Origin of the sequence: Nonomuraea typhae, from assembly GCF_009760925.1 — a bacterium.
Classification (GTDB): Bacteria; Actinomycetota; Actinomycetes; order Streptosporangiales; family Streptosporangiaceae; genus Nonomuraea; species Nonomuraea typhae.
In genome coordinates, this window is record NZ_VRLV01000008.1 from 338113 (window position 1) to 395171 (window position 57059).

The 57059-nt window shown below is 70.4% G+C and carries 53 protein-coding genes (2 of these 53 only partly in view); 25 read left to right on the forward strand and 28 right to left on the reverse strand.

Annotated elements, in window-relative coordinates:
• Positions 1 to 90: the 3' end of a DoxX family protein gene (locus FVE25_RS30295; protein WP_157250496.1), read on the forward strand. Its footprint begins 333 nt before the window's first position; 90 of the gene's 423 nt are visible here — the last part of the coding sequence; its start codon lies beyond the left edge, outside the window; it ends in the stop codon at positions 88 to 90.
• A gap of 78 nt (positions 91 to 168) precedes the next feature.
• On the opposite strand, the gene FVE25_RS30300 is transcribed toward FVE25_RS30295, so the two are convergent.
• Positions 169 to 1899: a substrate-binding and VWA domain-containing protein gene (locus FVE25_RS30300; protein ID WP_246267649.1), complete on the reverse strand. Its 1731-nt coding sequence runs from the start codon at positions 1897 to 1899 to the stop codon at positions 169 to 171.
• 81 nt (positions 1900 to 1980) lie between these two features.
• Positions 1981 to 4524 (reverse strand): bifunctional FO biosynthesis protein CofGH, encoded by a 2544-nt coding sequence (locus tag FVE25_RS30305; RefSeq protein ID WP_157250497.1) that lies wholly within the window; start codon positions 4522 to 4524, stop codon positions 1981 to 1983.
• A gap of 198 nt (positions 4525 to 4722) precedes the next feature.
• On the opposite strand from FVE25_RS30305, the gene FVE25_RS30310 reads away from it, so the two are divergent.
• Both FVE25_RS30310 and FVE25_RS30315 read left to right on the forward strand, forming a co-directional pair.
• Positions 4723 to 6285: an alpha/beta hydrolase gene (locus FVE25_RS30310; RefSeq protein ID WP_157250498.1), complete on the forward strand. Its 1563-nt coding sequence runs from the start codon at positions 4723 to 4725 to the stop codon at positions 6283 to 6285.
• A 62-nt stretch (positions 6286 to 6347) separates the two neighbouring features.
• On the forward strand, positions 6348 to 7244 hold the full coding sequence (locus FVE25_RS30315) for a DNA-3-methyladenine glycosylase family protein (RefSeq protein WP_157250499.1): 897 nt from the start codon (positions 6348 to 6350) through the stop codon (positions 7242 to 7244).
• 22 nt (positions 7245 to 7266) lie between these two features.
• On the opposite strand, the gene FVE25_RS30320 is transcribed toward FVE25_RS30315, so the two are convergent.
• The 6 genes from FVE25_RS30320 to FVE25_RS30345 all read right to left on the reverse strand — a co-directional run bounded on the left by FVE25_RS30320 (position 7267) and on the right by FVE25_RS30345 (position 13448).
• On the reverse strand, positions 7267 to 7905 hold the full coding sequence (locus FVE25_RS30320) for a GOLPH3/VPS74 family protein (RefSeq protein ID WP_157250500.1): 639 nt from the start codon (positions 7903 to 7905) through the stop codon (positions 7267 to 7269).
• Positions 7906 to 7913: 8 nt separating this feature from the next.
• Positions 7914 to 9287, reverse strand: a complete 1374-nt coding sequence (locus FVE25_RS30325; RefSeq protein ID WP_246267651.1) for an APC family permease — start codon at positions 9285 to 9287, stop codon at positions 7914 to 7916.
• A gap of 127 nt (positions 9288 to 9414) precedes the next feature.
• On the reverse strand, positions 9415 to 10506 hold the full coding sequence (gene manB, locus FVE25_RS30330) for a mannose-1-phosphate guanylyltransferase (protein ID WP_181019758.1): 1092 nt from the start codon (positions 10504 to 10506) through the stop codon (positions 9415 to 9417).
• A 20-nt stretch (positions 10507 to 10526) separates the two neighbouring features.
• Positions 10527 to 11645 (reverse strand): glycosyltransferase family 4 protein, encoded by a 1119-nt coding sequence (locus FVE25_RS30335; RefSeq protein WP_157250502.1) that lies wholly within the window; start codon positions 11643 to 11645, stop codon positions 10527 to 10529.
• Between the two features lie 94 nt (positions 11646 to 11739).
• Positions 11740 to 12636, reverse strand: coding sequence for a lysylphosphatidylglycerol synthase domain-containing protein (locus FVE25_RS30340; protein ID WP_246267653.1), 897 nt, complete (start codon positions 12634 to 12636; stop codon positions 11740 to 11742).
• Positions 12633 to 13448, reverse strand: coding sequence for a class I SAM-dependent methyltransferase (locus FVE25_RS30345; RefSeq protein ID WP_246267655.1), 816 nt, complete (start codon positions 13446 to 13448; stop codon positions 12633 to 12635). Before FVE25_RS30345 ends, FVE25_RS30340 begins: the two co-directional genes overlap by 4 nt.
• Positions 13449 to 13555: 107 nt before the next feature.
• Between FVE25_RS30345 and FVE25_RS30350 the strand changes: the two genes are divergently transcribed.
• The 3 genes from FVE25_RS30350 to FVE25_RS30360 are packed head-to-tail and all read left to right on the forward strand — an operon-like array spanning position 13556 to position 16713.
• Positions 13556 to 14629, forward strand: coding sequence for an SPFH domain-containing protein (locus tag FVE25_RS30350; RefSeq protein ID WP_157250503.1), 1074 nt, complete (start codon positions 13556 to 13558; stop codon positions 14627 to 14629).
• 50 nt (positions 14630 to 14679) lie between these two features.
• Positions 14680 to 15750 carry a TFIIB-type zinc ribbon-containing protein gene (locus FVE25_RS30355; RefSeq protein WP_157250504.1) on the forward strand — a complete coding sequence of 357 codons (1071 nt, stop codon included), beginning with the start codon at positions 14680 to 14682 and terminating at the stop codon, positions 15748 to 15750.
• Positions 15751 to 15759: 9 nt separating this feature from the next.
• Entirely contained in the window at positions 15760 to 16713 is a 954-nt protein-coding gene (locus FVE25_RS30360) for a lysylphosphatidylglycerol synthase domain-containing protein (protein ID WP_157250505.1), read from the forward strand.
• On the opposite strand, the gene FVE25_RS30365 is transcribed toward FVE25_RS30360, so the two are convergent.
• From FVE25_RS30365 to FVE25_RS30385, 5 genes are all read right to left on the reverse strand, one after another.
• Positions 16620 to 17675, reverse strand: coding sequence for a glycosyltransferase family 4 protein (locus FVE25_RS30365; protein WP_157250506.1), 1056 nt, complete (start codon positions 17673 to 17675; stop codon positions 16620 to 16622). The genes FVE25_RS30360 and FVE25_RS30365 overlap by 94 nt on opposite strands.
• A gap of 10 nt (positions 17676 to 17685) precedes the next feature.
• Positions 17686 to 18621: a glycosyltransferase family 2 protein gene (locus tag FVE25_RS30370; RefSeq protein WP_246267663.1), complete on the reverse strand. Its 936-nt coding sequence runs from the start codon at positions 18619 to 18621 to the stop codon at positions 17686 to 17688.
• Positions 18622 to 18684: 63 nt separating this feature from the next.
• Complete coding sequence (locus tag FVE25_RS30375) at positions 18685 to 19518, reverse strand: permease-like cell division protein FtsX (RefSeq protein WP_157250507.1); 834 nt, start codon at positions 19516 to 19518, stop codon at positions 18685 to 18687.
• Between the two features lie 46 nt (positions 19519 to 19564).
• On the reverse strand, positions 19565 to 20416 hold the full coding sequence (locus FVE25_RS30380) for a permease-like cell division protein FtsX (protein ID WP_157250508.1): 852 nt from the start codon (positions 20414 to 20416) through the stop codon (positions 19565 to 19567).
• Between the two features lie 112 nt (positions 20417 to 20528).
• Positions 20529 to 22676, reverse strand: coding sequence for a hypothetical protein (locus FVE25_RS30385; protein WP_157250509.1), 2148 nt, complete (start codon positions 22674 to 22676; stop codon positions 20529 to 20531).
• Positions 22677 to 22779: 103 nt separating this feature from the next.
• On the opposite strand from FVE25_RS30385, the gene FVE25_RS30390 reads away from it, so the two are divergent.
• From FVE25_RS30390 to FVE25_RS30405, 4 genes are all read left to right on the forward strand, one after another.
• Positions 22780 to 24399: a hypothetical protein gene (locus FVE25_RS30390; protein ID WP_246267665.1), complete on the forward strand. Its 1620-nt coding sequence runs from the start codon at positions 22780 to 22782 to the stop codon at positions 24397 to 24399.
• A gap of 203 nt (positions 24400 to 24602) precedes the next feature.
• The gene (locus FVE25_RS30395; RefSeq protein WP_157250510.1) at positions 24603 to 26219 is read left to right on the forward strand and encodes an LCP family protein; all 1617 of its coding nucleotides are present in this window, start codon (positions 24603 to 24605) and stop codon (positions 26217 to 26219) included.
• 173 nt (positions 26220 to 26392) lie between these two features.
• Positions 26393 to 27538, forward strand: coding sequence for an acyltransferase family protein (locus tag FVE25_RS30400; RefSeq protein ID WP_157250511.1), 1146 nt, complete (start codon positions 26393 to 26395; stop codon positions 27536 to 27538).
• Between the two features lie 108 nt (positions 27539 to 27646).
• A complete protein-coding gene (locus FVE25_RS30405; protein WP_246267673.1) occupies positions 27647 to 28555 on the forward strand; it encodes a glycosyltransferase in 909 nt (302 codons plus the stop codon).
• On the opposite strand, the gene FVE25_RS30410 is transcribed toward FVE25_RS30405, so the two are convergent.
• Both FVE25_RS30410 and FVE25_RS30415 read right to left on the reverse strand, forming a co-directional pair.
• Positions 28552 to 29463 carry a hypothetical protein gene (locus tag FVE25_RS30410; RefSeq protein WP_157250513.1) on the reverse strand — a complete coding sequence of 304 codons (912 nt, stop codon included), beginning with the start codon at positions 29461 to 29463 and terminating at the stop codon, positions 28552 to 28554. The genes FVE25_RS30405 and FVE25_RS30410 overlap by 4 nt on opposite strands.
• Entirely contained in the window at positions 29460 to 29918 is a 459-nt protein-coding gene (locus FVE25_RS30415; RefSeq protein WP_343046169.1) for an RNA polymerase sigma factor, read from the reverse strand. The genes FVE25_RS30410 and FVE25_RS30415 overlap by 4 nt, the downstream gene beginning before the upstream one ends.
• 89 nt (positions 29919 to 30007) lie before the next feature.
• Here FVE25_RS30415 and FVE25_RS30420 point away from each other — a divergent pair, with 89 nt between their 5' ends.
• Complete coding sequence (locus tag FVE25_RS30420; RefSeq protein WP_157250515.1) at positions 30008 to 30721, forward strand: acetoacetate decarboxylase family protein; 714 nt, start codon at positions 30008 to 30010, stop codon at positions 30719 to 30721.
• A 128-nt stretch (positions 30722 to 30849) separates the two neighbouring features.
• On the opposite strand, the gene FVE25_RS30425 is transcribed toward FVE25_RS30420, so the two are convergent.
• The 6 genes from FVE25_RS30425 to FVE25_RS56880 form a co-directional block, all read right to left on the reverse strand.
• Positions 30850 to 31734: a glycosyltransferase family 2 protein gene (locus tag FVE25_RS30425; protein WP_157250516.1), complete on the reverse strand. Its 885-nt coding sequence runs from the start codon at positions 31732 to 31734 to the stop codon at positions 30850 to 30852.
• Between the two features lie 187 nt (positions 31735 to 31921).
• Positions 31922 to 32689 carry a CDP-alcohol phosphatidyltransferase family protein gene (locus FVE25_RS30430; RefSeq protein WP_157250517.1) on the reverse strand — a complete coding sequence of 256 codons (768 nt, stop codon included), beginning with the start codon at positions 32687 to 32689 and terminating at the stop codon, positions 31922 to 31924.
• Positions 32667 to 33725 (reverse strand): iron-containing alcohol dehydrogenase family protein, encoded by a 1059-nt coding sequence (locus FVE25_RS30435; RefSeq protein WP_157250518.1) that lies wholly within the window; start codon positions 33723 to 33725, stop codon positions 32667 to 32669. The genes FVE25_RS30430 and FVE25_RS30435 overlap by 23 nt, the downstream gene beginning before the upstream one ends.
• Positions 33726 to 33736: 11 nt before the next feature.
• Positions 33737 to 34468 carry a phosphocholine cytidylyltransferase family protein gene (locus FVE25_RS30440; protein WP_157250519.1) on the reverse strand — a complete coding sequence of 244 codons (732 nt, stop codon included), beginning with the start codon at positions 34466 to 34468 and terminating at the stop codon, positions 33737 to 33739.
• 78 nt (positions 34469 to 34546) lie between these two features.
• Positions 34547 to 35170, reverse strand: a complete 624-nt coding sequence (locus FVE25_RS56875; RefSeq protein WP_157250520.1) for a DUF5941 domain-containing protein — start codon at positions 35168 to 35170, stop codon at positions 34547 to 34549.
• Positions 35171 to 35239: 69 nt separating this feature from the next.
• On the reverse strand, positions 35240 to 36697 hold the full coding sequence (locus FVE25_RS56880) for a CDP-alcohol phosphatidyltransferase family protein (protein ID WP_343046168.1): 1458 nt from the start codon (positions 36695 to 36697) through the stop codon (positions 35240 to 35242).
• Between the two features lie 95 nt (positions 36698 to 36792).
• Here FVE25_RS56880 and FVE25_RS30455 point away from each other — a divergent pair, with 95 nt between their 5' ends.
• On the forward strand, positions 36793 to 38184 hold the full coding sequence (locus tag FVE25_RS30455) for a bifunctional cytidylyltransferase/SDR family oxidoreductase (RefSeq protein WP_157250521.1): 1392 nt from the start codon (positions 36793 to 36795) through the stop codon (positions 38182 to 38184).
• A 20-nt stretch (positions 38185 to 38204) separates the two neighbouring features.
• Positions 38205 to 39932, forward strand: coding sequence for a CDP-glycerol glycerophosphotransferase family protein (locus FVE25_RS30460; RefSeq protein ID WP_157250522.1), 1728 nt, complete (start codon positions 38205 to 38207; stop codon positions 39930 to 39932).
• Here the strand turns inward: FVE25_RS30460 and FVE25_RS30465 are convergent.
• Positions 39895 to 40911, reverse strand: coding sequence for a glycosyltransferase family 2 protein (locus FVE25_RS30465; protein ID WP_157250523.1), 1017 nt, complete (start codon positions 40909 to 40911; stop codon positions 39895 to 39897). The genes FVE25_RS30460 and FVE25_RS30465 overlap by 38 nt on opposite strands.
• An 82-nt stretch (positions 40912 to 40993) precedes the next feature.
• Here FVE25_RS30465 and FVE25_RS30470 point away from each other — a divergent pair, with 82 nt between their 5' ends.
• The 5 genes from FVE25_RS30470 to FVE25_RS30490 all read left to right on the forward strand — a co-directional run bounded on the left by FVE25_RS30470 (position 40994) and on the right by FVE25_RS30490 (position 45318).
• The gene (locus FVE25_RS30470; RefSeq protein WP_157250524.1) at positions 40994 to 42451 is read left to right on the forward strand and encodes an LCP family protein; all 1458 of its coding nucleotides are present in this window, start codon (positions 40994 to 40996) and stop codon (positions 42449 to 42451) included.
• 28 nt (positions 42452 to 42479) lie between these two features.
• Positions 42480 to 42827 (forward strand): STAS domain-containing protein, encoded by a 348-nt coding sequence (locus FVE25_RS30475; protein ID WP_157250525.1) that lies wholly within the window; start codon positions 42480 to 42482, stop codon positions 42825 to 42827.
• 23 nt (positions 42828 to 42850) lie between these two features.
• Entirely contained in the window at positions 42851 to 43696 is an 846-nt protein-coding gene (locus tag FVE25_RS30480; protein ID WP_157250526.1) for a GNAT family N-acetyltransferase, read from the forward strand.
• Positions 43693 to 44532, forward strand: a complete 840-nt coding sequence (locus tag FVE25_RS30485) for an LLM class flavin-dependent oxidoreductase (RefSeq protein WP_246267675.1) — start codon at positions 43693 to 43695, stop codon at positions 44530 to 44532. Before FVE25_RS30480 ends, FVE25_RS30485 begins: the two co-directional genes overlap by 4 nt.
• Positions 44533 to 44601: 69 nt before the next feature.
• Entirely contained in the window at positions 44602 to 45318 is a 717-nt protein-coding gene (locus FVE25_RS30490; RefSeq protein WP_157250527.1) for a DUF4097 family beta strand repeat-containing protein, read from the forward strand.
• Positions 45319 to 45321: 3 nt separating this feature from the next.
• On the opposite strand, the gene FVE25_RS30495 is transcribed toward FVE25_RS30490, so the two are convergent.
• Genes FVE25_RS30495 through FVE25_RS30505 form a run of 3 tightly spaced genes read right to left on the reverse strand, consistent with a single transcriptional unit; the run spans position 45322 to position 47823 of the window.
• Complete coding sequence (locus FVE25_RS30495; RefSeq protein ID WP_157250528.1) at positions 45322 to 46662, reverse strand: hypothetical protein; 1341 nt, start codon at positions 46660 to 46662, stop codon at positions 45322 to 45324.
• Positions 46659 to 47324, reverse strand: coding sequence for an ABC transporter ATP-binding protein (locus FVE25_RS30500; protein WP_157250529.1), 666 nt, complete (start codon positions 47322 to 47324; stop codon positions 46659 to 46661). Before FVE25_RS30500 ends, FVE25_RS30495 begins: the two co-directional genes overlap by 4 nt.
• Complete coding sequence (locus FVE25_RS30505) at positions 47317 to 47823, reverse strand: PadR family transcriptional regulator (protein WP_157250530.1); 507 nt, start codon at positions 47821 to 47823, stop codon at positions 47317 to 47319. The genes FVE25_RS30500 and FVE25_RS30505 overlap by 8 nt, the downstream gene beginning before the upstream one ends.
• A gap of 91 nt (positions 47824 to 47914) precedes the next feature.
• Here FVE25_RS30505 and FVE25_RS30510 point away from each other — a divergent pair, with 91 nt between their 5' ends.
• Positions 47915 to 48472, forward strand: coding sequence for a TetR/AcrR family transcriptional regulator (locus FVE25_RS30510; RefSeq protein ID WP_157250531.1), 558 nt, complete (start codon positions 47915 to 47917; stop codon positions 48470 to 48472).
• A complete protein-coding gene (locus tag FVE25_RS30515) occupies positions 48469 to 49014 on the forward strand; it encodes a hypothetical protein (RefSeq protein ID WP_181019759.1) in 546 nt (181 codons plus the stop codon). The genes FVE25_RS30510 and FVE25_RS30515 overlap by 4 nt, the downstream gene beginning before the upstream one ends.
• A 169-nt stretch (positions 49015 to 49183) precedes the next feature.
• Here the strand turns inward: FVE25_RS30515 and FVE25_RS30520 are convergent, their stop codons facing one another.
• The gene (locus tag FVE25_RS30520) at positions 49184 to 50497 is read right to left on the reverse strand and encodes a UDP-glucose dehydrogenase family protein (RefSeq protein WP_157250532.1); all 1314 of its coding nucleotides are present in this window, start codon (positions 50495 to 50497) and stop codon (positions 49184 to 49186) included.
• A 122-nt stretch (positions 50498 to 50619) separates the two neighbouring features.
• Between FVE25_RS30520 and FVE25_RS30525 the strand changes: the two genes are divergently transcribed.
• The gene (locus FVE25_RS30525; protein ID WP_157250533.1) at positions 50620 to 51783 is read left to right on the forward strand and encodes an acyl-CoA dehydrogenase family protein; all 1164 of its coding nucleotides are present in this window, start codon (positions 50620 to 50622) and stop codon (positions 51781 to 51783) included.
• A gap of 221 nt (positions 51784 to 52004) precedes the next feature.
• The gene (locus FVE25_RS30530; protein ID WP_157250534.1) at positions 52005 to 52583 is read left to right on the forward strand and encodes a dihydrofolate reductase family protein; all 579 of its coding nucleotides are present in this window, start codon (positions 52005 to 52007) and stop codon (positions 52581 to 52583) included.
• Here FVE25_RS30530 and FVE25_RS30535 read toward each other — a convergent pair.
• Positions 52565 to 53275, reverse strand: a complete 711-nt coding sequence (locus FVE25_RS30535) for a helix-turn-helix domain-containing protein (RefSeq protein ID WP_157250535.1) — start codon at positions 53273 to 53275, stop codon at positions 52565 to 52567. The two genes, FVE25_RS30530 and FVE25_RS30535, sit on opposite strands and share 19 nt — an antisense overlap.
• Positions 53276 to 54033: 758 nt before the next feature.
• A complete protein-coding gene (locus FVE25_RS30540) occupies positions 54034 to 54567 on the reverse strand; it encodes a YbhB/YbcL family Raf kinase inhibitor-like protein (protein WP_157250623.1) in 534 nt (177 codons plus the stop codon).
• A 263-nt stretch (positions 54568 to 54830) separates the two neighbouring features.
• On the opposite strand from FVE25_RS30540, the gene FVE25_RS30545 reads away from it, so the two are divergent.
• The 3 genes from FVE25_RS30545 to FVE25_RS30555 form a co-directional block, all read left to right on the forward strand.
• The gene (locus FVE25_RS30545) at positions 54831 to 55727 is read left to right on the forward strand and encodes an ABC transporter ATP-binding protein (protein ID WP_157250536.1); all 897 of its coding nucleotides are present in this window, start codon (positions 54831 to 54833) and stop codon (positions 55725 to 55727) included.
• Between the two features lie 98 nt (positions 55728 to 55825).
• Positions 55826 to 56518 carry an ABC transporter permease gene (locus tag FVE25_RS30550; protein ID WP_157250537.1) on the forward strand — a complete coding sequence of 231 codons (693 nt, stop codon included), beginning with the start codon at positions 55826 to 55828 and terminating at the stop codon, positions 56516 to 56518.
• A 3-nt stretch (positions 56519 to 56521) separates the two neighbouring features.
• Positions 56522 to 57059, forward strand: the start of a protein-coding gene (locus FVE25_RS30555; RefSeq protein ID WP_157250538.1) for a sensor histidine kinase. It continues 614 nt past the right edge of the window; the window shows 538 of its 1152 coding nt (coding positions 1-538); it begins with the start codon at positions 56522 to 56524; its stop codon lies off the right edge, out of view.

Genomic DNA, 57059 nt, shown 5'->3' on the forward strand with positions numbered 1-57059 from the left:
GTGTTCATCGGGAGCGGCCCCTGGTCGTTGGACACGGTGGTGGCGCATCTCCGCCACCGCTTCAAGGTGAAGGTTCCCCAAGGTCCCTGACCGGGGACCTGCGCAGACGGCACCCGCTCCGTGCGGCGGGAATCGGGTGCCTGAGGCCCCGCCGTACCCCTCACGCCCTCACGTCGGTTTGCACGTGGGGTGGCACAGACGGCGGGCCAACGCGGCCAGGAAGACCTCGATGATCTCGCTCGGCTCCTGCGCGACGTGCAGGGAGCCGTTGGTGGCCGTGGTGATCTCGGACAGTCCCGCGCGGTCCACCCCCGAGCCGAAGGCGATGACGACGATCTGCACCGGCTTGTCGGGGTCCCATTCCTTGCGCAGGTGCTCCAGAAGCTGCTCGCGGGTCAGGCCCTTGCCGTCGTCCCGGCCGGCGGTGATGATCAGGAGCGTGTTGTTCATCTCCTCGCGGAACCCGGTGGAGACCTCCCGGAAACCGCTGAGGATGGCGTCGTGCAGCGAGCTGTCCAGGCCGGGGTGGATCTTGAGGGTCGAGGTCAGCGCGTCCAGGCTGCCGCGCCGGACCACCTGGCCGGACTCCGGCTCGTTGATCGGGCCCAGCCGCACGCGCTCGCGATAGCCCTTGGCCCGGCCGCCCAGCGTGTCGGCGAACTCCCACATGCCCATGTGCGTGGAGTCGGGGAACAACTGCAGCCCGATCTTCGCCGCCGACAGCGCGAGGCCCAGGTCGCCGGACATGTGCCGGGAGGTGTCGGCCAGGACCAGGATGTTGGTCGGCGGCGCCAGCCTGCTCCACGCCTGCAGGGCGGCGTCGATCTCCGCCGGTGAGATGGACGGGCGGGTCCTCGGGGTCTCCGCCGGAATCTGCGGACCCGGCGAGATCGGGCCCAGCGTGCCGTCGCCGGAGCGGAACCCGGCCCGCCGTACCAGCTGCTGCGCCTCGTCGCCGCGCAGCCAGTCGGCGAACGCGGTCGAGGCGGCGGCCACCTCGGGGTCGGTGGCGGTCACGACGTACGGGTAGTCGAGGTTGATCGTGCCCTCGCGCGGGTGCAGGGCGACCACCGGGTCGGCCGACGGCTGCCGGTTGTGCTCGCGCACCGACTGCTCGGGCACGATCACGACCGGCCGCTGCCAGAACGCCCGGTCGTCCACCGCCGCCAGCATCGAGCGGTAGTCCGGCGCCGAGCCCGCCTGCGCCCAGCGCACGAACGCGGTCAGCGCCCGGTCGGCGGCGGCGCCGGTGCCCACCACGTCCCGGGCCGCGGCGACGGTGGCGATGCCCGCCCCGGCCAGCGACGGATCGGGTACCCGGACCACGTCCGGCTCGTTGGTGTTGGGCCGCAGCCGCCCGCGGACGGTCGAGGGGAAGACCATGCGCCAGTTCATCTCGGTCCTGCCCACCGCGAAGCGCTGGGCCAGCGACTGCCGGGTGGCGAAGACCAGCGGCGAGGTCGCCACCGTGCTCCGGCCCGCGGGCAGCGCGCTGGCGCCCTGCTTGCGGGCCAGCCGGATCCAGGCGGAGGAGTCGGCGATCCAGCCGTCCGGCCGCTGGCGCAGCACGCCGGCCCGGTCGCCGATCAGCGTGCGCAGCACGGTCGCCGGCGGCTGCTCGGTCACCTGGACCAGGATGCAGCGCCCGCCCGTGGCCGTCCTGGTCTCGTTGAACCGCTCGGCCGCCTGCATCGCCACCGGCGCCACGTCCACCGCCGCGGCCACGCCGACGAGAACCGGCTCCCGTGTCGCGCACAGCGCGCCGCCGCCGCCGAAGACGAACACGATCCCGGCGACGACGACGGCCAGGGCCGTCAGCCCCGCCAGCAATCCCCGGCTGAGCGCCTGCCTCCGTCGCTGCTCAGGCGTCAGCCCGGCGCGGTGTCGAGCCAACCGCACGGTTGCTACCTCTCCTCGGGGAGTGATGATTCTCCCAGCGCCGCCCGGGGGCGGCGCAAGGTCGGGTAGAACTTGTTATAGCTAAACGATCCTGAGCACGCTACGGCAGACGCCGTTGCTCTTGGCCGAAGCGGCCAGCCGCTCGTCGTCCGGCCGGCCGTACTCGGTGGTGCGCTGACGGAACGGGCGGCCCGTCGGGGCGACCATCTCGGCCATCTCGCTGATCGTCTTGTAGGAGCCGTTCTCGGAACCGGCCATGCGGCTGATCGTCTCCTCCATCAGCGTGCCGCCCAGGTCGTTGACGCCGCCCTGGAGCACCTCCCGGCACAGGTCGTCGCGGAGCTTGACCCACGAGCACTGGATGTTCTTGATCGCGCCGTGCAGCAGGATCCTGGCCAGCGCGTGCACGGCCCGGTTCTCCTGCGCGGTGGGCCCGGGGCGGGCGATGCCGGCCAGGTAGATCGGGGCACTGTGGTGCACGAACGGCAGCAGCACGAACTCCGAGAAGCCGCCGGTCTCCTCCTGGATGCTCCGGATCAGCTTGATGTGCTTGACCCAGTGCAGGTGGTTGTCGACGTGGCCGTACATCATCGTGGAGGTCGTCGGGATGCCGACTCGGTGGGCGGTGGTGATCACCTCGATCCACTCGGCCGCGGGCAGCTTGCCCTTGGTGAGCACCCAGCGCACGTCGTCGTCGAGGATCTCCGCCGCCGTGCCGGGCAGGCTGTCCACCCCGGCCTCGCGCGCCGCGTGCAGCCAGTCCTCGATCGAGAGATTGGTACGGCTGGCCCCGTTGACCACCTCCATCGGCGAGAAGGCGTGCACGTGCATGCCCGGGGTGCGTTCCTTGACCGCTCTGGCGATGTCGAAGTAGGCGGTGCCCGGCAGGTCGGGGTGGATGCCGCCCTGCATGCACACCTCGGTCGCGCCCGCGTCCCACGCCTCCGCGGCCCGGTCGGCCACCTGGTCGAGGCTGAGCGTGTAGGCGTCGGCGTCGGTGCGCCGCTGGGCGAAGGCGCAGAAGCGGCAGCCGGTGTAGCAGACGTTGGTGAAGTTGATGTTGCGGTTGACGACGAAGGTCACGTCGTCGCCGGCGGCCTGGCGGCGCAGGTCGTCGGCGATGCGGGCCAGCTCGTCCAGGGCGGGGCCGTCGGCGCCGAGCAGTGTGACCGCCTCGGCGTCGGTCAGCCCGGCCGGGTCGGCCTCAGCCCGGCGCAGCGCGTGGCCGAGGTCGCCCAGCAGGGCCGCGGGCGCCGCGGGCAGGCGCTCGCGCAGGGCGTCCCAGTCGCCGTAGACGTGGTCGAAGTCGTCGCGGCGGTCGTGGGTGCGGCCCTCGGTGTCCACGGCGGTGTGCAGGTCGACCCGGCCCGAGGCGCTGAAGCCGCCGTCCGGCTCCTGCCAGGGGATGCCCTGGACGACGGCGTCCTCCCTGGCCAGGCCGGTCTCCATGTCGGCCAGCGCCCTGATGTGCGTCATCACCCGGGGGTCGGTCCAGGGCTCGCCGGCCAGGACGTAGTCCGGGTAGAGGGTCAGGCGTTCGCGCATGCCGTACCCGGCGGCGGCGGTGCGCTCGGCCAGCTCGTCGATCTGCGGCCACGGCTTCTCGGGGCTGACGTGGTCGGGGGTGAGCGGCGAGACGCCGCCCCAGTCGTCGATGCCGGCCCTGATCATCAGCTCGTATTCGCCGCCGATGAGGTTGGGCGGCGCCTGGATGCGCGTCTTGGGGCCGAGCACCAGGCGGGCGACGGCGATCGTGGCGGCCAGTTCGTGCAGGTCGGCGTCGGGCATGCCGCGCATCGCCGTGTCCGGCTTGGCGCGGAAGTTCTGGACGATGACCTCCTGGATGCCGCCGTACTCGCGGGCAACCTTCCTGATCGCGAAGATCGACTCGGCGCGGTCCTGGACGGTCTCGCCGATGCCGATGAGGATGCCGGTGGTGAACGGCACGTTCGACCGGCCGGCGTCCTCCAGCACGCGCAGCCGTACCGCCGGGTCCTTGTCGGGTGAGCCGTAGTGGGCGGCGCCCTTCTCCGTGAACAGGCGGGTGGAGGTGGTCTCCAGCATCATGCCCATCGAGCCGGCGACCGGCTTGAGGCGCTGGAAGTCGCGCCAGGTCATGGCGCCGGGGTTCAGGTGCGGCAGCAGGCCGGTCTCCTCGAGCACCCGGATCGCCATCGCGCGCACATAGGAGATCGTGTCGTCGTAGCCGTGGGCGTCCAGCCACTCGCGCGCCTGGTGCCAGCGGTCCTCCGGCCGGTCGCCGAGCGTGAACAACGCCTCCTTGCAGCCCAGCGCGGCGCCCTGGCGGGCGATCTCCAGCACTTCGTCGGGGCTGAGGAAGGGCGCGGGCAGCTTGTGCGGGGCGGTGGCGAACGTGCAGTAACCGCAGCGGTCGCGGCACAACCGGGTCAGCGGGATGAACACGTTCTTGCTGTAGGTGATCACCCCGTCCCGCCCGGCGTTGCGCAGCCCGGCGTCACGCACCCGCCCGGCGTGTTCGAGCAATGTGTCGAGGTGCCCGTCCCGGGCGTGCAGCAGCACGGTCGCCTCGGCGACGTCGAGCGCCTTGCCGTCGCGGGCACGGGCGAGCGCCCGGCGCAGAGCAGAATCACTGACCAGAGTCATATGCGGCACGATACGGCCCCCTGGGTCTGACTGCCGCACCCAGCCCTCCGGAAACCGCCCCAGTAAGAGTCGGGCTTTATCCAGGATTTGAGCTGAACCCTTTAGGACGTTGGACCTACACCTCATCCTCAGGAGGTAGACCGCAATCCCTACCTAGGCCCGATTCGCCCGCTATGACAGGCAGTCGAAGATCCTGTCATGCGAAGATTCGCGGCACTTGTAGTAGGGCTTGTCGCCCCTCTGTCGATAGTCGCGCCGACGGCCGCCTCCGCCGCGGCCGTCGAGCCCAAGGCGGACATCGCCTGGTCCCCCTGTCCGGAGAACACGGCCGTCGACTGCGGGACGCTGGCCGTACCCGTCGATTGGAAGAACCCGGCGGGCGGCACCGTCAACGTCGCCGTCGCGCGGCGCAAGGCCGCGGACCCGGCGGCGAAGATCGGCGCGCTCGTGCTCGGCGCCGGCGGTCCCGGCGGCTCCGGCGTCAATCTGGTCCTCGGGAGCGACCAGAGGTTCAGCCCCGAGCTCCTGCGGCGTTTCGACATCGTCGGGTTCGACCACCGCGGCGTCGGCCGCAGCAACCCGGTCGTGTGCTCGGAATCGGTGATGCTCGAGGCCCCGGCCAGCCCGTTGATCAAGAACCAGGCCGAGTTCGACGCGTGGGTCGCGTTCAACGCGAAGCTGCGCACCGACTGCCGGGCCCGTACCGGCCCGCTCTTCGACCACGTCGACTCGCTCAGCGCCGCCAAGGACCTCGACGCCTTCCGCGCCGCCTTGGGCGAGCAGAAGATCAGCTACTGGGGCGGCTCCTACGGGACCCTTCTCGGCCAGACCTACGCCGAGAACTTCCCCAGCCGGGTCCGCGCCGCGGTGCTCGACAGCACCATGGACCACAGCCTCGGCACGGCCGCCTTCATGGCCACCGAGACGTGGGGCACCCAGGACGGCTTCAACGAGTTCGTCGCCTGGTGCCAGCGCGAAACCTCCTGCCTGCAGAACGGCGAGGACGTCCGGGCGATCTGGCGCGACCTCCTGGCCAAGGCCGACCGCGGTGAGATCATCGACCCGTCGCGGCCCGACACCCCGATCTCCGCGTTCGAGATCATCGACCACGCGGTCGGCGCCTTCTACGACCCGCGCCGCTGGCCGACCTTGTCGCAGACGATCGACGAGCTGTCCCGGGCCGCGGTCAAGGCGGGCACGTTCGCCAAGCCCGTGACCAAGGCGGCGAGCTCGCAGGAGAACCTGATACGCAACCCGACTCAGGTCTTCTGCCTGGACTACCGCCTGCCGGTGCGCGACTTCGCCCAATGGAACTCCCTCGTCAAGAGCCAGGCCAAGATCGCGCCGGACATGCGCTACAGCACGCTGGCGATCTTCCCGGTCGTCTCCTGTCTCGGGCAGCCCGACCCGATCCCCAACCCGCAGCACCGCCTGAAGGTCCGCACCCAGACGCCGGTGCTGGTGGCCAACTCCCTGCACGACCCCGCCACGGTCTACCCGTGGGCGCTCAGCACCACCGCGCAGCTCGGCCGCTCGGGCCGGCTGCTGAGCTACGAGGGCTGGGGCCACATCGTGTACGGCCGCGGCCCGTGCGCCACCTCGGCCATCGACGGCTACGTGCTGAACCTGACGGTCCCGCCGCGCGGCGCGACCTGCCCGGCGGTCCCGCCGGCGCAGGCCAAGACGCTCGGCGACAACCCGCTGCACCAGGACTTCGCCCCGAAGGCGCCGGGTCAGCCCGGCTGGGGATTCCCGTCCTGATCCAGCCCTGACCGGCCGGGTGCCCGTCCTCGCGGTGTCGCGGGGGCGGGCACACTGGTGGGGTGAAGGAGCGAGTGTGGACGCCGGACGGGCCTCTCGACGTCGGGCTCGCCATGGCTCCGCACCGCCGGGGCGGTGGCGACCCCGCCTGGCGGCAGGGGCGTGACGGCGCGATCTGGCGCACCTCGCGCACGCCCGACGGCCCCGGCACGCTGCGCCTCTCCCTCCGGGCGACGATCGTGTACGGCCACGCCTGGGGCCCCGGGGCAGACTGGCTGCTGGAGACCATGCCGGTTTTGCTGGGGGCGGACGACGACATTTCCGGATTTGTCGTGAAGCATGAGGTGCTGGAGGACGTCACCCGCAAGCACCCGGGACTCCGCATCGGCCGGACCGGCCGGGTCATGGAAGCACTGGTCCCCGCGATCCTGGAGCAGAAGGTCGTCGGCCGCGAAGCCTGGCGCGCCTGGCGCTGGCTGCTCAACAAGTACGGCGAGCCCGCCCCCGGCCCCGCGCCCGAGGGCATGCGGGTGATGCCGGAACCCGGCACCTGGCGCGAGATCCCCACCTGGGACTGGCACCGCTCCGGCGCCGAAGCCGTCCGCGCCAGGACGATCGCCACCGCCGCCTGGCACGCCGCCACACTCGAAGCCGCCCCCACCAGCGCGGAGGCCGACCGCCTCCTGCGCACCCTGCCCGGCATCGGGGTCTGGACCTCCGCCGAGGTACGGCAGCGCGCCTTCGGCGACCCGGACGCCGTCAGCGTCGGCGACTACCACCTCGCCAAGATCGTCGGCTATGCCCTGACCGGGGTGAAGACGGACGACCCCGGCATGATGCGCCTCCTGGAGCCGTACCACGGCCACCGCCACCGGGCCACCGTCCTGATCGGCCTCACCGGCCTGCGCCCACCCGCCCGGGGGCCCCGCATGCCGGTGCGCGACTACCGCTCCTTCTGACCGGGGCGGCCCGCCGTACCCCTCAGCGGTAGACCGCGACGGCGGCCTCGCCCACGAGCCTTTCGACCAGCGCGACGAGGGACTTGACCTGCGGCGAGTGGCCGCGGGCGATGGTGAGCAGGTTGGCGCCGAGCTGGGCGTCGGACTGGCCGATGTACAACTCGGTGTGCACCTGGAGCACCAGGACCAGGCCGCACAGGGTGGCCCCGCGGGCACCGATGTCGCGCCAGCCGCTCACGGCCGAGCGCACGTCGGCCGAGGCGCGCACGATCGCGGCCATGTCGGTCTGGTAGCGGGTGTAAGGCAGCATGCCCAGCCGTCGGCCGGTCACCGCCACCAGGACGCCCGCGTTCACCAGCTCGCGCCGCGTCCGGTCGTAGACGTCGGCCGCGACGCCCTTGGCCCAGGTGAGCGCGTCCAGCCCGGCGGGGTCGCGCAGGAACTCGCGGGCGTAGGTGTCGATGACCGGATCGCCGGTGGCGGTGAGCTCGGCGGCCGCCGCCCCGCTCTTGTCCAGCGTGACCCGGCCGGACAGCACCAGGTCGGCCAGCACCGCTCCGGCCAGCCCGAGGGCGATGGAGGAGCGGTGCACCAGCGGCTTGCCGTTCTCCTGGTGGCAGACCACGAACAGGTCCTGGTAGAGCGGCGGCGATTGTTCCATCGGCCCGCTCACACCTGTGCTTTGCGTGAGTCGTGTCCCTGCAGGGCGGGCGGACGGCCGAGCAGGTACAGGACGCCGAGGACCACGCCGCCCACCACGAACCAGACCAGGCCGGCGAGCTGGGCCATCACGTTCGCGTGGATCACCACGAAGAGGAGGATGGCCATTCCGATCAGCGGCACGACCAGGTGCGCGCGCAGGTCGCCGGACTTCTGCCGGACGACGTAGTGCACGATCACCGACACGTGCAGGACGATGAAGGCGACCAGCGCGCCCATGTTGATGAGGCTCGAAAGCAGGTCGACGCCGTCAGGGCGGCTGGACATCCACAGCCCGAGCCCCACCGACACCACCGAGACGAGCAGGATGGCGTTGGACGGCACCGAGTTCTTCACCGAGATCTTGGCCAGGAACCTCGGGAGCTGGCGGTCGCGGGCCATCGCGAACAACAGGCGGGAGACCGCGACCTGCGCCACCAGGGTGTTGGCGATGCCCCAGGAGATGGCCGTGGCCAGCGAGGTGAGCTGCCTGAGCCACTCCCCGCCCGCCACCGCGGCCGCGTCGTAGAAGGCGGTGCCGCTCAGCGGCTTGCCCTCGGGCACGAGCAGCGCGGCCACCCAGACCTGCGTGATGAACAACGCCCCGGCCAGCAGCAACGCGATGCGCATGGCCCGGCCCACCTGCTCGGAGCCACCGGTCGACTCCTCGACGAGCATGCTGATGCCGTCGAAGCCGAGGAACGACAGCACCGCCACCGACACCGCCGCGAAGATCACCGACCAGGAGAAGGTGTCCGGGTTGAACAACGGCGACAGGCTGAACCCGCGCCCGTACCCCTGCATCAGGGCCCAGATCCCGGCGATGAGGAAGAGCCCCAGCACGATCAGTTCGGCGACGATCATCACCTTGGTCAGCGTGATCGTCATCCGGATGCCCCGCAGGTTGATCACGGTGTTGATCACCACGAAGAGGACCAGCCACGCCCACACCGGAACCGCGGGGACGCTGGCGTTCATGGCGATCGAGGCCACGAGGTAGAGCAGGCTCGGCACCAGCAGGTAGTCGAGCAGGATCGCCCACCCGGTCATGAACCCGACGGGCGGCGCGATCCCCCGGCCGGCGTAGTTGTAGACCGATCCCGACAGCGGGAACGCCTTGACCATCTGCGCGTAGGACATGGCCGTGAACAGCATCGCGACCACGCCGGTCAGGTAGGCCAGGACGGGCATGCCGCCCGACGTCTCGTAAACCAGACCGAAGATCGCGAAAGGCGCGATCGGCACCATCATGATGAGGCCGTAGAGCACCAGGTCGCCCAGCCCGACTCCGCGGCGTAATTCCTGCCGGTAGCCGAATCGGTCGACGTTCTCCTGTGTGTTCACAACTGCCTCCTTGCGGTGCGGTTGTGTGATCCTTCCGTAGCGCTGGGTCGCCTCGCAAGACATTCCGGATGAACGAAACCGGCTGACAGAAACGGCAAAGGCGGAGTCGTGACTCAGGTCACGTGGCTCACACGTCGCTGGAGTAGCGGACCGCGCACTCCGGCAGCTCGATATCCGGCCAGACCCGAATGCCGGCCTGAAGCTCGTTGCCCGGCCCCACGACGGCCCGGTCGCCGATCAGCGCGTCGCGGACCACGGCCCCCGGCTCGACCCTGGCGCCCTCCCCGAGCACCGAGTCGGTGACCGTGGCGCCGGCGCCGACCTCGCTGCCGTCCAGCAGGATGCTGCCGGTCACCGTGGCGCCGGCGGCCACCCGCGCCCCGGCGCCCACGACGGTGCCGCCGAGCACCTTGGCCTCCGGGGAGACCAGCGACCCCGGCAGCGCGAGGAACTCGCCGGTCGGCCCGGGCAGGGCGGGCGAGGCCAGGCGGCCGAGGACGAGGTCGCGCGAGCCCTGCACGAGCGCCGCCGGGGTGCCGACGTCGAGCCAGTACGTGCGGTCGGCGTACCCGAGCACGAGTTCCCCGGACTCGATCAGCCCGGGGAAGGTCTGCCGCTCGACGGAGACGACCTCGCCGGCGGGGATGGAGTCGATGACCGAGCGGGTGAAGACGTAACACCCGGCGTTGATCCGGTTGGTGACGGGGTTCGGGGTCTTCTCCAGGAAGGCGGTGACCCGGCCGTCGCCGTCGGTGGGCACGCAGCCGAAGCGGGTGGGGTCGTCGACCTCGGTGAGATGGAGGGTGACCGCGGCCCGGCGGGCGACATGGGCACGGACCTGGTCGCCGATGTCATGACCGGACAGGATGTCGCCGTTGAGGATGAGCACCGGCGCGTCGGGGTCGCTGCCGAGCGCCTGGGCGGCGTTGCGGATCGCGCCGCCGGTGCCGAGCGGCGTCTCCTCGGTCATGTACTCGAGCGAGAGGCCGAAGGCGGAGCCGTCCCCGAAGACCGGCTCGAACATCGCGGCCTTGTAGGAGGTGGCGAAGACGATCCGGCGCACGCCGAAGGAGCGGGCGCGAGCGAGCTGGTGGGCCAGGAACGGCACACCGGCAGTCGGCAGCAGTGGCTTGGGCGTGCCCAGCGTCAAGGGACGCAGGCGCGTGCCCTGGCCCCCGACCAGGAGGATCGCCTCCAGGTCCGGCAAAGAGCTCTCCATCACTCCGCGAGAGTATCCAACTATTCGACCGCCCGTTGATAAGAGAGAAGGTGCGCCTCGGCCGAGGCGTCCCAGGTGAATTCGTGCGAGCGCGCCAGCCCGGCCTCGCCGAGCCGCGCCCGCCGCTGCGGATCGGCCAGCAGGCGGCCGAGCGCGTCGGCGATGCTGTCGGCGTCCGGCTCGGTGTAGGCCACGGCGTCACCGCCGACCTCGGGCAGCGAGGTGCGATGGGTGGTGAGCACGGGCGCGCCGCAGGCCATCGCCTCCAGCACCGGCAGCCCGAAGCCCTCCCCCTTCGACGGGAACGCCACGACCTCCGCGCCGCCGAGGAAGCCACGCAGGTCGGGGCTGTGCAGATAGCCGGGGCGGATCACCCGGACGGTCGCCTCGACCTCCCGGCAGGCGGCGTCGACGTCGTCCTCGTGCACGCCGCCGCCGATCACCAGCGCGGGCGGGTCGGCCAGGCTCTTGACCGCCATGGCGAAGCCGCGGATGAGGTTGGGAACGTTCTTACGTGGTTCCAGGGCACCGAGAAAGGCGACGTAACGCTGGCCGTGCAGCCCGCAGCGCTCGGCCGCCCGCCGGCGTTCCTCCGGGGTCGGCGGGTGGAAGGTGCCCGGGTCGACGCCGTGGTAGGCGACGTCGATGCGGGTCGGGTCGGCGGCCAGCACCCGCACCAGGTCGTCGCGCGTGGCCTTGGACGGCACGATGACCCGCTGGGCGTGGCGTACGGCGGTGCGCGTGGCGGCCCGGAAGAAGGACGCCTTCACGGTGCCGTGCTGGTCGGGTTCGGTGAACCAGGTGACGTCGTGGACGGTGGCCACGGTCGGCAGCCCGGAGCGCAGCGGAATCGAGTAGTAGGGCGCGTGGATGACGTCGGCGCCGGCCTGCCGCGCCAGGAGCGGCACGCCGGTCTGCTCCCAGGCGAGCCTGGCGGCCCGGTTGGTGATGGCGACGGGCCCGGGCAGGACGCGGGCCGAGGGCGCCAGCCGGCGGTAGCGCTCGGCTTCGGATCTCTGGCAGACGACCGCGAGGTCGGCCCCGGCCCGGTGAAGGGCGGCGACGAGGCCGTCGACATATCGAATCAGCGCGCCGCGGTCCGCGGGGACCGCTGCGGCATCGACAAGCACGCGAGGCATTACGGTGATCTTCTCCCCTCAAGATCAACGTGGGACCCGGTGTCCCCCTCTGATGTTCAGCCTATGTCCACCCTCCCCTAAAGCGTGGCCCAAATCACAGGCTGCGACGCCGTGCCGCCAAACCGGCGATACCCGCGCAGATCAGGTCACCCGCAATGATGATCATCCGGGACACGAGCGCCACCGCGATGGCCGAGCCCCGGTCCATGACCGGTGAGAGCACCGCCACCATCGCCACCTCCCGCACCCCCGCACCCGCGGGCACCACGAAGGTCAGGATGCCCAGGCACCACGACAGGGCGAACGCGCCGACGGCGAAGAGCAGCCCGCCCTGCGGCGCCACGGCATACAGGTGCACCCCGTAGGCCGTCCACCCGGCCAGCGCCCAGCCGAGCGCGGTCAGCATGCCCCGCCGGGTCAGCGGGCGCTCCAGCGGCTCCCGCTTGAGCTTGCGCAGCCCGAACCCGATGACCGCGTTGATCACCTTGGGCTCCAGCAGCACCAGGAGCACGGGGACGGCCGGCAGCAGCCAGCCGTACCGGTTCCAGCCGAGCGTGCCGAGCGTGACCAGCAGGCCGGTGGCGAGCTGGATGGGCATCATCAGGAAGAACGCCGCGGCGCTGCGCGAGCGCGGCACGCCGAGGTCGCGGCCCATCTCCATCTGCGCCAGCACCGGCCAGACGGCGCCGGGGATGTACTTGCCGAGCTGGCCCACGAAGAACACCTTCGCCGCCGGTCGCAGCGGCAGTGGGGAGCCCAGGTCGGCCAGCAGCGTGCGCCACGTGAGCATGGCGCCCAGCAGCGCGGCCACCACGGCTGCCAGGGAGGCGGCCAGCATCGGCCACGACAGCTTGGCGAACCCGGCCAGCACCGCGTCCCACTGCGCGGCCACGGCCCACGCCCCGAACCCCAGGGCCACGGCCAGGAACCCGAACCGGACGACCTTCCTGAGCAGCGGCTTGGGGGTGGTGCGCGGCTCCGCCGTACTCAAAGGACCTTCTCGGGCGGCTGCGGCAACGCGGCGCCGCGCGGACGGCGGGGCGTCTTCGTGGCCACCCACAGGTAGGTCGGCACCAGCGGAAGGAGCAGCTTGAGCACCTCACGGGGCGTTTTCGCGAGGACGGCCTGCGCCGCCTTGCCCGCCGGCCCGGGAAAGAGCTCGCCACCGGCGAAGCGGCCCGGCGTGGCCAGCACGGGGAAGGTGTAGTCCCAGACGTGGAAGGCGCGCAGCATGCGCTTGAGGCCGCGGCGGGTGCGGAAGCGCTCGTAGTAGTGGTCGGCCCGGCCGAAGGCGCGCACGTAGCGGTCGGCCAGCGACGGCGGCAGGTAGGACAGGAACGGCAGCTTGTAGTGCGGCTCCATGACGCCCAGCCGGTTGCCGAGGCCGAGGTAGAGCACGCCGTCGTCGGACAGCACCCGGTGCATCTCGGCGACGACCGCGTCGGGGTCGACCACGTGCTCGTAGATGTGGTTGAAGACCAGCACGTCGAGCGAGCCGTCGGGGAACGGCAGCGCGGTGCCGTCGCCGCAGACGAACGCGACCCGCTCGCCGAAGCGGTCGGCGGCCTTGCGCAGGCCGGGCACGTCGATGTCGATGCCCAGCGTGTGCTTGGCCCCGGCGCCGGCCAGCTCGTCGGCGATGAACCCGGCCGAGCAGCCGACGTCGCCCACGGTCAGCCCGGCCAGCGGTCCGTGGAAGTGCTCCAGCACCGCGATGATCTTCGCGGCCTTCCTGCGGCGCTTGTCCTCGTCGAGCATCGCCGCCTGGAACTCGGAGTATTCGAGCTGCTGTTGCCTTGCCACGCTGCCCAACAGTACCCGCACCCGACATCAACCCGTTGTCAAACCGGCTTTGGTACTGTGCCCGCCTGACATCTGGGGCACGCCTGACATATGGGTGTATTGGGGGAATGTTGTTCGAGAAACTTCGGGGCGAGTTCATCGACATCGTCGAATGGCTCGACGACAGCCGCGACACCATCGTCTGGCGCTTCCCCCGCTACGAGAACGAGATCAAGATGGGCGCCCGCCTGGTCGTGCGCGAGTCCCAGGTGGCGGTCTTCGTCAACGAGGGCCAGATCGCCGACGCCTTCGCCCCCGGCACCCACACGCTCGAGACCCAGAACCTGCCGATCCTGTCCACGCTCAAAGGCTGGAAGCACGGCTTCCACTCCCCCTTCAAGGCCGAGGTGTACTTCGTCAACACGCGGCAGTTCACCGACTTCAAGTGGGGCACCCAGAACCCGGTCATGGTCCGCGACCCCGAGTTCGGTCCGGTACGGCTGCGCGCGTTCGGCGCCTACTCGGCCCGGGTCACCGACGCGCGCAGGCTGCTGCAGGAGCTCGCCGGGACCGACCAGCAGTTCAGGACCGAGGAGGTCGAGGGCTACCTCCGCCAGATGATCGTCAGCCGGCTGGCTCCCGCGCTGGCCACGGCCGGGGTGCCCGTGCTCGACCTGGCCGCCAACCAGCACGAGATGGGACGCCGCCTGGCCGAGGTGCTCAGCACCGACATGGCCGCGTCCGGCATCGCGATCACCACCTTCAGCTTCGAGAACATCTCCCTGCCACCCGAGGTCGAGAAGGCCGTGGACAAGCGGACTCAGATGGGCATCGTCGGCGATCTCGGGCAGTACCAGCGGTTCCAGGCGGCCGAGGCGATGGAGGCGGCCGCGGGCAACCCGAACGGCGCCATGGGCCTCGGCGTGGGCATGATGGCCGCCCAGGCCGCCTTCACCCCGCCCCCAGCCCAGGCCGCCTCCGCCCCGGCCCCGGTTCCGCCGCCGTTGCCCGGTGAGCAGTGGTATCTGGGCGTCAACGGCGAGCGCCAAGGCCCCTTCGACCGGGCGGCGCTGGCCCGCGCCGGGCTGACCCCGGACACGCTGGTGTGGACGGCCGGGATGGCCCAGTGGACGCCGGCCCGCGACGTGCCCGGACTCGCCCAGCTCCTGTCCCAGACGCCCCCGCCCCTGCCACCCTCCTGACTCTCCCCTGTCCGAGGACGGACTGGACTCCCCCAGAAAGGCCGCAGCCGTTGTCCACCCCCGCCCAGACCACCCACCCGTGCTCGGGCTGCGGCGCGAGCGTCGCCTACGCCCCGGGCACGAGCCTGCTGCGCTGCCCCTACTGCGGGCTCGAGCAGCAGATCGCCGCCCCTGCCCGCGCGGTCAGGGAACACGACTACTCCGCCTTCCTGGCCAAGCCGCGGGTGCCCGCGCTGGCCGTACACCAGAGCGTGTGCCCGGGCTGCGGCGCCCGCACCGAGAGCGACGCGCTGGCGAAGGGCTGCCAGTTCTGCGGCACCGCCCTGGTCGCCGACACCGCCGCGGGCGACCAGATCGCGCCCGAGGCCGTGCTCCCGTTCACTCTGGACAGGAACGGCTCCCGGGAGTCCCTGCGCGGCTGGGTGAAGTCCCGCTGGTTCGCCCCGAACCGCCTCAAGAAGGTCACCGAGGCGGAGTCGATGAAATCCACCTACGTCCCCTTCTGGACCTACGACGCCGACACCACCTCCGACTACACCGGCTCCCGCGGCGAGTACTACTACGAGACCCAGACCTACACCGAGAACGGCGAGACCAAGACCCGCCGGGTGCGCAAGACCCGCTGGTACCCGGCCTCCGGCACGGTCGCCCGCCGCTTCGACGACGTGCTCGTGGCCGCCACCGGCCGCGTCACCCCCGAGCAGCTCGGCAAGCTGGAGCCCTGGCCCGTCGGCAGCGTGCTCCCCTTCGCACCCGCCTACATCTCCGGCCACCACGCGCTGCGCTACGACGTCGAGCCCGAGCAGGGCATGGAGAGCGCCAAGCAGGAGATGGCCGTCGTCATCGACGGCGACTGCCGCCGGGACATCGGCGGCGACCAGCAGCGCGTGAACACCGTCGACACGACCTACACCGGCGTCACGTTCAAGCTCGTGCTGCTGCCGGTGTGGATCGGCGCCTACCTGTTCGGCGGCAAGACCTACCAGGTGCTCATCAACGGCGTCTCCGGGGAGGTCCAGGGCGACCGCCCCTACAGCTGGGTCAAAATCACCCTTACGGCGCTGGCCGTCGCCGCGCTCATCGGCCTCGTCGTCTGGATTATCGCCGTCAACCGCGCGTAGATTTGGCGAATGCTCCGCCGCCTGCTGCGTGTCGCGCTCGCGCTGGTCGCGCTCGGATTCCTCGGGTACGGCCTGGCCAGAAACTGGGACGCGACCACGACCGCACTGTCCGGATTGTCGCCCTGGGCGCTGGTCGGGGCGTTCGCCGCGGTGCTGGCCGGGCAGTTCTGCATGCTGCTGGCTTGGCGCGAGGTGCTGGCCGGGCTCGGCTCGCCGCTGCCGCTGCGGGTGACCGGGCGGATCATGTTCGTGGGGCAGCTGGGCAAGTACATCCCCGGTTCGGTCTGGGCCTACGCGGCGATGATGGACCTCGGCCGCGACCACGGCAGTCCGCCCCGCCGTACCTTCGCCTGCATCTCGCTCTCGCTGGTGATCAACCTCGGCGTGGCGCTGACGCTCGCCGCGGCCACGCTGGCCACGCACGAGGCGCTGCGGCGGGCCTGGTACCTCGTGCTGCTCGTGCCGGTGATCGTGGTCTGCCTGCATCCCAAGGTGCTGACCTGGGGCCTCAACCTGGCGCTGCGGCTGGCGCGCAAGGAGCCGCTGGAGAGCGCGCTGCCGGGCCGTACCGTGCTGGTGGCGGCCGGGTGGACGGCGCTCGGCTGGCTGATCTACGGCGTGCACACCTGGCTGCTGGCCGGCCGCTGGGACCTCTACGTGCTCGCGACCGGGGCCTACGCGTTCGCGTGGGCGACCGGGCTGCTGACGTTCGTGGTCCCGGCCGGGGTGGGGGTGCGTGAGGGCGCGCTGGTGCTGGTGTTCACGCCGCTGATCGGGACCGGCGCCGCGTTCGCGGTGGCGCTGCTGTCACGGGTGGCCTTCACGCTGGCCGACGCCACCGCCGCCGGGATCGCGTTCCTGCTGGGCCGTCAGGCGTCGAGCAAGGCCGAGACGTACGCCGACCAGAACGGCGCCGGATCCACCGACTTGACCCCCGAGCGCAATCCCACCGGATCCGCGTAGAGCCGCTCGATCGCCTGCCGGAGTCGCCCCACGTCATCGGGCTCGACGAGCAGGCCGTCCACGCCGTCGGTGATGTGATCGGCCAGCGCGCCCACCCGGGTGGCGATGACCGGGACGCCGTGCTCGTGCCCGAGCCACACGTTCTGGCTGGCCGTGGCGTTGCGGTACGGCAGGACCAGCGCGTCGGCCCGCGCGAACAACCCCGACACGTCCTCGGCCGCGACGTACCCCGGCCGCAGCTCCACCCGATCCCGGATCCCCAGCTCGTCGATCAGCCGCCGGGTGTCGTCCAGCCCGCCCCAGAACTCCCCCGCCACGGTCAGCGAGACCCCCTCGGGCAGCGCCCTGAGCAGCAGGTCAAGCCCCTTGTACGGCCGGACGATGCCGAAGAACAACAGGTTCTTGTGCACCTCGCCGGAGCGCTCGGCGCCGGCCGAGGGCAGGTGCGGCGCCATCGCCGCCACGCTGACCTTCTTGCCCGTGAGCTCCCTGGCCAGCGCCGCCTGCTGCTCGGAGTGGGCCAGCACGCCGTCGACCCGCGTGAGCAGCGCCTTCATCAGGGGCCTGTCGTACGGCTTGCGCTCGTGCGGCAGCACGTTGTGGCAGAGCGCGATCGTCCTGGTCTTGCCCGCTATGCCGGACAAAATCCCGAGATATGCGGGCACCTGCACCGGGCTCAGCACCGCGAAGACGACCAGGTCGGCGCGGCGCAACCGGCGTCCGCAGGCGTACCACCCGTCCGGCCGCCGCCAGTCGAGCCTGCGCACGGTCTTCGGGTACGGCTCGCCCTCGGGCGCGGCGATCGTCTGCCGGCCCGGGTAGAGGAAGCCCGGGTACTGCGCCTTCCAGGACTCGATCACCACGTCGTGGCCCAGGGCGCTCAGCCGGTGTGCCAGTTCGGTGGTGTGCTGGGCCCCTCCGCCTTTGTACGGATATGTCGGGCCGACGATCGCGATCCGCACGTATATGTCCCTACTCGCCCCTGCTTCGGACGATCAGGTCGGCCAGCAACGCCACCGAGCCGATCAGCATGCCCGACAGGAAGATCATCACGGTGTTGGCCGGGAAGTAGAACGGGTGCTGGATCATGTCCCAGACGCCCTTCGCGAACCCGATGCCGACCAGCCACAACGCCGGCGGCATGAGCACCTTCAGCGGGTTGAAGTACATGATCATCCGCAGGACCTGCAGGATGTAGCGGTAGGCGTCGGAGACGAAGCTGAACTTCGACTTGCCGGCCCGCTTCGCGTAGTCGATCGGCAGGTAGTAGACGTCGTGCTGGTTCGACAGGAACGACAGCGTGATCGTCGTGACGCACGAGAACCCGGGCGGCAGCAGCCGCAGATACGGCCGCGCCACCGACTTGCGGAAGGCCCGCAGCCCCGAGTTGAGATCCGGGATCTTCTGCCCCGCGAGCTTCTCGGCCACCTTCCTGATGACCCACTTCGCCGGGACCCGCAGCAGCTTGTGCGACCCCTCCTCCGACGTGCGCGCGCCCACGACCTGGTCGACCGTCTGGTCCTTCTCCAGGATCTGGACCAGCTCCGGGATGCGCTCGTTCGGGTAGGTCATGTCGGCGTCGGTCCACACGACGATCTCGCCGCGCGCCTCCTGGGTGCCGATCCTGCGGACGGTCCCCGATCCTCCGTTGCGGTGGAACGCCCGGATCCGCATGTTCGGATAGTGCGGGGCGGCCTCCTGCAACTTCGCCAACGTGGCGTCGGTCGAGCAGTCGTCGACCGCCACCAGCTCATAGGTGTAGCCGCTGGAGTCCATCGCCTTGGTGATGCGCTCGACCTCGTCGAGGACGTGATTCTGCTCGTTGTAACACGGCAGGACGATGGTGACGTAAGGCGCTTGTTCCACTTCCACGGCGGTTCCACTCTGGGGGGTCTCGGGCGTGCTCACGTGGGTCGAGGGTACTCTGCCCAGCGGAACGCGGAGTCCACATCGACGACGCCGGGCGGCCCGTCAGCCATGCCGCCCGATCTCCGCCACCCCGGGAAGCCCCTTGAGAGCGGGCCGGATCCGGCTGAAGTCCGCCGGGCTGGACAGCACCAGGTGGAAGGTCTCGCCGGATGCTTCCAGGGCATCGCGGAGGGTTGGCTTGGCCCTGTTCCAGCCGCCCACCAGCCGCCGAAGGTTCTCCGCAGCGTGCCGATGCGACTCCAGGTAGATCTTCTGCACGCCTTCCACGGTGCGCAGCGTCTCGAAGACGGCATCCCGCTCCTGGTCCGTGATCGGGTCACCTACTCCGCACGGCTCCATGGCAGTCTTCGGGCTGCAGAGAACGACCTTCGCGTCGGCTTTGCCGTCCCAAAAGTCCGTCCCCGAGACGATGACCATGGAGACGCCCGGCAGCTTCTCCAGTTTCGCGTCCAGCTTGTCATTACGGACCTGCAGTCTCGCCCGGAACTCCTCCGGCATGTCACTCTGCCTGACGTCCTTGAGCAGGGTGTCGTTGTGCGCGAACGCCTCGCGGAACTCCCGATAAGCCTCGCGTTTGGTCACGAACCGCACCTCGGAGACGCCGGGCAGCCGCTTGATGGCCCTCTTGATGTTCCGCCTCTGCTCCGCGGTCACCACGCGCCCACGGCACGCCACCATTGGGGTGTCCTTCAAGCACAGGAACACGCTGAGCTCACCCGTCGCAGGCCAGGGCGCGTCGGGAGTGGGCAGCGGCCCGTCGGCCACGGTGCCGTACGCCTGGTTCGTGCCCTCTGGCCCTGGCTCGGCCAGGGCCCCGCTCGTCCCCGCGGTCACCAACGCCATCGTCAACGCCGCGACAGCCCACACACGCCTCATGGCGCCACATCATGACGATCACCGGCGATCCCGGTCAATCCGGTTATCAGCGGTGCCGGGAGATCCCGTGCACGCCCGTGAGCCCCTTCAGCGCCGGGCGGATCCGGCTGAAGTCCGCCGGGCTGGACAGCACCAGGTGGAAGACCTGTCCCGTCTGCTTGGACGCGTCCTGGAGGCTGCCGGAGAAGACCCGCTGGTGGTTCTGCGCGGCATGCCGGTGCGTCTCCATGTAGACCTTCTTCACACCCTGAAGGTTGCGCAGCACCTCGAAGACCGCGTCACGCTCGTGGTCCGTGATCGTCAGGCGGTTCGCGCAGCTGCTGGGACCGCACAGCCGGACCATCGCCCCGGCCTTGCCGGTCCAGAAATCCGAGCGCTGGACGACGGCCGAGGCGATGCCGGGCAGCCTCTCCAGCTTCTCACCCAGCTTGACGTTCGGGCGGTCGAGAGTCGCGCGGAAGTACTGCGGCATGCCGCTCCGGCCACCCGCCTTGGTGCGGCCGGTGTCCTCACGGAAGTTGCGGTACGCCTCGCTCTGGGACACATACCGTACGTCGGAGACTCCGGGCAGCCGCTTGAGCAGCTTCTCGATCTTCCGCTTCTGCTCCGCGGTCACGGCCTGGCCATGGCAGTTCCGCACGTCCGTGCCCTTCGCGCACAGATACACGCTCAGCCGGCCGGTCACCGGCCAGGACCCGTCAGGCGTGGCCAGCGGCGCGACCGCCTCGGCCACAACCCCCTCGGCCCCGGTTCCCACGCGCGAGGTCACATCGTCCGGGCCCAGAGCCGGCTCATCGGAATGCCTGATCCCACCTATAGGGACGTCGGCCGCAGCCACGCCCATCCCGCTGGTCGCCAGCGCCGTCGTTAACGCCGCGACCGCCCACGTACGCCTCATGGCGACACATCATGGCGATCGTCGGCAACTCCGGTCAATTCCCGGCTATGTGGTTATGCCGGGAAACCTGGCGCCCGCTGGCGTCGGGCAGCGGCGACTCCGGTCTGCCCGGCTACGGCCTGGACATCCAGACGTTGATCCGGAGGCTCCAGGTGCCGTTGGGCGGTTCGGTCAGGGAGCGTTCGTCCTGCCGGGTGACCAGGGACATGACCTGCTGCGACCGGCCATAGGGCTGGACCTGGTCCGCGGTGGCGGCGAGCACCACGGGGGTCCGGCCGGTCGTCCTGATCCGGGCGATCAGGCGCTCCACCTCCGGCTCCGGCGCGGTGTCCACGTTCTCCGCCCGGCGCACCTGCGCGACGGGTACGCCGCACATCCCCCGCACCACCTGGGTGAAGCGGTCACCCGTCACCCGCTCGGCCATCAGCACGGAGGCGCCGGGCGGAATCGCCGCGCACATCGCCTCGACGGCCGCCCGTTCCCCACGCTCGATCGGGGTGAACGCGGTCCCGATCGAGGTGATGACCGGCGGGACCAGGATGAGAATCGTGCCGGCCCCGGCCAGCCAGCCCTGGACGCGCCGGCCGTACCCGAATCTGCGGGCGCGGTCGCGAACCCAGCCGAGACCCCACACCGCCAGCACGATCAGCCCCGGGATCACCACCGGGACCAGGCGGCGCGAGGCCCACGGCTGGTCGGGCGTGATCTCCGGGCGGAGCAGCGTGGTGACGGTGGTCCAGCCGATCACGGCCAGCGGCAGGAGCCACGCGAACGCGGCCCCGTTGCGCAGCAGCCTGCGCACGAGTACGGCGGCGCCCACCGTGGCCAGCATCACGACCGGCACGCCGACGTACCAGATCACCCAGTACAGCGACTCCTCGAAGTACAGCCGGGTCCCGTCGATCGGCAGCCCGTTGGCCTTCTGGGTCTCCATGATGAACCTGGCCGTGCGCGCGTCCTCCAGCGTCACCGGCTCCCTGCGCACGGTCTGCACCCACGGCCGCACCGCGAACCCGGCCATCACCAGCACGACCAGGGCCGCCCCGACCTCCGGCGCCCGCCTCGGCAACCGCAGCCGGGCCAGCCGCGGGGCCAGCGCCGTACCCACGACCGTCAGCACCAGCACCACCGCGCAGATCGCCAGCAGCGGCACCACCGAGCGCGACAGATAGGAGAGGTACGGCCGCGCGAACGCATAAGCGGCCAGAAACCCGAGCCCGCCCCCGGCCACCAGCCCGGCCAGCAACGGCACCCCCAGCACACCCTCCACCCGGCCCCGGCCACCGCCGCCCGAAACCGCGGGACCCCCCCGATCGGCTGGTCTGGCGGGGTCTGCGGGTGCTCGGAAGCGGCGCATGGCCACCAGGAGTCCGGCGAAGGCGAGCACGGGCAGGACGTCGCGGAGCCCGTCGATGCGCACCAGGGTGGCCAGCCCGAACACCAGTCCGGCCAGGGCCGCCGCCGGCGGGGCGCCCGTGTGGGGGCCGGCGGGCGTGGGCGCCCGGTGGGCGCGGGCCCGGGTGATGGCGTCGTGGACCAGCGCCAATCCGCCGAACAGCAGGATGAGCGACGGGATCTCGCTGAACGTGGTGCGTGAGGTGTAGAGGATCGGCAGGCTCACCGCGAACGTCAGCGCCGCCACCGGCGCCCATCGGCCGCCGGCCAGCCGGGCGGTCACCCCGCCCACCGTCAGGACGGCCAGCGCGCCCAGGACCGGCGGTCCGAGCAGCAGCCCGCCCAGCCAGTCGGCCGCGGCGTAGAGCATCGGCGGGCCCGGCATGAACTGGGGCACCACCGCGCCGCCGTAGTCGTAGAAGCCGACGCTGTCGAACTGCAGCATGGGATCCGGGCCGCCGAACGCCGCGTCCTGCCGGGGGATCGGCAGGGAGCCGTGGCCGGCCAGCCAGATGGCGTACTGCGCGTAGGTGGCCGGGTCGCGGCGGACGATCAGTTGCTCGCTGTGGAAGACCGCGTTGAAGACGCCCGAGCCGACCGCGATGGCCAGCACGGCGGCGACCTGCCGTCCGGTGGCCTCGACCACCTCCGGCAGCCGCCGCAGCCCCGCCGCGCAGAGCAGCACGATCACCGGGACGGCCGCCAGCACGGTGAACCAGGGCCGCAACATCCCCGCGAGCAGGAGCGGCAGTCCGGCCAGCAACCAGCCGGCCACCGCCAGCGCAGGCAGCAGCGAGGCCAGGGCGAGCACCCTGCCCGCCGACGGCCTCCGTGTCTCGTCGGGCAGGAGCCGGGTGAACGCCATCGTTGATCGCGAGGGTATCCAACACGGCCGACAACCCGCGCTGCGCCGCGTGGGGAAGCCGGTAACGTACGGCCGGGACGGCTGCCATGGAGATGGGGGGCACGTGGAAGGCACGGCACCGGACAAATCCACCACGCCTGCCGGTGACGAGGCGCCTCCCGGGCATCCCGGAAACCACACCGGTCCCAACCCCTCGGAACTGGGCACACTGAACGCCGGACAAGGCACCGCGGAGGGCGGCCACAGCTTGGACGCCGGGCAGGAAGCCACGGAAAACGCCCCGGCCGGGCCCAAGGCGGACACCGGTCAGGACAGCGCAGGAGAGGCCGGGAGTAGCGGCGGCAGCGTGCCGGCCGGGGCGGTGGTGCGGCGGGCCGGGGCACTGGTGGGGCGGCATCGGTGGTTTGCGGGGGTGCTGGCGCTGGGTGTGGTGCTGCGGGTCGTCGCCATGCTGGGGTTCCGGCCGGTGTTGTGGTTCCCCGACTCCTACACCTACATCGTCACCGTCTTCCGCCCCCGCCCCGACCTGGTCCGCCCGGCGGGCTACTCGATGTTCCTCAAGCTGCTGGAACCCTTCCACAGCTTCGCCCTGGTGGCGGCGGTCCAGCACCTGATGGGCCTGGCCGTGGGGGTGATGGTGTACGCGGCGGCCCGCCGTACCCGGATGTGGGTGCGGACGCTGGCCGCGGCGCCGGTGCTGCTGGACGCCTACCAGGTGGAGCTGGAGCACCTGCTGGTCTCGGACACGCTGTTCATGTTTCTGGTGGCCGGGGCGGTGGTGGCGGCGATCCGGCGCGAAGTGTCCTGGCGCCTGGCCGCGGGGGTGGGGCTGCTGCTGGCCGCGGCCACGCTGACCAGGACGATCGGGCAGCCGCTCGTGGTGCTGGTGGCCTGCTGGTTCCTGCTGCGCAGGCGGATCGCGGTGACCGGGGTGATGCTGGTGGCCGCGCTGGTGCCGGTCATGGCGTACATGGGCTGGTTCTACGCCACCTACGACCGGATGGGGCTGGTCGGGGCCAACGGGGTGTTCCTGTACGCGCGGACGCAGGCGTTCGCCGACTGCCGCCGGATGGATCCGCCGCCGGATCTGCGGGTGTTGTGCGATCCGCGGGCGCCGGAGGATCGGCCGCCGTCGCAGGAGTACATCTGGTCGCCGGACTCGCCGCTGGTGAGGCTGCCCGGCATCACGTTCTCCCGGGAGAACGACGATCTGGCCGGGCGTTTCGCGATGCTGGCCATCAGGTCGCAGCCGCTGGACTACGCGGGCTCGATCGTCTCCGAGCTGGCCCGCACGTTCACGTGGGGCCGCCCGGTCTATCCGGACCAGGAGATCTACGACTACTACGAGTTCCCCGAGGGGCAGCCGGGGCCGCCGGGGAGGCACGCGGCGCAGTTGGGCGCTCAGCTGGCCGAGGATCGGTACGAGCGGGCGCCGGTCGGGACGCGGGTGGTGGAGCCGTTCGCCGGATGGATGCGTATATATCAGGACGTGGTCAGGCTGCCGGGGACCATCCTGCTGATCGTTCTGCTGGCGCCCCCGGCACTGGCCGTAATCCGGCGGCGGTCCGAAATGGGGTGGCTTCTGCCCTGGTCGACGACCTGGGCGTTGTTGGTGGTTCCGGCCGCCGTGGCCGAATTCGACTACAGATACGTACTGCCGGCCGTACCCCTGGCATGCCTGGCCGCGGCGCTGGCCACACGCCCTGACCAGGTGAAATCGTAAAGACTTTCACGTTGATATTCCACGAAATGTCCAGTTCTGAGTATGCTTCATCACGCTGGGGTCACGACCGATTCGGTCGTTCGTGGCACCGAGCACGCCGTACGTGACCTAGTCTCATGGCTCAGTGTGCGACTGAGCCAGCTGGATGCGGCCTGGCGAATTCTTCGAACAGAGGAGGGCCGTGTTGGAGCTGAGGGGGGCGTATGAGTGACCATCGCAGCGCCACCGTCCAGGACCGCAGGACCGCCCAGACCGACCCGGGCGGGATGCGCGGACCGCGCAGAGCCGCCGCGCCACCTCCTCCCCCCGACGACCAGCCGCCGCGCGGACGCCGCGCCAAGAGCGGCGGCGGCCCCGGCAAGATGCGCATCCTGGCCTGGGTCAGCATCGGCCTGACCAGCGTGGCCGTGGCCGGCACGCTGACCGGATACACGCTCTACCGCGACGCCATGGGCGCCATCAACAAGAAGAACGTCAACGAGAAGATCCTCAACCCGCGCCCCGCCAACTCCACCGGCGCGCTCAACATCCTCCTGGTCGGCTCCGACACCCGCGAGGGCAAGGGCAACGCGAGGTACGGCCAGCTCGACGCGCGCCGCGACGCCGGCAAGCGCACCGACACGATCATCCTGATGCACATCTCGCCCAACCGCGACGGCGCCAAGCTCATCAGCTTCCCGCGCGACTCGATGGTCGACATCCCGCGCTGCGAGAACGAGGCCACGCAGACCGTGATGGCGCCGCACCGCGGCATGATCAACTCGGCGTACAACGAGGGCGGCATCGCCTGCACGATCTCCACGCTGGAGACCCTGACCGGCATCCCCATCCAGCACTTCGCCGAGGTCGACTTCAGCGGCTTCAAGAACATCGTCGACGCCCTCGGCGGCATCGAGATCTGCCTCAAGAGCGGCGTGAACGACAAGAAGTCCAAGCTCACGCTGCCCCCGGGCAGAAGCCTGCTCGACGGCGAGAAGGCGCTCGGCTTCGTCCGGCTGCGCAACTACGGCGACGGCAGCGACATCCAGCGCATCCGGCGCCAGCAGCTCTTCCTCGGCAAGGTCGTGGCCAAGGCCACCAGCAGCGAGCTGCTGACCAACGTGCCCAAGCTCTCCGGCTTCATCAAGGCGGCCGGCCAGTCGGTCACCATGGACCCCGGCCTGGCCGACGACCCGGAGAAGCTCATCCAGATCGCGCAGAGCGCGGCCAAGATGACCGCGGGCGACGTCAAGTTCATCACGGTGCCGTGGGGCGCCGACCCCACGGACCGCAACCGCGTGGTCTGGCGGCAGCCCGCGGCCAACGACCTCTTCAACATGATCAAGACCGATGTCGAGATCGTCGACCCGGAGCCGACACCGACCGGCAGCGCCAAGCCGAAGGTCGCGCTCAAGCCCGAGCAGGTCGAGGTCCAGGTGCTCAACGGCACCAACACCGTGGGCAAGGCCCGCGAGGTCGCCGACCAGCTGACCAAGGAAGGCTTCCGGGTCGTCAGCCTCGGCAACTACAAGCCGGCCACCGGCGCGGTGCCCAAGTCCGAGCTGCGCTACGGCAAGAAGGCCGCCACCGGCGCCGACTACGCCTCGGTCGTCGGCAAGTCGGCCACGCCGTCGATCACGCCGATCAAGGGCGCGGTCAAGCCGCTGACCACCGAGACCTACACCTCCACCGTCCCGCCGGCCAAGACCACCGACGGTACGAAACCCCCAGTCGTCCAGCTGATCGTCGGCGACGACTGGAAGGGGGTAAAAGTCACCAAGGTCTCCCAAGAGGTCGAGCAGAACACAGTCACCGCAAAACAGTCCAACGTCTGCACGTGAACCTCCAAGTTCCCTGTAAATACGGCCTTCTTGGAGTTCCCAGAGCGACAGGAACACCCCACCAGGGCTAAGGTTGATCGGGTCGGCGACTGCGCTCGCCCGGCGCCGGCCAGGCGTCAGTCGAGGCGGGCGGTCGCATTCCCCCGACCCCGAACGAACTGAGCGTCTTCCACGTGACTGACACCAGATCCTCACTCCCTGCGACCGGATCGCAACAGGACTCCACCGACGCCAAGAACCGGTGGCCGCTGCCCAAGCAGGACGAGGACTTCTGGGGACACGAGCGACCCGAGCCGCAGGCCGCGCCCGAACCGCCGCCGGGCAAGAAGCGCGACCCGTATCTCGACAACGTCAAGTTCGTGCTCATCGCGCTGGTGGTCGTCGGCCACTCGCTGGTGCCGACGCTCAACACCGACTCGTCGCGGTCGCTGTACATCTACATCTACATGTTCCACATGCCGCTGTTCGTGCTCATCAGCGGCTACCTGTCGCGCAACTTCTGGAACTCCAACGCCAAGACCAACAAGCTCGTCGACACGTTCGTCATCCCCTACGTGATCGTCGAGGTCGGCTACGCCGTACTCCGCACCGCCGTCGGGCAGAAGTGGAGCCTGACGATCATCGATCCGGCGTGGCTCAACTGGTATCTGCTGGCGCTGCTGTTCTGGCGGTTGTCCACACCGGTGTGGAAGCGGATGAAGTTCCCCATCCCGGTGGCCATCGCCATCTACCTGTTCGCCGGGTTCTCGCAGATCACCGGCGACTTCAGCATGGACCGCTTCTTCGGCCTGCTGCCCTTCTTCGTCATCGGCCTGGTCATGAAGCCCGAGCACTTCGAGCTGCTCGGCCGCCGGTGGGTCAGGATCGTCTCCGCGCTCACCCTGCTCGGCGCGGCCGCCTGCGCGATCGTCGTGGCCAAGCTCAACCTCACGCTCATGCCGTTCTACTTCAAGCACAGCTACCAGGACATGGACCTGTCCTGGTACATGGGCCTGGGGCTGCGCACCGGGCTGCTGGTCTGCTCGCTGGCCATGTCCTTCGCCGTGCTGTCGCTGGTCCCGCGCAGCGAGACGTGGTACTCCGACCTCGGCACCCGCACGCTCTACGCCTATCTGCTGCACGGCATCCCGGTGCTGATCGCCAAGGATCAGGGCTGGCTGGACCTGCCCTGGCTGCAGGGCCCGCTGGGGGTGCTGGCGATCAGCTCGAGCGCGTTCGCGCTGGCCATCATCCTGTGCCTGCCCGAGACCAGGACGATCTTCAAGTGGGTCATTGAGCCACGCTTGACCTGGCTATACCGTCGCCCTTCCGGAAGTTAATCATCAGTTCCACCGCCCTTCACCTGACTGACCCGGTCAAACCGCAGCATCAGAGGCATGCGGGTATGTGTCGCGACGATTAACCACCACCCCGAGGATGCCCGGATCATGCATCGGCAGATCCGCGCATTGCTCGACGCGGACCACGACATCACGTACGTGGCGCCGTTCACCTTCTTCAACGTGACGCCGCCGCATCCGATCACCGCGATCGACGTGCCGCGCGGCGCCGGAACCGGCCGGGCGCGGGCCGCCCTGCGCCGGGGCGTCAAGAACGCGGACGTGCTTCTCGTGCACGACGCCGACCTGCTGCGCGCACTCCCCTACCGGCACCCGCCGGTCGTCTGGGATGTTCGCGAGCCCGCCGACGCCCGGCGGACCGCGCGGGCCGAGCGCCGCCACCACGTGATCTCGCCATCCGTGGTGCCGGAGGCCACCCTGGTGGCGCCCGCCCCTCCCCCTCCGGGCGACACCAGGGTGGTCCACCTCGGCCGGCTGACCGCCGCCCGCGGCGCGGCCGAGCTGATCACGCTGGCCGAGCGCCTGGTGCCGCACGGCATCCGGCTCGACCTCATCGGGCAGGCCGACCGCGAGGCGCGGGTGCTGCTGCGCGACGCCCAGCGGGTCGGCCTGCTCGACTGGTACGGCCACGTGCCCAACCGCCACGCGCTCCGCATGATCGAAGGCGCGCTGGCCGGCATCTCGCTCGCTCCGGCCGACGTCACCGGCGTCCCGACGAAGGTCCTGGACTACATGGGCCGCGGGGTGCCGGTCATCACCACGCCGCAGTCGGGCACGCTGGTGCAGACCGCCCGGTGCGGGCTGGTCGTCCCGTTCGATGTGGATTCGGTACGGCATGCCGTACTCGACCTCAAGGAAGACCCCGACCGCCGGGCCAACATGGGCGCCCGCGGCCACACCTACGCCCGCCTGCACCACCACTGGCCCGACCACGCCCCGGCCTTCGTGGCCAGGGTGGAGTCGCTGGCGGGGGTGGCGCACTCGCTGGCGGTCTAGAACTTGGCGATGTCGAAGGTGACGTCGATAAGCGCCACCGAGAGCACCTGCGGATCTTCGAGCAGCTTCTGCAGGCGCTCGACCTTCACACCCTCGTCGAGATATGCGTAGGCCAGGCCGGCCTTGGCCGCCTTCCGCACGCGGTCGAGGGTGAGGTCGAAGTCGCGTAGGTCGTCCGTGTCGGAGGGCTGAAGGATCTTGTCCCACGAGCGGAACTCCGCCAGGATCTCAGGCGGGTTGTCGTAGCACCAGCCCGACTTCGGTTCGACCGGCGACCGCTCCCACGTGAACGGCCCGAAGGTGATCGGCAGGGATCCGGGCCTGGCCTCGTAGACGATCCGCTCGGGACATGCCTCGTAGCGCTTGCCGAACGCCACCAACTGCTCGGCTGTGGCGGGCCGGCTGAACTCCACGAGTGCCAGGGCCCTCATGGCCTTCGGCAGCCCGGCAAGGATCTCGCGGGCCTCCTTCTTGCCGATCGGGTCCTTGTGGCCGACCCTGCTCAGCGCTCTGGCCACCGACGTGTTGGCCTCGTTGCCCAGTGGCAGATGATCGAGCCCGCCGAAGAGGTTCTTCGTGATCTTGTAGGCTGCCTCCGTCCTGCTGGAGAACCCGCCATAGGCCCTGAGCTGGGTGGCCGTGAGCGGCAGGCTCTTCGACCAGGGCGTCGCCTCGCAGCACTCGCCAACCTGGATCCGGTAGCCCGGGTTGTACATCTTGAACGCCGTCGCATACACGTCGTACATCCGGTCCGTGCCGCCCCTTTGGAACAGGATCGGCGCCACGACCAGCACCAGCACGAGCGCCAGCAGCCCGGCCAGCACGAGCGAGGCCGTCTTGAGCAGCCCGCGCCGCACCGCCCTCCGCGTGGCCCTGGGGTCGAAGTCCGGCAGATCCAGCTCGCTCATCGGGTCGCTCCATATTCCTCGGCGAAGGTCGCCCTGGCCCGCCACACCGCCGTCTTGATCGTGTTGTGCTTCTTTCCGGTCATGGCCGCCACCTCGACCATGGAGAACCCCTCCAGGTAGACCAGCTCCAGCAGCTTGCGGTGCTGGGCCGGCAGCCGGTCGAGCACGTCACGGACCTCCAGCGCGTCCACGCCGATGGGCGGCACGCCGAGGTCGTCCGGATCGGGTAAGGCCAGCTCGGTACGCCTGCGGCGGACGTGGTCGAGCAGGACGTTGCGGGCGATGGCCAGCAGCCAGGCCGCGGGGTTCTCACCCCGCCAGCCGAGCAGCGCCCGGGTGGCTTTGACGAAGGTCTCCTGGGCGAGATCTTCGGCGAGATGGGGGTCGCGGGTCCGGCGCAGAAGAAACCCGCACACGAGCGACCAGTGCTCGCGATAGAGCTCCTCGATGATGATGGCCTCCGCGTAGTTCCGGCATTCACATCACACCAGACGAGATCAGGACAGGAATGGTCACATCGCTTGAAGGTTGATGTACTGGGGTCATGGCATCGCATCTGATCCAGGGCCGCACGGTGAACCTGCCTGTCCGGGTGAGAGACGCGACGGTCTGCAGCACGATGTTCCCGGTACGCGCCGACCCCGCCCGCGCGGTGATCGCCTACTCGGGCATGGATGTGGCCGAGGTGCTGCCCGGCAAGGCCATCTGCATGCTGATCTTCGTCGACTATCGCGACGGCGACCTGGACACCTACCACGAGTTCGGAGTGGCGTTCCTGGTGCGCCAACCAGGCTCGGCGAGTACGGCGGGCCTGTCCGACCTGCGAAACGGCGCGGCGTTCATCCACTGGCTGCCCGTGAACCAGTCGTTCACGATGGAGGCGGGCCGCGAGATGTGGGGCTTCCCCAAGGAACTGGCCGACATCGACCTGCGGCTGTCGTCCCCCTACAAGCGCTGCATCGTCAGAAAGGACGGCCGCCTGGTCATCGACCTCTTGCTGAAGCCCGGCTTCCCCAGCCCACGCTCGGCCCTGCCGCTCACCGCCTACACCCACCGCGACGGCATGACACGGAAGATCGGCGCCGAGATGTCGGCGACGGGCGTCCGGATCAGACCGGGAGGCGCCCTGGTCCGCCTGGGCAACCACCCCGTGGCCAAGGAGCTCAGCGAACTGGGCCTGCCGAAACGGGCGCTACTGAGTACCACGGTGGACCGGGCTCGGATGACCTTCGGCCCCGCGGTCAACGTGGAGGGTTGAGAACCGAGAACCGGGCTAACGGCCCGCCGTAACGGCGGGCCGTGTGTCCGACGTGAGAAGCGACCCCCACGATCGGCGCCCGCCCACGACGGCGGGTGGCGTGGGGGCGGCCGCGCCGTAAAAAATCATCACACGATCGGCGGACGGCCTAGTTTCACCATGCGCCAGGCGGTTTTCCAGGCCATGGGGCGGCGTTCGCCCGCCGGGGTGCGCAGCCCCTCGAAGAAGCCGCGGAACCACGCCCGCAGCGCCGGACCCGAGCCGCGCTCGCGTAGGAGCGTGAGCACGACCCAGTTGACCAGATACAGGGCGGCCAGCGGCCACGGCAGGTTGCGGCGGGCCAGCCAGACGCGGTTGCGGGCGTTGAGCCGGTAGAAGTCGGCGTGCCGGGTCGGCGGCACCTGCGGGTGGTACATGACCGTCTCGGCGTCGTACTCGATCCGGTACCCCTCGCCGAGCAGCCGCCAGGCGAGGTCCGTCTCCTCGTGCGCGTAGAAGAAGCGCTCGGGCAGCCCGCCCACCTGGAGGAAGGCCGAGCGGCGGATGGCCGAGGCGCCGCCGAGGAACGTCGTCACCGGCGAGGAGCGCTGCGGGTCGCCGGCGCGCAGGCGCGGCACGTGCCGGCGCTGGCCGACGCCGCCGTCGGGGTCCATCACGCGGAAGGAGATGACGGCCAGGTCGGGTTCGGTGGCGAAGCGGTCGCGCACGTGGGCGACGACCTTCTGGCTGGCGTACCAGCCGTCGTCGTCCAGGAACAGCACGACGTCGCCCGAGCACTCCTCGACGCCCCGGTTACGTCCGGCCGGGATGCCGGTGTTGTGCTCGAGGCGGACCGTTTTCACGGTCGCGGCCGAGCCCTCGGGTGGCGTCGCCGTCACCTCGGGCACGTCGGCCCCGTTGCCCACGATCACCACCTCGACGTCGCCGTCGACCTGGTTCAGCGCGGACTCGACCGCCCGGTTCAGCTCCGCGACCCGGTTGCCCATGGTGAGGATGACGCACGAGATCTTCAACGGGTCATCACCTGGACGCGTTGAAGGCACGAGCGGAGCATTCTTTCATGATCACCGAGTCTGCTGGTTTGCACATTTCCTGTTATGGGTGGAGCTAAGGGTATCGGAACCGTGGGTGAACCCCCACCGAACGGCGGACGTCCGAACAATACGACGGACGCCGAGCCTGACCGGTTCCTCCCTGAAATCACGCAAGCCGCCTCGATGCCAGAATGCTCACCAGGTGCAACACCGTCTGCAACGCCGCGGCCACCAGGCAGGCCACCACGAGCACGCGGGTCGCGGTCATGGTTCCCGATGCCAGGTCGATCACCGCAGTGCCCAGCGCCAGCAGCGACAGCTCGATCGGTTGCACGATCCGATGGAACTTGGTCGCCGACAGGATCCGCCGCCCCAGCCCCAGCAGCCCGGAGCGGAACTGCACGCCCGACGCCTCGCTGGCCGCCGTCAGCCCGCCCTTGGCCCTGGCCACGTCCACCAGGTCCGTCTCGGCCTTGATGAGGATCGCGCCCAGCGCGGCGGCGAAGCCCATCACGGTGTACCAGTCGGGCAGCACCTGCGAGGCCCGCCAGCCCAGCCCGGCCAGGACCGCCGCCTCGGTGAAGTAGGCGCCCACCCGGTCGAGGTAGACGCCGGCCAGCGAGGTCTTGCCGGTCCAGCGGGCCAGCTCGCCGTCGGAGCAGTCGAGCAGCAGGTAGACCTGCACGAGCAGGACGCCCAGCAGCGCGCCCCACAGGCCCGGGATCGCCAGCGCGAACCCGGCCAGCACGCCCGCGATCGTCATCACCCAGGTGAGCTGGTTGGGCGTGACCCGCGTCCTGGCCAGCAGCCAGGTGACGCGGATCGAGATGGCGCGCATGTAGAGCACGCCCGCCCAGTGCTCGCCGTTTCTGCGGTCGAGGTGGCCCTCAGGCTGGGCGACCGCCCGCAGCTCAGCTACCGAAGGCCCGGACATAGTCCGCCACCCGTCCGCGCACCTCGGAGTCCGACAGACGCATGTGCTCGAGGATGGTGTACCGGCCGGGACGGGTCGAGGGCGCCAGGATGACGGCCTCGGTGAACTGCTCCTCGCTCAGCCCGACGTCGCCGGGAGTGACCGGGAGCCGGTGCTGGCGCAGGCAGTCGACGACCTGCTGGAGTCGTCCCGCGTCCTCGCGCAGGAAGTAGCAGAACGCCGTGCCGATCCCGGCGAGTTCGCCGTGATTGGAGGTGCCGGGGAAAAGCTGGTCCACGGCATGAAGGATCTCATGATCCCCGCCACTCGAAGGCCGGGATGACCCGGCGATTACCATCGACATGCCCGACAGGATCAAGGATTCCGCCAGGACCGTCAGGAAAGCGTCGGACTCGATGGAGTCGCCGCGCCCGATCAGCGCCTCCGCCGAGGTGCGCGCCATCGAGCAGGCCAGGCCGTCGATCGGCTCGCCGCGCTCCACGTTGGCCAGCTGCCAGTCGTCGATCGCCGACAGGTTGCTGATCACGTCGCCCACGCCCGAGCGCACCAGCGACTCGGGCGCGTTGTGCACGAAGTCGAGGTCGACCAGGATCGCCAGCGGCATGGGCACGCCGAACGAGCCCTTGCCGCCCTCGTAGACCAGCGAGGCGGTGGGCGAGCAGATGCCGTCGTGGGAGAGGTTCGTGGCCACCGCGACCATCGGGATGCCGGCCAGCGAGGCGGCGTACTTCGTGGCGTCGATGGTCCGGCCGCCGCCGACCCCCACCACCACCTCGTAGGCGCCCTTGCGCAGGTCGGCGCCGAGCGAGACGGCGGCGTCCACCGAGCCGTCGGCCACCCGGAACACCTCGGCCTCACCGAGGGTCGGGGCGATCAGGCCCTCGATGTGGTCACCCTGGCCGGGGCCGACGGCGACCGCGACCCTGCCACTGGTGGCCACCCTGCTGTCGTTGAGCACCGCGCCCAGCTGGGCGACGGCGCCCCGCCGTACCTCCATCGTGAGCGGCGCGGGCAGCATCCGCGCGAGAAGCGGCATCTGCGCCTCCCTCAGTAATTGACGGCGATAGCGCGGGCCTTGGCCAGGTCGTCGTGGTTGTCCACCTCGACCCAGTCGACCTCGCCGATGGGCGCGACGTGGATCTGCTCGCCGCGGCCCACCATCTCCTGGTAACCGTCTTCGTAGTAGAGCTGCGGATCGCGCTCGAACGTGGTCTTGAGCGCGTCGGCCAGGCGCTCGGCGGCACCAGGACGGATCAGCGTGGCGCCGATGTACTCCCCGTAGGCGTCGGCGGGGTCCATCAGCTTGGTGATGCGCTTGAGCGAGCCGCCCTCCAGGGTGACCTTCATCTCCTCGTCGGCCAGCTTCTTGACGTCGTCGACGGCCAGGAGGATGTCGCTGGTCTCCGGCGCCGACAGCAGCGTCTTCTCGACCGAGACCGGGTGGACGGTGTCGCCGTTGACCAGCAGCGCGCCCTGCGCGAAGTAGTCGCGCGCGCACCACAGGGAGTAGGCGTTGTTCCACTCCTCTGCCTTGTCGTTGTACACGAGCGTGAGGGTGACGCCGTGGCGCTCCTCCAGCGCCGCCTTGCGCTCCTCGACGGCCCGCGCCGCGTAGCCGATGATCACCACGACGTCCCGCAGCCCGACCTCGGCGAGGTTGCGCAGCGAGATGTCCATGATCGTGGTCTCACCGTCGACCGGCACGAGCGCCTTAGGCAGCGTGTCGGTGTACGGCCGCAGGCGTCGTCCGGCTCCAGCGGCCAGCACCATTCCCAGCAACGTGCACTCCTCAGTCGTGCGTGACTCTTCAGGCCCCAAAGGTTAGTTGCCTTTTCGCCCTGGGAGGGTAATCCGCTCTTAGTCCTGTGTTCCCATATCCGTTGCTTCCACCCCAGATCGGGGCGCGGCAAGCCAGCAAGTAATGCTTTCCCAGCCGAACAGCAGCCACAGATATACCGCGAGCAACACGAACCCCGTCACCGGCAGCCCGATGATCACGATCAGCGAGACCGCGATCATCCTCCCATCCCAGCCGAGTCCGAACGTGGTCAGCCAGGGCGGCGGGTAGACCCGCTGCTTGATCCGGTAGACCAGGTCGTAGTGGTGGAAGGCCATCGCCGACAGCAGCAGGAAGATCAACACCGGGTGTACGGCGTGGCCGAATCCGCAGGAGGCGATGAAGGTGTACTCGATCACCCGCAGGATCGGCGGGCACAGCCAGTCGAGCCGGCCGTCGTGCGGCGCGCTGCTGCCCGGCCCGGCCAGCAGCAGGGTCACGGCCGGGGCGAAGACGGCCAGCCCGTTGGCGCCGCCGACGCCGATGACCAGCAGGACGCCGGTGACGAAGGCGCCGGCGATGAGCGGCGGCAGCGGCGGCAACTGCCCGGCCACCAGCGCGCCCATGCCGCGCGAGAGCGGTCCGTCGTCGCGGTAGGCCACGACCTTGCTGACGGGCACCGGGGTCATCTGCACGGTGATCATGGTCGCGACCGCTTCGCTGCTCGTTGGCTCGTTCCTCGCGCTCTCACAGCGAGCTCCTTCGCTCCGGGATCACGACATCGACCTCGCTATCCGCCCGATCAACGTGTAACAGGCGGCCACACCGCCCCAGACGAGCAGGGCCAGGAAGGTGATGCGGGCGTTGAAGACCGCGGCGGTGATCGCGATCAGCGCCATCCGCTCCCCGATCGGCAGCACGATGATCTTCTTCATCCAGCGGGTGAGGCTCTCGCGCTCCATCCGGTGGGCCAGTCCGAGCATCCCGCCCTGCTTGGGCACGCCGTAGCGTCCGCCGTCGGCCGACTCCAGCAGCGAGCGCGCCGGCTTGGCCCAGGCCGCGCCGACCCGCCCGGCGTCGGAGTTGGCCCCGGCGAAGGCGAAGTCGACCGAGTGCCGGAACACCTGGAGGATCATGGCCGCCACCGCGAGGTACCAGATGCCGTCCGGCCCGCCGTCCTCCCACGGCAGCGTGGCGGAGTACCCGAAGGCCAGCCCCACGTAGACGACGTACTCCTTCAGCCGGTCGGCCATCGCGTCCACCCAGGCGCCCAGCGGCGAGAAGGAGCGGGTGAAGCGGGCCAGCTGCCCGTCGAGGCAGTCGAGCACGAACGACAGATACAGCAGCACCGCCCCGGCGACCTGCGCCCCCCGCGTGCCGGCCGAGAACCACACGGCCGCGAGTACGGCGAGGCCGATCGAGATCCCGGTGACGGCGTTGGGCGTGAGCCGCAGGCGCGCGGCGGGCCGGATGAGGTAGCGCGACCATGAGGAGACGAAGTGGGTGGCGAAGAAGCCGTCGTCGGCCTTGACCGAGGTGTTCAGCCTGACCCGGGTCTCGTCCACGTCGGCCAGCCGTTCGATGGCGGCGTCGGCGCCGGCCTGGGCGGTGACGCGGTCGCAGTGCAGCGGCCCGATCGAGGCCGCGCGCACCCGTATTCCGGAGCGCACCAGCCCGACCAGCAGCAGGTCGATCGCCTCGACGGAGGTGACCGGCCCAAGCCGCCCGCCGTCGGCCAGTTCGGCCAGTTCCGCGGCGACGTCGGCCAGGCCGGCGAGGTCGGCCTCGCCCACCTGCAGGACGCCGCGGAAGGTGGCGTTGGCCTCGGGCACGAGGTGGAAGGAGCTGCCCGCGGCCACGATCCGGCCGCCTTCGACCCGCACCGGCGGGCGCATGGGCGCGGCGGAGGCGTCGTGGCTGACCAGCGCCGCCGTGTCGCGGGAGGGGTGTTCCAGCACGAGGGCGAGCGCCTCGGTGTGGGCGACGAGGTCGGCGGGGACCACCGCGACCGCGCCGGTCGAGATGCGCGCGAGTCTGGCCACGCCGCGCAGGTCGGCGCCGAGCCCGTTGCCGGCGGCGACCACCTGCACGTCGCGTACGGGCAACGTGGCGAGCTGGTCGCCGATCCGGTCGAGCAGGGTCCCGTCAGCGCAGGAGAGCCTGGAGGCCGGGGTCGTGGCGAGGACTACCGCGGACGTGGCGGTGCTCTCGTGCGTGAGTGAATCGGGCAAAGCGCAGATCTCCTCCCGGTCGCGAGGGAGTGCGTGGACACAGCGTAGCGACCCGGCGACGCGATATCACGGACCAAGACCGTTACGCTCGCGGCATGGACTCTCGGTTGCGCTCTGTAGGGGTCGTTCTCGCGGGCGGGGTCGGTCAGCGTGTCGGCCTCAACACGCCGAAACAGCTGATCAAGATCGCTGGGCGGACGATCCTGGAGCACACGCTGGCCCTGTTCAACGCCGCGCCGGAGATCGACGAGATCGTGGTGCTGATGACCCCTGGCTTCCTCGACCAGGTCGAGGAGATCGTGGCCAGGGGCCGGTTCGGCAAGGTCAGCAAGATCATCGAGGGGGGCGGGAGCCGTACCGAGACCACGTGGCGGGCACTGAAGGCGCTCGGCCCGCAGGAATGCAACGTGCTCCTGCACGACGCTGTAAGGCCCCTCCTGGAGCCCCGGATCATCACCGAGTGTGTCCGGGCCTTGGAGACGTATTCGGCGGTGGACGTGGCCATTCCGAGCTCCGACACGGTCGTCGTGGCGGTGCCGGGGCCACGCGGGGAGATCATCCGCGACATCCCGGACCGGTCGCGGCTGCGGCGCGGGCAGACGCCGCAGTGCTTCCGGCTGTCGGTGATCAGGGAGGCGTACGAGCGGGCCTTCGCCGACCCCGACTTCGACAAGCAGCCGGCCACCGACGACTGCGGGGTGGTGCTGCGGTATCTGCCGGACGTGCCGATCTCCATCGTGCCGGGCAGCGAGCACAACATGAAGGTGACGCACCCGGTCGACGTGTACATCGCCGACAAGCTGTTCCAACTGGCCGCGTCCGAGGCGCCGGCGCCGAGCCCGCGCGACTACCGGGAGGCGCTGGCCGGGCGCAGCGTGGTCGTCTTCGGCGGCAGCTACGGCATCGGGGCCGACGTGGTGGACCTGGCCAGGGGCCACGGGGCCGAGGTGCACTCGTTCTCGCGCACGCAGAACGGCGTGCGGGTGGAGGACCTCTCCTCGGTGGCCAAGGCGCTGGCGCAGGTGGGCCGCGTGGACTTCGTGGTCAACACCGCGGGCGTGCTGCACATGGGCAAGCTGGCCGAGGTCACCGAGGAGACGATCGCGGACACGGTCGGCGTCAACTATCTGGGCCCGGTCAACGTGGCCCGCGCCGCCTACCCGTACCTGCGCGAGACCGGCGGCGGCCTGCTGCTCTACACCTCCTCCAGCTACACCAGGGGCCGGGCCGACTACAGCCTCTACTCCTCGACCAAGGCGGCGGTGGTCAACCTGACCCAGGCGCTGGCCGACGAATGGGCGGGTGACGGCATCCGGGTCAACTGCGTCAACCCCGAACGGACCGGCACGCCCATGCGCGAGCGCGCCTTCGGTGAGGAACCCCCGCACACCCTGCTCTCGCCGCGCGCCGTCGCCCAGACCTCGCTGGACGTGCTGATTTCCGACTTGACGGGCCAGGTGATCGACGTCCGGCTCGGCACGGGATAGGAGTGTTACTGTCCGAAGGCATGCGGAGACTCTGTGTCATAGGCGTGCTTCTGGGCAGTTATCCTCTCCTGCTGCTGGCCGCCCTGTGGCCGCGGCCGCTGCTGTTCGCCGCCGTGGCCGTGGTCTCCTACGCGGCCGAGTACGTCGCGCCCCGCCTGGCCAGGTCGTTCACGGACACGCTGGCCCGGGTGCACCTCGGCGTCACGCTGCGCTTCGTCATCAGGGAGATGGCCGCCGTCCTCCTCGTGGCCAGGACCACCGGGCCGGACTCGCCGTGGTTCATCGCGCTGGCCGCCGGGCTGTTCACGATGCACGGGGTGCGCGCGGTGCAGACCGGCCTGGCCATCCGGCTGCGCGAGACCCTGGCCACCATGCCGGTCACCACCCGCGGCCTCGACGTCGGCGCGCTCAACATCCCGAGGATGCCGCCGGAGTTCCTCACCAACTACCGCGGCGTGCGCTTCCTCTACCTCGACGTGCTGCCGGTGCTGGGCGCCGCCTTCGGCGCCCTGGCCGCCGCCGCGGGCGCGGGTCTCGGCCTGCTGCTGGGCTGCGCCGGGCTGCTCGTCCTCATCCCCTATGTACGGCGGGCCGCCCCGCTGAGCGACGCGGCCCGCGTCATCGCCGTGGTCGACAAGCAGGTCAGGGACTACCGGCCCGAGGTCATCCTGTACTTCTCCGGCGCCGCGGAGGCCGCCTACCAGGCCAGGATGTGGCTGCCCACGCTGGAGCGGATCGACCGGCGGGCGATCGTGGTCCTGCGCGAGCGCGGCATGGCCGACCGGATCGGCCCCACCTCGCTGCCGGTGCTGACCATCCCGTCCGCGGCCGACCTCATGGGCTTCCACGCGCTGGGCCACGCCCGGCTGTGCCTGTACGTGGCCAACGTCGGCAAGAACATCCACATGCTCCGCATCCCGGGCCTGCGCAGCGCGTTCATCGGGCACGGCGACAGCGACAAGGAGGCGTCGTTCAACCCGTTCTCCCGGGTCTACGACGAGGTGTGGGTGGCCGGGCCCGCGGGGCGCGACCGGTACCTGCGGGCCCGCGTGGGCGTTCGTGACGAGTGTGTGCACGAGGTGGGGCGGCCCCAGTTGGAGGGGATCTCCACCGAGGGGCCCGGCCTGCCGTACCGGACGGTGTTGTACGCGCCCACCTGGGAGGGGTGGACCGACGACCTGCACCACACCTCGCTGAGCGCGATGGGGCCGCGGATCGTGCGGGCTCTGCTCGATCACCGGCCGGGGCTGCGCGTCGTCTACAAGCCGCATCCGCTGACCGGGCATCGGGACAAGGCGGCCGCGCGGGCGCACCGGCAGATCGTGGCCATGCTGGACGCGGCGGAACTGGCCAGGTCGAAGGCCCGGCATCCGGCGGGTGGGCGCTCGCCCGCGCCGATCCGGCATCTGGTCGTGGAGAAGGGCGAGCTCTACGAGTGCTTCAACCAGGCGGACTTGATGATCACCGACATCTCCAGCGTGGTGGCCGACTTCCTGGCCGGCGGCAAGCCGTACGCGGTGACGAACGTGTCGGGGATGGGCGAGAGGGCCTTCCACGAGCGCTATCCCACGACGGGCGCGGGGGTGTTGCTGGGCCAGGACCTCGCGGCCCTGGCCGGGTTCTTGGACGGGGTGGACACGCTGGCCTGCGCGCGGCGGAAGCTGCGCGCCTACCTGCTGGGCCCGGACGAGCCGGACGCCATGACCCGCTTCAACGCGGCGGTCGAGCGAGTTTTCGCGGACTCGTGAGGAAGCCCCAGCCCCAGGAGACGTGCATGGCCGCGTAGACGAGCGGGAGCCGGAGCTTGGCCGCCGTGGACATGCCGCTGCCGGTCAGCGCCGACCCGGCCGTGATGGCCAGGAGGTAGCCGCCGGGGACGATCAGTGCCAGGGGGAAGAACGGGGAGACGATCAGGCCGAGCGCCATCGCCAGCACCGCGGCGGGCGGGGCGAGGTAGCGCAGGTTGATCGTGCCCTCGTGGGTGCGGGCCACCACCCGGCGCCAGCGGCCGTAGTGGAAGTACTGCTTGGCCAGCGCCTTGACGTTGGGGCGTGGCCGGTAGGTCACGCGCATCCTGGGCTGGAACCACACCAGGCCGCCGGTCCGGCGGATGCGGTGGTTCATCTCCCAGTCCTGGGCGCGCTGGAAGTGCTCGTCGTAGCCGCCGACGCGGTCCAGCGCCTCCCTTCGGAAGACGCCCAGGTAGACGGTGTCCGCGGGGCCCGCCGTACCGCCGACGTGGAAGGCGGCGGCGCCGACGCCGATCTTGGAGGTCATCGCGCGGGCGACGGCCTGCTCGAAGGGGGTGATCCCCTCGGCGGCCATGATGCCGCCGACGTTGTCGGCGCCGGTCTCCTCCAGCGTCTCCACGGCCACGCGCAGGTAGTCGTCGGGCAGCATGGCGTGCCCGTCGACCCTGGCGACGATGGCGTTGCGGGAGGCGCCGATGGCGGCGTTGAGCGCGTTGGGGGTGCGCCCGGTGGGGTTGGGGACGACGACGATCCGCCGGTCGGCCGCCGCGAGGGCGTCGGCGACCTCCTGCGTGCGGTCGTGTGAGGGGCCGACGGCCAGAACGACCTCGATCTCGCCCGGGTATCTCTGGGAGAGGATCATGGCGACGGCTTCGTGGAGATGCCGCTCCTCGTTGAGGATGGGCATGACGACGGAGATGGGTGGCCAGGCGCGCGTCTCCGCGTGCGCGTGCGGCGAGTCGGGCAACTGCTTCATGGCGGGCCTCACGCTACTGTACGAGCAGGGGAGGACGGCAATCGAAAGCCAGAACCCTCCGGTGGGATAAAGGGGGCAGGGCATGAGCGACCCGGGCGAGGAGGACGCCGGTGTGCACGTGGGCGGGGACGCCTACGGCGGCGTCAGGCTCGCGACCGGCCCCAAGCGCAAGCCGGCCAAGAGCGCGAAGGCCCGGCGGCGCAACCTGCTGATCGCCGGGGCGCTCTCCACGGCCGTGCTCGTCGGCACCGGCGTGGTGTGGGCGACGCCGCGCCAGATCGCCGGGGTGGACGCGGGCATCACCGAGCCCGCCGGGCCGACCGGTCCCATGAACATCCTGCTGGTCGGCGTGGACAAGCGCGACAACCTCACCCGCAAGCAGCAGAACCAGCTGAAGCTGGGCCGCGAGAGCGGCGAGCGCACCGACACGATGATGGTGATCCACCTGTCGGCCGACCACCGCAAGGTGACCGTGGTCAGCCTGCCCCGCGACACCTGGACGGAGATCCCGGGCAAGGGCACCCACAAGATCAACTCCGCCTATCAGTTCGGCGGGGCGCCGCTGGCGGTCAAGGCGGTGCAGCAGGCGACCGGGCTGAAGATCCAGCGCTACATCGAGGTCAACGTCATGGGCTTCATCGACGTGGTGGACTCCCTCGGCGGCATCACCGTCTGCACGCCGGTGGCCATCAACGACCCGAAGACCGGGCTCAACCTCGCCGCGGGCACCCATGAGCTGGCCGGCGTACAGGCGCTCGGCTACGCCCGCACCCGGGCCACGGTCCGCTCCGACCTGGATCGCATCGACCGTCAGCAGCAGGTCATCTCGGCGCTGCTCAACAAGGCGCTCAGCGCGGGCACGCTGGGCAATCCCGGGCGGCTGGCGGCGTTCGTCAACTCCACGCTCAGGACCATCAAGGTGGACCCGGACGACGGGCTGCTCGGCCTGGCCACGCAGCTGCGCGACGTCTCGCTGGACGACGTGCGCTTCGCCACGGTGCCGCTGGCCGACCTCGACTTCAAGACGCCGACCGGCGAGTCCGCGGTGCTGTGGCAGAAAGACGCCGCCAAGGAGTTGTTCCGCCGCATCGCCGCCGACGAGGACCTGGCCACGCCCAGCCCCAAGCCCTCGCCCAGCGCGAACCCGAGCACCGCGGCGACGGTCCCGCCGGAGCGGATCGAGCTGAAGGTGCTCAACGGCACCCTGATCACCGGCCTGGGCGCGCGCACCAGGAACGCGCTGAAGGAGTCCGGCTTCCTGGTGCCGGAGCAGGCGGGCAACACCGCCAAGAAGGACTTCAAGAAGACGATCATCAGGTACGGCCCCGGCCGTGCGGACTCGGCGCGCACGGTCGCGGGCGCGATCCCGGGAGCCGAGCTGCGCGAGGTGAACATCGACGGCATCGAGGTGATCATCGGCGCCGACCAGCCGAAGATCAAGAAGCTCAAATCGGCCGGAGGCCCGACCCCGGCGCCGAGCAGCACCGCCACCCCTACTACCAAAACCGCATCCCAGAACATCTGCCGCAAACAGGCGTAACCTCCGGTTATCCGGGCACGTGACCCATATGGAGGTCCGATCCTGGCACGAGGAAGGCTGCACGGTCGTCCAGGTCCGCGGCGAGCTCGACGTGTCCAGTGCGCCTCGCCTCAACGCGGCCCTCGAGAATGCCTGGAGCGGCGCCGACCCACCCCACGTCGTGATCGACCTGATCGGGGTCCCGTTCTGCGACTCCGTGGGCCTGGGTGAGCTCGTGGCCGCCCACAACCGGGCCCGGCAGGCCTCCGGCAGGCTCGTGCTCGTCCTCGAACCGGGCATGATCACGCACCTGTTCACCATCACCAACCTCGACCGGCACTTCGAGACGAGCGCCAGCGTCGACGCCGCGCGCGCCGCATTGACCGCGGCGGCCTAAGCTCCCACTGACGATCGTTGTCCGTGGAGGCTTTCACCTTGTTCGATCAGTTCCCCGAGCCCGCGCGCTCCCAACTCGTCGCCGCCCACGACGAGGGCAGGACCAAACCCGAGTGGTGCTTCGCCGACGGCGCGGCGCGCGTGTGCTTCTGGGCCCCCTACCGCGGCGCGGCGCCGGTGATCACCTGGCACTTCACCCCCGGCCCCGACCCCGCCGTCGCCGCCGCCATGCTCCGGCGCGGCCTGAGGGAACTCGGCCTGTCCAAGATCGTGCACGACATCGTGCTGCGCCCCGGCCTCACCCCCACCGTGGACCGCCCGGTCGAGCACGACGCGCTCATGGGCGCCGGCTTCACGCTGGAAGTCGAGCGGCTGGAGCTGGAATGGGCCGCCGGCAGCGACCTGCCCGCCGACTCCGGCCGGCTCACCTACCGACCCGCCCGGGAACATCCGGCACGCACGGTGCTCGACCTGCTCGTCCAGATCTCCGAAGGCTCGCTCGACCACGACACCCAGGTCGAACTGGCCACCGCCGGCCCCGAGCACGAGGCCAGGGAGATGTACGCCGACCTGGTCAACCGCAAGGGCAAGCCCGACTGGTTCGTCGTCGGCTACGCCGGCGAGGAGCCCGTCGGCCTGGTCGCGCCCGACGACCACTCCATCGCCTACATCGGCGTCGTCCCCGCCCACCGCGGCCGTGGCTACGTCGCCGACCTGCTCGCCAAGGGCACCCGCACGCTCGCGGAAGCCGGTGTCGAACGCATCGTGGCCGCCACCGACGTGGCCAACACCCCGACCGCCAACGCCTTCCTCCGCGCCGGGTACTCCGAGGTCGGCAGACTGTTCCGCTACTACTGGAGGTCCTCGTGAGACTCGGCGTGATGTTCGACCGCGACCTGCCGCCGGAACACCTCATCCCCTTCGCCCGCGAACTCGACGGCACCACCGTCTCCGACCTGTGGGTCGTGGAAGACCTCGGCTGGACCGGCGGCATCTCCTCGGCCGCCACCGCGCTGGCCGTCACCAGCCGGCTGCGCGTCGGCCTCGGCATCGCCCCCGCGCCCCTGCGCAACCCGGCGCTGCTGGCCATGGAGTTCGGCAACCTGGCACGCCTGCACCCCGGCCGCCTGGCCGCGGGAATCGGGCACGGCCTCCAGTCGTGGATGCGGCAGGTCGGCGCCGCCGTACCGTCGCCGCTGGCGCTGCTGGAGGAGACGATCACCGGCGTGCGGGCGATGCTGCACGGCGAGAAGGTCGTCCTGGACGGCAAGGCCGTGCGCCTGGACGGCGTCGCCCTGGTCCACCCGCCCGCCGAGCCGCCGCCGGTGCTGGCCGGGGTCCTGAACCCCAAGTCGCTGGCGCTGTCGGGCCGGGTGGCCGACGGGACGATCATCCCGGAGGGCTTCTCGCCCTCGCGGGTGCCGTGGGTCCGCTCCCAGATCGCCGCCGCCGGGCCGCACGAGCTCGTCGCCTTCACCCACCTGTACGTCGGCGACGACGCGGAGGAGGTGGCCCGGCCGATCGTGGCCGAGTACACCGAGTTCCTCCGGGTGCCCGCTTCCGAGGTGGCGCTGGCGATCGGCGACGTCGGGCACGCGGTGGCGCACGTGCGCGCCCTGTGGGCGGCCGGCGTGGACACCGTCGTGGTGCGGCCGATCGGTTCCTCGCCGCTGTCGCACGTCCACGCGATCCTGGCGCAACTCTGAACTTTCGGCCGATGGCGGTCGGCCGCGTGGCCGATGGCCGGGAGCCCGCGCGGCGCGACGATCGAAGCCATGAGACGAATCGCGGCGATGGCCGCAGGGGTCGCGCTCCTCGCGGGCTGCGGAGTGGAGCTGAACCCGCCCGAGCAGCACACGGCGCAGACGTTCACCCACGCCGGCGGCACGCTCACGATCAAGTCGTCGCTCGGCGGGCTCAGGATCGAACCCGGCTCCCCCGGCGTGGTCAAGGTGGACCGGTGGCTGATGGGGAAGGCGGCCAAGGAGGGCAACAACTCCTGGTCGCTCCGGGACGGCATGCTGCGGCTGAGCGCCAACTGCACCATCGTCTTCGGCGACTGCGGCGGGCGGTACCGGATCGCGGTGCCGCCCGGGGTGAAGCTGGTGGTCGAGGGCAGCGACGGGGTCATCGCCACCGGCCTGTCGCAGGACGTGGACATCGCCGCCGCCGACCGGATCCGGGTCGTGGACATGTCCGGAGCCCTGCGGCTGCGCACGGAGGGCCCCGTGTCCGGGGAGCGGCTGCGTTCCCCTCGGGTCCGGGCGCGCACCGACTACGGCGCGATCGACCTGCTCTTCGCGGTACGGCCGGCCAACGTCGACGCGCTCTCCCGGGACGGCGCCGTCGAGGCCACGGTCCCGGACGGCGTCTACCGCGTCGTGGCCAAGAGCACGGACGGCTCGGTCAGCTCCCAGGTGAAGAACGGCGACAGCCCCGACACCATCACCGCCAGGAGCGGCTCGGGCAACATCCGCATCCGCAAGGCGTGAGCGTCACTGCCGGGCGCGCAGCCGATCGGGGTGGATCGCGGCGCGCAGGAGCGCTCTGGCCGCCAGGGCCACCAGGATCGCGGCGAGCACCCCGATCCCGGCCATGGCCACGGCCCTGGCGGAGGTCCAGATCAGGTAGCCGGACTGCTGGGCGCCCATGGTCGGCACGAGCACCACGGCCACCCCGGCGACGGCCGCCACCACGCATACCGGCGCCGCCGCCAGCGCGGCCTGCCGGGCCATGACCCGGTGCAGCGCCTTCTCCTCGACTCCGGCTGCGGCCAGGACGGCGAAGGAGCGCTGGTGGTCGAGCAGGCTCTCGGCCTGCCGTACGACCAGGGCGGCCGCGGCGGTGGCCAGGGCGATGAGCAGGGCCAGGTCGATGAAGAGGTGCGCCCGCTCGTACCCTCCCACGGACTGCTGCGCCCCCGCCGCAGCGCCGAAGAAGACCGCGAGCCCGACCACGGACATGGCCCGCGCCCATCCGCGCGGGTCCGCCTCGACCAGGCGGGCCGCCAGAAGGGTCTCGGGGGTACGGCCGCGCCGGGCGGACCACGTGGCGACGGCCCTGATCAGCCGGGCGGTGGCCAGCGTAAGCCCGAACAACAGCATGACCATGCCGATGGCCATCCCGAGGACGATCCCGTAGATGCCGACGATCGCCAGGGCCCTGCGTGCGGGGTCGACCGCGGCCGCGGCCACCAGGACCACGCCACCGGCGATCAGGAGGACGTCGCTCGCCCGTGCCCCGCGCGGGCGCACGCGGCGGACCACGCCCAGCGGTGAGGCGACCACGTGCCGCCCGGCCAGCGCCCCCGAGAGCAGGCCGCACAGCACCACCACCGCCACGACCACGGGCACGGTGACCGCGGGCGTGGACCAGGCGCCGCCCCAGACCTGCTCCCGGTGGGCGGCGAGTTCCCCGGAGACCGGTGGCGCGCCGACCACCAGCTCGCGGAAGGCGGCGAGCACGCCCGTGAGCAGGGCGAGGACGTAGACCACGGCACCTGTCAGCGCGCCGAGCAGACCGAGCCATCCGCTTTCGAGGGCGCCGAGCAGGCGTACCTCCCCCGGGGTGGCCCCGGCCAGGCGCAGGGCGGCCAGGCGGCGTTCGCGGGTGAGATCGGCCAGCCGGTTGGCCTGGTGGAGCAGCGCGACGACCGGGACGACCAGCAGGGCCAGGGCCAGGCCGGTGAGCGAACCCCATTCGTCACGGCCGTCCGCCAGCCCGACGGCCGTGCACAGCAGGAAGGTCGCGAGCGCGGCTCCGGCGGCCATGAGCCGGGCGCGGGCCCGGTCGGCGCGGTCGCGGCCCCCGGCCAGCATGCGCTGAACGGTGATCACCGCGGCACCCCCGTCAGCACGGCCCCGTCGCGCAGCATGATCTCCCGGTCGGCGTAGGCGGCCACGCGGTTGTCGTGGGTGACCAGGACGACCGCGGCGCCGGTGTCGCGGGCGGAGTCGAGCAGCGCGTTCATGACCTGTTCGCCGGCGCGCGAGTCGAGGGCGCCCGTGGGCTCGTCGGCGAAGATCACCCGCGGCCCGGTGATCAGGGCGCGGGCGACGGCGACACGCTGCGACTGGCCGCCGGAGAGTTCGCCGGGGCGCCGGTCGGCGCAGTCGGCGACGCCGAAGCGGGTCAGCCACTTCCCGGCCAGGGAGGTGGACTCCTGCCTGCCGCGCCGGTTGAACAGCAGCGGCAGCGCCACGTTCTCCAGCGCACTCAGTTCTGGCACCAGTTCGCCGAACTGGAAGACCACGCCGAAGCTGGTACGCCGCAGCTTGGTCAGCGCGGCCTCCTCCAGGGTGTCGATCCTGGTGCCCGCGTAGGTGACCTGGCCGGATTCCGGGCGGATGATCCCGGCCAGGCAGTGCAGCAGCGTGGACTTGCCGGAGCCGCTGGGGCCGGTGACGGCGACGATCTCTCCCTCGCCGACGGCTACGGAGATCCCGGTGAGGGCCGGGGTCTTGCCGAACGCCTTCACCAGGCCGGTGGCCTCAAGCATCGACTTCCTCCTTCAGGCGCGTCAGCGCGCTTTCTATCCAGCGCAGGTCGGCGTCCAGGTGCTGGATCGCGTAGTCGGCGGCCAGCGCCTGGGCCGGGGACTCGCTGGCGCGCCGGGCGGTGAGTTCCCGCATGCGGGCCAGGTGGGCGGCGCGCTGCCGTACCAGGTAGTCGTCGGCGGCGCCGCCCGCGACGACGACGCGGGCGAACAGCGGGCTGCTGACGTACGGGGCGGGCGGCTCGACCTCGGCCAGCCAGCGGGTCAGCTCGGTGCGGCCGGCCTCGGTGATCGCGTACATGGTGCGCTCGGGGCCGCCGTCCTGCTGGGTCTCGGCGACCTCGGCCTGCCCGTCGCGTTCCAGGCGCTGGAGTGTGGCGTAGACCTGGCCGTAGGCGAGGGGTTTGGCGCCGGGGAGCCGGTGATCGTGTTCTTTTTTGAGCTCATATCCGTGTTTCGGCCGCTCGGCGAGGAATCCGAGCAGGACGTGACCGGTTGACATGCCGCGACTATACACACAGTGAATAGTCTTGCGCACCCGCGAAGATCACCTTTATTATGACTGACCAGTCGGTCATGATAGGAGGCTGGACATGGCACCCAAACGGGTGGACAAAGACGCCCGGCGCCAGGAGATCCTGGACGCCGCCGTGCGGGTCTTCTCCCGCAAAGGCTTCGCCGCATCACGCATCGACGACGTGGCCGCCGAGGCCGGAATCGGCAAAGGCAGCGTGTACCTCTACTACGACAGCCGCGAGGCCCTGCTCGAAGCCGCCCTCGCCCAGTACGCCGCCGGCGCCGACATCCTCCTGCGCCAAGCCGTGGAAGGCGACGCCCCGCCCCTGGACCGCCTGATCACCCTCGTCCACAGCACCATCGCGCACCTCTCCACCCAGCGCGACCTGGCCAGAACCCTGCTCGACCTGTGGGGCACCGACCACATGCGGCCCGCCTACCGCGCCTACCGCGAAGCCGTCACCACCGTCCTCGCCCAGGTGCGCCCCGGCCTCGGCCTCGCACACACCACCGTGCTCATCGGCGCCATCGAAGGCGTGCTGCTGCAATGGCTCATCGACCCCGACATACCACTCGCCGACATGGCCGGGCCCATCGTCGACGTCTGCGTCGAAGGACTGAGGGAGCGCGCATGAGCCGCCTGAGCGCCCTCGACTCGCGCCTCATCGCCCCCGGCGCCACCCCGCGCGACCGCATCGTCGTCTACACCTCCGCCGCCGCCGGAGCCCTGCTCGCGACCCTGCTCGCCGCACAGGCCGGCCTCGGCGCCCTGCCCCTCGCGGTCGTCGCGATCGTCGCCTTCGACATGTACGGCGGCGCCGCCGTCAACTCCACGACCGCCGCCAAACTCCACTTCCACCGCCCGGGACGCACCTGGAAGCACCACCTGGCCTTCGTCGCCATCCACGCCGTGCAACCGGCGCTGCTCGCCGTCGTGGTACCCGGCTTCACCTGGACCGCCGCCGCGATCATCTACACCCTGGCCATGGCCGGCGCGGTCATCACCATCACCGTCCCCAGAGACGTGCGCCGCCCAGCCGCCTTCGCCTGCACCGCCCTGGCCATCGGGCTGACGGCGCCGCTGGGGATACCGGCCATGATCGGGTGGTTCGCGCCGGTCCTGTTCGTCAAACTCCTGCTGGCCCACCTCCAACCGGCGGCCGCCCCCGCCGACTGACGTGGGCCGTTGCGGCGGCGCGTGCGTCCGACGTGAGAAGCGATCCCCACGATCGGCGCCCGCGCACGTCGGCGGGTGGCGGGGGCGGCGGCTGGGCCGTACGGGATGGGGTTGCTACGGACGGGACGCTATGGGCGGCCCAGGGCATGGGGTTGCTACGGACGGGACGCTATGGGCGGCCCAGAGCGCGGTAGTGCCAGCCGGCCGCGCGCCAGGCGGTGGGGTCGAGGGCGTTGCGGCCGTCGACGATCTCGCGCTCGGCCACCACCTCGCCCACGGCCTCCGGGTCGAGGGCCACGAACTCCGCCCACTCCGTCAGCAGCAGCACCACGTGCGCGCCGCGGACCGCGTCCAGCGCCGAGGAGCCGTAGTGCAGCTCCGGGTGCGCCTTGCGGGCGTTGTCCAGCGCGATCGGGTCGTAGACGGTCACCTCGCCGCCCTGGTTGCCGATCGTGACCGCGACGTCGAGCGCCGGGGAGTCGCGGATGTCGTCCGAGTTGGGCTTGAACGCGGCGCCCAGCACGCCGACCGTGCAGCCGTGGAACGAGCCGCCGGCCAGTTCGCGCGCCAGGTCCACCATGCGGGCGCGGCGCCGCATGTTGATCGCGTCCACCTCGCGCAGGAACGTCAGCGCCTGGTCCGCGCCCAGTTCACCGGCGCGGGCCATGAACGCGCGGATGTCCTTGGGCAGGCAGCCGCCGCCGAACCCGAGCCCCGCCTGGAGGAACTTGCCGCCGATCCGGTCGTCGTAGGAGAGCGCGGTCGCCAGCTGCTGGACGTCGGCGTGGGCCGCCTCGCACACCTCGGCCATCGCGTTGATGAAGGAGATCTTGGTGGCCAGGAACGAGTTGGCCGCCGTCTTGACCAGTTCGGCCGTGGCGAAGTCGGTCACCACCACGGGCACCTCGCCCAGCGGCTCGTACACCTCGCGCAGAATCTTCTCGGCCCGCTCCGAGCGCACGCCGACGACGATCCGGTCGGGCTTGAGCGTGTCCTGTACGGCGTGGCCCTCCCGCAGGAACTCGGGGTTCCAGGCCAGCTCGGCCCCGGGGCCGGCCGGGGCCAGCCTGACCAGCTTGTCGGCCAGCCGGGCGGCGGTGCCCACGGGCACGGTGGACTTGCCGACGATCAGGCACTCACGGGTGAGGTACGGCGCCAGCGACTCGACCGCCGCGTCGAGATAGGAGGTGTCGGCCGCGTACTCCCCCTGCTTCTGCGGTGTCCCGAGGGCGAGGAAGTGCACGTCACCGAAGGCGCCGGCCTCCTCGTAGGAAGTCGTGAAACGCAGCCGCCCGGACTCGAGGCCGCGCCGCAGCACGGGTTCCAGCCCGGGTTCGTGAATGGGAAGCTCACCGTTCTGCAGGCGGCGGATCTTGTCCGCGTCGATGTCGAGGCCCAGGACGTCGAATCCGAGATCGGCCATGCACGCGGCATGCGTCACTCCCAGGTATCCGGTCCCGATCACCGTGAGGCGATATGGCACGTGAGCTCCTTTCGATCGCCAGGCATGCTACCGGCCCTCACTACCTCGTCTGTGCCACCTGGGAAAACCGGCAAACCGTACCCGCTGGTAACAAGTTAGTCGGACGTCCTAGTATTTGTGCTATGAGCTTCCCTCTCTACGCGCCGGCCGAGGAGCACGACATGCTCCGCGAGACCGTCCGCGCCCTGGCCGATGAGAAGATCGCCCCGCGTGCGGCGGAGGCCGACGAGACCGAGGAGTTTCCCTGGGACGTCTACAAGGCCCTCGTGGCCGCCGACCTGCACGCCGTACACGTCCCTGAAGAGTACGGCGGCGCCGGCGCCGACGCCCTCGCCGCGGTCATCGTCATCGAAGAGGTGGCTCGCGCCTGCGCGTCCTCGTCCCTGATCCCCGCCGTCAACAAACTGGGCACCGTGCCCCTGCTGCTGTCGGCCTCGGAAGACCTGAAGGCGCGCTACCTGGCTCCAGTCGCCAGCGGCGAGGCCATGTTCTCCTACGCCCTGTCCGAAGCCGACGCCGGCTCCGACGCCGCCGGCATGAAAACCCGCGCGATCCAGGACGGCGACCACTACGTCCTCAACGGCACCAAGACGTGGATCACCAACGCAGGCGTCTCCGACTATTACACGGTCATGGCCGTAACCGCCCCCGGCGAAGGCGCCCGCGGCATCTCCGCCTTCGTCGTAGAGAAATCCGACGAAGGCGTCTCCTTCGGCCCGAAGGAAAAGAAGCTCGGCATCAAAGCCTCCCCCACCCGCCAGGTCATCCTGGAAAACGTCCGCATCCCGGCCAGCCGCATGATCGGCGAACTCGGCACCGGCTTCAAAACCGCCCTCGCCACCCTCGACCACACCCGCATCACCATCGCCGCCCAGGCCCTCGGCATCGCCCAGGGCGCCCTGGACTTCGCCATCGGGTACGTCAAGGAACGCAAGCAGTTCGGCAAGCCGATCGCCGACTTCCAGGGGGTGCAGTTCATGCTGGCCGACATGGCCATGAAACTCGAAGCGGCCCGGCAGCTCACGTACCACGCGGCGGCCAAGTCCGAACTGGCGATGCACGGCCAGCCCCAGAAGGACCTCACCTTCCTGTCCAGCGCCGCCAAGTGCGCAGCCTCGGACGCGGCCATGGACATTACGACGGACGCCGTACAGTTGCTGGGCGGATACGGTTACACCCGAGAATTCCCGGTGGAACGCATGATGCGCGACGCCAAGATCACCCAGATTTACGAGGGCACCAACCAGATCCAGCGCATGGTGATGGCCAGGCAACTCCTCAAGTAACACGCAGGGGGGCTCAGGCTGTGACATCTGGCCCCCAAGCATGGTCCTCTCGCTGGGGGCGCTTCGCGCCGGGAGTTCGGGCTGTGACATTGGGGGGCGCAGCCCCAAACCCCCGCCCAAAGCGGTGTTCGGATACCCGCTGTCGTTTCCGTTCAAGACAGCTACCGCGGCTGTGTTCTAGCGTGGACCGGCAGTTCGGCCAAGCATGAGGAGACGGCACAGTGCGTAAGTTGGTCTACACCGGTTTCATGTCGCTCGACGGCATCGTGGACTCGCCTGGCGGCGGGCCGGGGGAAGAGCACCGCAGCGGCGGGTGGGTGGTCAAGGACCTCGAGTTCGTCCCCGAAGCCTGGTCGCTCAAGGGTGAGGAGCTCGCCGACACGACGGCGCTGATGTTCGGTCGTCGCAGTTACGAGGCGTTCGGGGCGGTCTGGCCCGGCTCGGAGGACCACGCCGGCTACAAGGAGCTGCCCAAGTATGTGGTGTCGGCCACGCTGTCCGACGACGCCATCGTCGACGGATGGGGGCCGACCACGATCCTGCGCTCGGCCGAGGACGTCGCGGCGCTCAAGGAGGGTGAGGGCGGTGCGATCTTCATCCACGGGAGCGCGGAGCTGGCCCGGCGGCTGTCGGACGCGGGGCTGATCGACCAGTACAACCTGCTTGTCTTTCCTGTGCTGCTCGGTGCCGGGAAGAGCCTGTTCGGCCGGGCCGACCGGGACAAGCACATGCTGACCCTGCGGGAATCGGAGAGCTACTCGAACGGGATCCTGAAGCTGGTCTACGACGTCAGGCGCTGATCCAGGCCGAGGGCGATCGCGCCGCCGGCGCCCTCGCGCAGTTGCCTGACGGTGCGTCCGACGTAGGAGCGCAAGGCGCGGGCCAGGTGCGGCTCGTCGCAGTAGCCGAGCTTGGCGACGACGTCGGTGGCCGGGTCGCCGGCAGCCAGCAGTTGCGCCGCCGTACGGGCACGCTCGATCTGCCGGACGGTGCCCTGCGTCAGTCCGGTCGCGGCGCGGAATCGGCGTTCGACCGTGCGCCCCGAGACGGATGGGCGGCGGCCCCGCAGTACCTCGACGCAGAGCGGGTCACGGACCACGATCCCGGCCCGGACGAGACGTTCGACCAGAGCCTCGGCGTCGTCGGGGCCGGGCCTCTCCCAGCGGGTGCCGTCCAGCCGGAACGTCCGGCGCGTGGTGTCGGGCAGCTCGATGCCGCCGTCGACCAGCGCCGGCGTGGGCACGGCCCGCAACGAGGTGCCCACAGCGAACTCGATGCCGGTGAAGGTCGCCTCCTCCGGCACCGGCGCCGTGCCGGTCCGGGTCTCGGGACCGGTGATGCCCGTGTAGGCCCGGCCGGCGTGTTCCCAGAACACCAGGCCCCACCGCACCCCCGCGACGGACGTCATCGCGGTGACCTGCTCGCTCGTGCATGTCCACACGGTGTCGACCCAGTCCGAGTCCGACGCGCGCGTCTTGAACCGCAGTCTCACGGGCGAAGGATACGTCGCTTCGCGTTCGCGGTGGCTTGCCCGGTTATGCGGCTTTGGGCTCCGGCCAGCTGCGTCTCACTCCTACCTACGGGGACGATGATCCTGGGGACGACTGGGAAGCGGTGCCAGTCGTTGCGCTCTTCCGCCCCCACGCCTCCGGCAAGTCCAATGTGCTGGATGCGCTGGCGTACATGCGGAACATGGTGCGCGGCTCCCTTCGCGAGAGTGAGCCCGGAACCGGGGCTTCGCGTCACCCGTTCGCGTTGGATCCAGCCATGCGCGATGAACCTGCGCTGTATGTTGTGGATATTCTGCGTGGCCCGCAGATTGACGTCGACGCCCCAAGATCGACCGTCTTTCCATCATTCGCAAGGCGGTCGCTCGGCGATCTTCCGAGTACGACGCCGTTTGGTGCGTCCTGGACACGGACGCGGCCTGTCTCAGGGCTCGCCAGTTGGACGCGACTGGGAGAACTTTCTGAGAAACCCTTCGACCAATGCCTGGCAGCTGGTTCTGACTCTTCGCCCCAGGGTTTGATCCGCGTAGGCCGCCGTGGCCCCTGGCTCGGGTCAGGCAGGGGCGGCCACCCGGATTCGAGGAGGTCGAAGACGGCGTTCAGGGCGGCCGGCGGGTCGGGTTCCGAGCCTGTTCGAGGTCGGCTGGCGGGCACCGCGCTCGCGGCGCGGCTGTGGACCGCCAGCGCCGACCTCACCGGCCTCGATCCAGACTCCAGCCTCGGATGAGCCCGGCCGTTCGTTTCAGGATTCGCCGGACAACCGTGCCGACCCCAGCGACGCGCTCGTGATGACCCTCGCGGCGGTGGTCGTGGACGAGCTGGAGGTCAGCTCGGCCAGCGAAGCCCTGTTGAGCGCGTAGACCACGAACTCGTAGGTGTTCACCGTGCGCGGCGAGCAAGGCCCCTGGTACCCGAAGAGGCTGGCGCTGCCGCGGTAGTAGACCTGCCTGGACCCCGACGGGACCGAGGGCCGGTAGACGTGGTCGACGTTCTGCGGGAGGGCGGTCACGCTCACCGGGATGTCGTAGATCACCCAGTGAATGAGATTCCTGTTGTCGAGATCGCGCATGACCAGCGCGTAGCTCTGGGTGGTTGCCGGCCCGCCGGCCCATGACAGGGGCGGGGACTCGTTCCGCTGGCGTGGGTCACTGCCTCCGCTGGTGCATTCGTGAACCTTGGGGATCACACCACCCGGAGAGAAGGCGCTGCTGGTCAAGGTGAATACGGCACTGCCCGGGGTCAAAGCCGGGGACATGGCGAGGAGGGCACACATCATGGCGTGTTTGACGGTCACAGAGAGCTCCTAAGGACGGTATTTGGTCCTGATGCTCCAGCCGTTCCGGATCAGACATATATGCAGATCGTGGCCACAGTGTATGGAGGGCGTTTTCCCCTCGCCACCATCCACTTTTGCATAACGCCGGCTTGTGTAGAGGTTGGCCATCCACCGTTCGGTGGATTTTCCGGTCAGCAGCATTCACCTCCGATCGTGGCCGGCAGGTCGATTCGCCGTGCGGCCCACGGCCAGATGCTTGAGCCATGGCAGTCATCGAAGTCACCGCCCTCCGCAAGAGGTACGCGGACCTGGTGGTTCTGGACGACGTGTCCTTCTCCGTGGAGGAGGGCGAGATCTTCGGCATCCTCGGGCCGAACGGCGCGGGGAAGACCACGACCGTCGAGTGCGTGGAAGGTCTGCGGCGCGGCGACAGCGGGTCGATTCGCGTGCTCGGGCTCGATCCCATCGGCGACGGGCCCAAGGTGCGCGAGCAGATCGGGGTGCAGCTCCAGCAGACGCAGTTGCCGGAGAACCTCAAGGTCTGGGAGGCGCTGGATCTGTATGCCTCCTTCTACGCCCGGCCGCGCGACTGGCGGGAGCTGCTTGAGGAATGGGGGCTGGCCGACAAGCGCGATGCCCGGTTCGGGAAGTTGTCTGGTGGGCAGAAGCAGCGGCTGTTCATCGCGCTGGCGCTCGTCGGCAACCCCCGGGTGGCGTTTCTCGACGAGCTGACCACCGGACTCGACCCGTTGGCCCGCCGTACCACCTGGGAGCTGATCAAGCGGATCAAGGCCAACGGCGTCACCGTGGTGCTGGTCAGCCACTTCATGGACGAGGTGGAGGAGCTCTGCGACCGGGTCGCGGTCTTCGACCGGGGCAGGGTCGTGGCGGTCGACACGCCGGCGGGGCTGGTCGGCGGGGAGCACCAGATGCGGTTCACGCTGATGACGGATGGCGATGTCAGCGGCCTCGAAGCGGTGCCGGGGGTCGCCGAGGTCTCCAGAACCGGGAACCGGGTCGTCGTCACCGGGCGGGGCGACTTCGCGACGGCCGTCACCGCGCAACTCGCCCGGCAGCACGTGCTGGTCAGCGATCTGCGCATCGACAAGCGCACGCTGGACGACGCCTTCACGGCCCTCACCGGCCGCTCCTTCAACTAGGTCCCCCAACCGGGTCCTCCAACCAGGTCCTTCGGCCAAGCCCTCTCCCCGCCAAGCCTCCCCCTGCCAACCCCTCCCTCCAGATAAGGGGAAATTTCGTGAAACTTGCCATCGTCGAGATCAAGTTGCTGGCCCGCGAGCCCGGCGCACTGTTCTCGCTGCTGATCCCGATGTTCATCCTGGTGGTGTTCGGCAGCTCGATCGAGCCCGGCGACACCGTGCTGCTGCCGATGGCGCTGGCCATCGCCGTCGGGCTCGTGGCGCTGTACATGCTGCCGACCACACTGGCCACCTACCGGGAGCGGGGCATCCTGCGCCGGCTGTCCACGACCCCGGTCCGGCCGGGAAACCTGCTGGTGGTGCAGTTGCTGCTCCAGCTCGTGCTCGCGCTGCTGGCCTGCGGGCTGCTGCTGACGGTCGCGGGGACCCTGCTGGGGGCCCGGCTGCCGGCCTCGGTGGTCCCCGCCGTTCTCACCTTCGTGCTGGGTACGGCCGGCATGTTCGCGATCGGCTTGCTCATCGCCGCCCTGGCGCCGAACGGCCGGTCCGCCAACGGGGTCGGGGTCATGCTGTACTTCCCCATGGCCTACCTCGCCGGACTCATCCAGCCGATCGACCAGATGCCGGATATAGTGGCCCGAATTGGCGAATACACACCTCTTGGGGCTTTCGGGGGGAGTCTTCGGGAGGTTTGGGCGGGTCAGGTTCCCAGCCCGTTGCTGCTGGGTGTGATGGCCGGCTACGCGCTGGTGATCAGCATCGTGGCGGCCAAGTCCTTCCGCTGGGAGTGAGAGATGACCGGCCGCCTCGACCGCTGGGAACGCCTGCTGGAGCGGCAACTGGCGGCCGCGCCGTACGTGCTGCTGGTGATCTCCACGGTCCTGGTCCTGCTCACGGGCGGCAATCCGTGGATCACGCTCTCCCTGGCGGCGGTCGCGGCCGGGTGGCTGACGTGGATGCCGCGGCGCGCCGGCTACGTGACGGGGCTGGTGGTGCTGATCGGCGCGCTGGCCGCGCAGGGCATGTGGTTCGTCAGCTTCTTTGGCTTCGTCGGCTATCTCCACTCCTGGCAGTACCTGAAGGGCCCGTGGCGGTTCGCCGGGGTGACGGCCACGGCGGCCATCAGCGTCACCGTCTACAGCGGCGGCCTGCCGGAGCCCACCCCGTCCGCGATCCTCACCCACCTGTTCTTCACCGGCGCGATCGTCGCCGCGGTCGGCCTGTTCAGCTTCCTCGGCGAGGTCACCACCGAACGCAGCGCCGAGCGCAAGCGCATGGTGGCGCAGCTCGAGGAGACCATGCGGGAGAACGCCGGCCTGCACGCCCAGCTCC

Coding starts and splice junctions, on each gene's coding strand:
- FVE25_RS30500 (WP_157250529.1), bottom strand. CDS start 47,324: ATGCTTGAGGCCACCGGCCTGGTGAAGGCGTTCGGCAAGACCCCGGCC.
- FVE25_RS30375 (WP_157250507.1), bottom strand. CDS start 19,518: ATGAGGCGTGTGTGGGCTGTCGCGGCGTTGACGATGGCGTTGGTGACC.
- manB (WP_181019758.1), bottom strand. CDS start 10,506: ATGGAGAGCTCTTTGCCGGACCTGGAGGCGATCCTCCTGGTCGGGGGC.
- FVE25_RS30470 (WP_157250524.1), top strand. CDS start 40,994: ATGAGCGACCCGGGCGAGGAGGACGCCGGTGTGCACGTGGGCGGGGAC.
- FVE25_RS30510 (WP_157250531.1), top strand. CDS start 47,915: ATGGCACCCAAACGGGTGGACAAAGACGCCCGGCGCCAGGAGATCCTG.
- FVE25_RS30410 (WP_157250513.1), bottom strand. CDS start 29,463: ATGAGCGAGCTGGATCTGCCGGACTTCGACCCCAGGGCCACGCGGAGG.
- FVE25_RS30435 (WP_157250518.1), bottom strand. CDS start 33,725: ATGCCGCTTCTCGCGCGGATGCTGCCCGCGCCGCTCACGATGGAGGTA.
- FVE25_RS30305 (WP_157250497.1), bottom strand. CDS start 4,524: ATGACTCTGGTCAGTGATTCTGCTCTGCGCCGGGCGCTCGCCCGTGCC.
- FVE25_RS30540 (WP_157250623.1), bottom strand. CDS start 54,567: ATGATGTGTGCCCTCCTCGCCATGTCCCCGGCTTTGACCCCGGGCAGT.
- FVE25_RS30395 (WP_157250510.1), top strand. CDS start 24,603: ATGAGTGACCATCGCAGCGCCACCGTCCAGGACCGCAGGACCGCCCAG.
- FVE25_RS30455 (WP_157250521.1), top strand. CDS start 36,793: ATGGACTCTCGGTTGCGCTCTGTAGGGGTCGTTCTCGCGGGCGGGGTC.
- FVE25_RS30475 (WP_157250525.1), top strand. CDS start 42,480: ATGGAGGTCCGATCCTGGCACGAGGAAGGCTGCACGGTCGTCCAGGTC.
- FVE25_RS30515 (WP_181019759.1), top strand. CDS start 48,469: ATGAGCCGCCTGAGCGCCCTCGACTCGCGCCTCATCGCCCCCGGCGCC.
- FVE25_RS30335 (WP_157250502.1), bottom strand. CDS start 11,645: ATGCCTCGCGTGCTTGTCGATGCCGCAGCGGTCCCCGCGGACCGCGGC.
- FVE25_RS30420 (WP_157250515.1), top strand. CDS start 30,008: ATGGCATCGCATCTGATCCAGGGCCGCACGGTGAACCTGCCTGTCCGG.
- FVE25_RS30360 (WP_157250505.1), top strand. CDS start 15,760: ATGCTCCGCCGCCTGCTGCGTGTCGCGCTCGCGCTGGTCGCGCTCGGA.
- FVE25_RS30545 (WP_157250536.1), top strand. CDS start 54,831: ATGGCAGTCATCGAAGTCACCGCCCTCCGCAAGAGGTACGCGGACCTG.
- FVE25_RS30460 (WP_157250522.1), top strand. CDS start 38,205: ATGCGGAGACTCTGTGTCATAGGCGTGCTTCTGGGCAGTTATCCTCTC.
- FVE25_RS30405 (WP_246267673.1), top strand. CDS start 27,647: ATGCATCGGCAGATCCGCGCATTGCTCGACGCGGACCACGACATCACG.
- FVE25_RS56875 (WP_157250520.1), bottom strand. CDS start 35,170: ATGATCACCGTGCAGATGACCCCGGTGCCCGTCAGCAAGGTCGTGGCC.
- FVE25_RS30310 (WP_157250498.1), top strand. CDS start 4,723: ATGCGAAGATTCGCGGCACTTGTAGTAGGGCTTGTCGCCCCTCTGTCG.
- FVE25_RS30320 (WP_157250500.1), bottom strand. CDS start 7,905: ATGGAACAATCGCCGCCGCTCTACCAGGACCTGTTCGTGGTCTGCCAC.
- FVE25_RS30430 (WP_157250517.1), bottom strand. CDS start 32,689: ATGTCCGGGCCTTCGGTAGCTGAGCTGCGGGCGGTCGCCCAGCCTGAG.
- FVE25_RS30525 (WP_157250533.1), top strand. CDS start 50,620: ATGAGCTTCCCTCTCTACGCGCCGGCCGAGGAGCACGACATGCTCCGC.
- FVE25_RS30465 (WP_157250523.1), bottom strand. CDS start 40,911: ATGAAGCAGTTGCCCGACTCGCCGCACGCGCACGCGGAGACGCGCGCC.
- FVE25_RS30380 (WP_157250508.1), bottom strand. CDS start 20,416: ATGAGGCGTACGTGGGCGGTCGCGGCGTTAACGACGGCGCTGGCGACC.
- FVE25_RS30350 (WP_157250503.1), top strand. CDS start 13,556: ATGTTGTTCGAGAAACTTCGGGGCGAGTTCATCGACATCGTCGAATGG.
- FVE25_RS30505 (WP_157250530.1), bottom strand. CDS start 47,823: ATGTCAACCGGTCACGTCCTGCTCGGATTCCTCGCCGAGCGGCCGAAA.
- FVE25_RS30490 (WP_157250527.1), top strand. CDS start 44,602: ATGAGACGAATCGCGGCGATGGCCGCAGGGGTCGCGCTCCTCGCGGGC.
- FVE25_RS30385 (WP_157250509.1), bottom strand. CDS start 22,676: ATGGCGTTCACCCGGCTCCTGCCCGACGAGACACGGAGGCCGTCGGCG.